The organism is Kitasatospora sp. NPDC127111, assembly GCF_042677465.1.
In the GTDB taxonomy this organism is placed as follows: Bacteria; Actinomycetota; Actinomycetes; order Streptomycetales; family Streptomycetaceae; genus Kitasatospora.
The window spans coordinates 1-55,575 of sequence record NZ_JBHXTG010000032.1; the positions used below are offsets into that span (position 1 = coordinate 1).

A 55,575-nucleotide genomic window follows, 5' to 3' on the forward strand; every position below is an offset into this window, starting at 1 on the left:
TCATCCAACTCGCTGGTGTCTTCTGCGGCTTGACGCCCCGTCCGACGTTTCAAACTCTAGCCGAACCCCGCTCCGAAAAGCGAATCCAGCCGCAATCCATATAAACGGACACGCCACAACAGGCCCGAGCCGCAAAAGCCGAAAAAGGCAAGACGCGACCCAGCCCGAACTGGGAAGTGGTGTTTCCAGGGATTGGCTGCCGCGGGACCGTCCGCGCAGACGCGTGTCCGGTGCTCCCTGCCAGGCAGCTCGAAGAACACTAGACGTCTCGTGGGGGCGAGTCAACCCCTGGTTCAGCTTCCGGTTCGGTGGGGCTCTCCTCCGCCGGCAGCTGGAAGGCGAGCACGGCGACGTCGTCGTCGTGCTCCGCGGTCACGCCCATCGCCCGGAGCAGGCGGGCGCAGACGACCTCGGGGGCGCCGACCGCGCCGGTGAGGGTGCGGGCGAGCAGGTCGAGGCCCTGGTCGATGTCCTCGTCCCGCCGTTCGACCAGGCCGTCGGTATAGAGGACGCCGGTGGTGCCGGGGAGCAGGCGCAGGGTGTGCGAGAGGTGGACGCCGCCGCCGGTTCCCAGGGGTGGGCCGTTCTGTTCCTCGCTGCGCAGGACGGTGCCGTCGGGGCAGCGCAGCAGCATCGGGAGGTGGCCGGCGGAGGCGTAGGTGAGGGTGCGACGCTGCGGGTCCCAGACGGCGTAGCTGCAGGTGGCGATCTGGTTGGCGTCGATCTCCATGGCGAGGCCGTCGAGCAGGCGCATCACCTCGTGCGGCGGGAGGTCGAGGCGGGCGTAGGCGCGGACGGCGGTGCGGAGCTGTCCCATGACGGCGGCGGCCCGCAGGCCCCGGCCCATGACGTCGCCGATGACGAGTGCGGTGCGGCCGCCGTCGATGGCGATGACGTCGTACCAGTCGCCGCCGACCGCGGCCTCGGCGCCGCCGGGCTGGTAGGTGGCGGCGACCCGGAGGTCCGCCGGCTGGTCCAGCTTCTGCGGGAGCAGGCTGCGCTGGAGGGTGACGGCGGCCTCGCGCTGGCGGCGTTCGGCCTCGCGGAGGCGGGTGGCGGCGAGGACCTGGTCGGTGACCTCGGCGGCGAAGATGAGGACGCCGGCGGTGGGGCCGTCCTTGGGTTCGTCGGTCTCGCCCGGTTCGGTGCGGTGCTCGTGGCGCGTGAGCGGGACGCAGGAGACGTTGTAGTAGCGGTTGCCGGTGAGGCCGAGGATGCAGCGGGCCTTGACGCTGCGCGGGCGGCCGCCGCGGATCACCTGGTCCATCAGCGGCAGGACGCCCATGGTGCCGAGTTCGGGCAGGGCCTCGCAGGCGGGCAGCCCGGTGGGGCGCTCGCCGAAGAGTTCGCGGTAGGCGCGGTTGGCGTAGCCGAGCTGGTGCAGGGGGCCGTAGGTGACGGCGACCGGGGCGGGGATGCGGTTCAGGACCTCGCGGAGGTCCTGGGGCCGTTGCGGGTCGAGCGCCTCGGCCGGGCCGACGAGGCTGGTGGGGTCGCGTGGGCTGGGGACCACGACGTCGCCGGTCGGCGCGCCCTGGTCGGTGCCGCCCCGGATCGGTGGGGCGGCACGCCAGGGGACTCCGGTGAGCCGGGCGCTCCAGCGCATGAGGTTCAAACGACGGCCGCTTCCTCGATTTCCAGGCATATCATCACTTTTTGTGTGCACATTGACACACGGGGTAATGACTCGTTGGGGAGATCCTGTCAGGCGGAGGCCCCATTCCGGAAGTCGCGCGCGCCCGGCGCGGCCGTCCGGTCAGTCACGGCGGGGCCCGCCGCCCGGGGCCGGCCCGAATCCGGCCTCGAACTCCGAACGCGGGTGCTCGACCGCCCCGAGCGAGACCACCTCGCGGGAGAACAGCCCACCCAGCAGCCAGTCCACCAACACCCGCACCCGCCGGTCGGCGCTCGGCAGCCGGCGCAGGTGCCGGGCTCGGTGCAGCCACCAGGCCCGCCGGCCGGTCAGCCGGCCGCCCCGCCGGGTGTGCGCGACGGCGCGGCGCAGGCCGAGCGAGGTGGAGCAGGCGGCCCGCTCCGGCCGGTACTCGGCGATGCCCGCCGCCCGGGGGCCGCCGTCCAGCGCGACCAGCACGTTGGCGGCGAGCAGTTCGGCCTGGGCGAAGGCGTGCTGGGCGTTGGGCGCGCAGGGTGCCCCTTCGGCGTGCGGGTCGGGCACGGCGGCGCCGTCCCCGGCGGCCCAGGCCCCGGGCAGCGCGCGGCCGTCCGGGCCGGCCACCTGGAGGGTCGCGAGGCAGCGGATCCGGCCCGACGTGTCCAGCGGCAGGTCGGTGTCGCGCAGCAGCGGGGACGGGCGCACCCCGGCCGTCCAGACCAGGGTGCGGGCGGCGAAGCGGCTGCCGTCGGAGAGCGCCATCACCCGGCCGGCGGCCGACTCCAGGGTGGTGCGCAGCCGGACGTCGACGCTGCGCTCGCGGAGTTGGGCCAGGGTGTGCGCGGCCAGCTCGGGGGACTCCTCGGCGAGGATCCGGTCGGTGGCCTCGACCAGCACCCAGCGGAGGTCCTCGGGGCTGATGTTGTGGTAGCCGCGGACCGCGGTCCGGGCCATGTCCTCGAGTTCGGCGAGTGCTCCGACGCCGGCGTAGCCCGCGCCGACGAAGACGAAGGTGAGCGCGGCCTGGCGCAGGGCCGGGTCGCGGGTGGCGGAGGCGAGGTCGAGCTGCTCCAGGACGTGGTTGCGCAGGCTCACCGCCTCGCCGACGGTGGAGAAGCCGACGCCGTGTTCGGCCAGGCCGGGGACGGGCGCCGTCCGGGAGACCGAACCGGGGGCCACCACCAGGACGTCGTAGTCGAGTTCGACGGGGGCGGACGGCTCGCCGTGGGCGGCGGCGTCGGCCCAGGCGCGGCGGGCGGCGTGCTCGATCCGGGTGATCCGCGCGGTGAGCACCCGGCAGTCCGGGAGGGCGCGGCGCAGCGGGACGACCACGTGGCGGGGGTCGATCGAGCCGGCCGCGACCTCGGCGAGCAGCGGGTGGTACGTCAGGTAGGGCTGCGGTTCGACCACGGTGATCTCCGCGTCGCCGCGCCGGAGCCGCTCGCGCAGTCCGCGCTGGAGGTGCAGCGCGGCGGACATCCCGGCGCAGCCGCCCCCGACGATCAGGATCCTGATAGCGCACCTCCTGCCGAAGTGACCTTCCGCCGGCCGTCGGCCGGGCCCCCGCACGCCCTCAATGAAGGACCGGCGGGGGCCCTCTTGTCCACAGTCCGTACCGAGGCGGCCGGGACGGAAGTGACGCCCGGGGCCGGATGTGCTGCCGGGGTGAGTTTCTGACGCACTTTCGGCTTCGAACGGGCGTGAACTATGGTCGGATTGTGTGTCGGAGCGGCCACCGCCATGTCAATCGGCGGCGACGCACCGTGGATCTGCCATTACGGCCAGTTCCAGCGTTGGCGGGAGAGCCCGACTGGGGCACCGTGATCCGGGGAAGGGTAGTCCCCGGACGAGGCCTCGGGCGCGCGGTCTTCAGGCGTCTGCGGTCTCGCGCGTGCGGTCCGGCGGCCGGGTCCGGCGTCCGTGGTCGGGCGGCACCCGGGCAGTACGAGCGCACCAGCGGCACGAGCGATGGGTCATCGGGTCATTTCTGACGGACGGAGCTGCACCGGGGGGTGCAGGGGCGGGCGACGACAGGGTCCGGGATCGGACACCTGCGGGGGAGAGTTGGGATGATGGAGCAGGAGCGACTGTTGGGGCGGGACGCACCGCGTGCCGTCCAGGGTGTGGTGCCGGAGCAACGCGGCCCCGCGGACCTGCCGGCGCAGGCCGGGGTGGCGTACGCCGGGGTGCCGTACCGGGCCGAGCCGCCGCAGGGCGGTGGTGGGCCGGTACCCGGGGCGCGGCTCCGGGTGGACGCCCGGCGGAACCTGGAGAGCGTGCTGCGGGCGGCCCGCGAGGTGTTCGGCGAGTTCGGCTACGGCGCACCGATGGAGGAGGTCGCGCGCCGGGCCGGGGTCGGGGTCGGCACGGTGTACCGGCGGTTCCCGAGCAAGGAGGTGCTGGTCCAGCGGATCGCCGCCGAGGAGGTGGCCTGGCTGACCACGCAGGCGCGCGAGTCGCTGTACGGCGGCGGCGGTGCCTGGGAGGCGCTGGCCGGGTACCTGGCGCGGGCGGTGTCCAGCGGGGCCGGGCGACTGCTGCCTCCGGAGGCGTTCCGGTACGCGGAGGAGCTGGGCCGGGTGCCCGAGCAGCGGTACGGCGATCCGGCGGGCGCGGGCGGCTTCCACGGGGGCCGGTTCGAGCCACGCGGCGCCGGGTCGCGGGGTGCCGGGGCGCAGCAGCAGGCCGACGGTGAGCCGTCGGCGGCCGACGCGGACCCGCGGCTGCTGCTGCAGTTGCTGGCCGCGCTGGTGGCCCGCGCGGGCGCGGCCGGTGAGCTGCGGCCCGGGGTGACGGTGGCGGACGTGGTGCTGGTGCTGACGGCCTCGGTGCCGGTGCACGCCGCGCGCGCGGTGGCCGCGGAGCCGGTGCACGCGTCGGCGGCGGGGCTCGCGGCGGCGGCGGTCACGGGCCGGGCGGGCGCGCCGCTCGCGGGCCCGGGTGTCCGGCCGACGGACGGTCAGCCTGCCGCCGGGCCGGGCGACCGGCTGCTGCAGATCCTGCTGGACGGGCTGCGGGCGCGCTGACCCCGGCCGGGCGGGGGTGTCCTCCGTCGGCCGCGGGCAGATGAGTTGGGCGCCGGGCCGGCGCGCGTCGGCCGGCGCGCGCCCGCGCGGACCATCGATGCGCCCGGCGTCGCGCGCGGGCCGGAACACGGACGAGGGCCCCACGGAAGAGTGGGTCCCGGCGGTCCGGCTACCGCCCAACTCTGCGCTATGCCATCCTTTGCCCGTGGTTGGAGCCAATGTCCCGATGCGCGCCGTTCGCGCGTGCTCGGCGCCGCGCAGCGGGGATTCGTGCACCCACGTACCCCCACGCGCCCTGCCACACCGCGGGGGCTGTCGTGGAATCTGGGGTCCGTTGTGAGCGCCGAGGAACAGAACGAGTACGGGTACGGCCTCGACTTCGGCCGCTCCGGCACCGGCGGACCGGAGGGCGTGGCTGACGTTCCGGGCACCGGACCGGCGGGCCACGCGCCGGGGCACGCGCCCGGCGCCCTGCCGGAGCGCTCCGGGCCGTCGGGGCACCCCGGACACCCCGGGCTGCCGGCTCAGGTGCCGGACCAGGCCGGCATGCCCGGCCGCGAGACGCTCTCCGCCTCCGCCGCCGCGTTCCCGTCCACCCGCGTCCCCGGCCAGGCCCCGGCCGGCCGGGGCCGGGTCGCCCCCGAGGCCTTCGTCGGCGACGGCGTCCCCGCCCGGCCGACCGTGCCCGCCCCCGCCGACCCGGTGGACGGCGAACGCCCGCCCTCCGACGCCGAGCTGACCGCCCGGGTGCGGGCCGGCGACGACGCCGCCTACGAGGAGATCTACCGCCGGCACGCCGACTCGGTGCGCCGCTACGCGCGGACCTGCTGCCGGGACAGCTTCACCGCCGAGGACCTGGCCGGCGAGGTGTTCGCCCGCACCCTGCAGGCGCTGCGGGCGGGCAAGGGCCCGGAGTTCGCGGTCCGCGCCTACCTACTGACCGCGGTGCGCAACGTCGCCGCCGCCTGGACCCGCAGCGAACGCCGCGAGCAACTGGTCGACGACTTCAGCGCGTTCGCGCAGACCTCGGCGGCCACCGTCGACCTCGACCTGGCCGACCCGGGGGCCGACGCCTGGGCGATGGCGATGGCCGACCAGCGGATGGTCATGCAGGCCTACGCCGAACTGCCCGAGGACGACCGGGTGGTGCTCTGGCACACCGAGGTCGAACGGGAGTCCCCCAAGACCGTCGCGGTGCTGCTCGGCAAGACCGCCAACGCCACCGCCGTCCAGGCGCACCGGGCCCGCGACCGGCTGGCCGCGGGCTTCCTGCAGGCCCACGTCTCGGGCAGCCAGGACCGGGACTGCCAGGCGTACGCCAACCGGCTCGGCGCGTACGCGCGCGGCTCGCTGCGCAAGCGGGCCTCGGCGGAGGTCGGCCGGCACCTGAAGGAGTGCGAGCGGTGCACGGCCGCCTGCCTGGAACTGTCCGAGATCAACCACGGGCTGCGGGCGCTGCTGCCCGGCGGTGTGCTGGTCTGGATCGGCGTCGGCGGGTTCGGCGCCGCCGCGGCCGCCGTGGGCGGAGCGGCGGCGGTCGGTGGTGCGGCGGCCGGCACGGCGGCGGCCACCTCCGCGGCCACTTCGGGAGGCGCGAGCGCCGGTGCGACCGCCGGTGCCGCCGGTGGAGCGGCCGGCGGGTCGGCCGGTTCCGGTGGCGGGGCCGCCGCGGCGGTGGCCGGCGAGGGCCTGGGCGCCGCGGCCAAGGCCGGGATCGCCGCCGCGGTCGCGATGGCCGCGGCCGCCGTCGCCGCGTACGCGCTGACCGGCTCGCCCGAGCCGGCTCCCCCGCAGGCCGCTCCGCCGGCCTCCTCGCCCGCCCTGCCCGCGCCGCCGCCCGCCGCGCCGGCGCCGCCGAGCCCCGCCCCGACCAGCGCCGACCCGGCGCCCGCGGAGGAGCCGCCACCGAGCCCGTCGCCCACGCCGGCCCCGACGGCGCCGCCGAGCCGGCCGCCCAAGGCGGTGCCGCCGCCGCCCGCGCCGAGCAGCCCGGCCCCGCCCGTCCCGACGCCCACGCCGACCGCCACCCCCAGGCCCAAGCTCCCCGCCCCGGTGGTGCCGCCGCCGGTCGTGCCGCCGGTGCCCACGCCGGACGTGCCCGTGGTGCCCACCCCGACGCCTCCGCCGGTCCCGACCCCGACCCCGCCGGTGCCTCCCGACCCGACCGACTTCTGGGCCGACGACCTTCCGGTGCTGAAGCCCGGCAAGAACCGGGTGCCGCCGGCGGGCCCGAGCGTCCGGCAGAAGGGCAGCGACTGGTTCTGGCAGCGCGACCACGTCTGGATCGGCGGGACCAGGCACGCGCACGGCATCACCGTGCACGCGCCCGCCGCCACGGTGATCGACCTCAACCGCAGTTGCACGTCCTTCGACGCGCTGGCCGGGGTGGACGACCTCACCGCGTCACCCGGCGGGGTGATCTTCTCCGTCCAGGGCGGCGACGGCAGCGTGCTCTGGAGGTCGCCGGTGCTGGCCACCGGGGACGAGGCGGTGCCGGTGCGCGTCCCGCTGGCCGGGCAGAAGACGATCCGGCTGGTGGTCACCCCGGCGCACGGCGCCTGGTCGGCGCTGAACGCGGCGGACTGGGCCGAGGCCCGCTTCCGGTGCGTCTGACCCGCGTCCGACGCGGTGGAACGGGCTGCGGGGTCCGGCGGTCCCGGCGGACCCCGCGGCTCAGATCGCGCAGGAGCCGTCCGCGCAGGCCTCCCCGGCCGGGGCGACCTGCACCGGGACCGGGCGGCGCTCGCCGATCTCGGTGGCGACCTGCTCCAGCACCTTGCGGAAGGTCTCGGCCTCCTGGCCGCCCTGGACCGCCCACTTGCCCTCGAACACGAAGGTCGGCACGGCGGTGATGCCCAGCTCCCGGGCCTCGGCCAGCTGGGCGCGGACCTCGGCGGCGCCCTCGTCGCCGGCCAGGTAGGCGGCCACCCGCTCGCCGTCCAGACCGGCCGAGACGGCCACCTCGGTGAGCGCGGCGCGGTCGCCGACGTCCACGCCGTCGGTGAAGTGCGCCTTGAGCAGGGCCTCCTTCAGCCGCCCCTGGACGGCCGCGCCGTACTCGGTCTCGGCGAGGTGCAGCAGCCGGTGGCCGAGGAAGGTGTTGGCGTGCAGCGCCGCGTCGAAGTCGTAGGTGATGCCCTCCGCGCGGCCCAGCTCGGCCACCCGGGCGTCCATCGCGACGGACTGCGGCCCGTAGCGCTCGGCCAGCCACGCGCGGTGCGGGCTCGCCGTGGCCGGGGCGTCCGGCACCAGCTGGTACGGCCGGTAGACCACCTCGACGTCCTCCTTGCCCGCGAAGCCGTCCAGCGCCTCCTCGAAGCGGCGCTTGCCGATGTAGCACCAGGGGCAGGCGATGTCGGAGTAGATCTCGACCTTCATGACGCGGGTTCTCCAGGGGTGGGGAGGACGGTTTCCGGGATAGGTGAACCGTGAACCATCTCCGGACATTCCCGGCGTCCGAGGCGTCCGGGCCCGAGGCGTCCGGCGTGCGCGGGATGCTCCTGGCGTCCTGGCCGTCCCCCGCGCCTCCCGCGCCTCCCGCGCCTCCCGCGCCCACTGCGGGCGCGGCGGCTCACGGGCCCGGCGGGGCGGGCACCACCAGGACCGGGCAGGCCGCGTGGTGCACCGCCGCCGAGCTGACCGAGCCCAGCAGCAGCCGGGCGTACCCGCCGTTGCCACGGGTGCCGACCACCAGCGTGTGCTGCCGGGCCGAGGCGGCGAGCAGCACCTCGATCACGTTGCCGAGCACCACGTGCAGCGACAGCTCCCCCTCGTACGGAGCGGTCCGGGCCCGCTGGACCGCGGCCACCGAGCGGCGCAGGCCGTCCGCCATGCTCTCGACCAGCGTCTCGACGCTCTCCTGCACCAGCTCGGCCATCCCCGGCGGGTAGCCGCCCGGGGCCGGGTTCACCACCGCGAGCACGTACAGCGGCAGGCCGAACCGTTCCGCCTCGGTCATCGCCCGGTCCAGCGCCCACAGCGAGCCGTCCGAGCCGTCACAGGCGGCGAGCACCCCGGGCGTGCGGCCCGTCGGCGGCCGGCCGAGCACCGACAGGACGACGGGAACGGTCGGATCCGGGCTGGCGCTGGTCACCACGGCCTCCACGGGAGCGGGACGGGACGGCGCCATCTTCGCCCGCCCCGGCCGTCCGGACGGGCCAGCCGCGCCGGGCGCGCCGCTCCCCCCGCCGGGCCGCCATCGCCTCCGGCACGGTTCCCGCCGCCGCTTCCGCCACCGCCCCCGGACGGCACGGCGTCAGGCGAAGCGCGCCGGGGTGAGGGCGGGGCGTTCGGCGGTGGGCAGGCCGGTCCAGCAGGCGCCGTGGCGGCGGGCGCGGACCCGGCGGAGCCAGAGTTCGGCGGAGACGAGCTCGGCGAGGCCCGCGAGGTCGCCGGGCGGCAGCGGGGTGGCGGGGTCGGCGCAGCGGGCGAGGCCGGCCCGGACGGCGGACAGGTCGATCAGCCCGGCCTCGGCGAGCAGCGGGGCGTCGAAGAGTTCGGCGAGGCCGTCGGCGGCGAGCCGGAGCCCGGCCCGGGTGGTGGCGGTGCGGTCGGGGCGGCGCCCGCGGCCCCAGTCCGGCGGCAGGTCGGTGCGGCCGGCGCCGGTGAGCACGGCGTGCAGCAGGGCGGGCCGGGCGCCGGGCTGGAGCCGCACGTCGTCGGGCAGCAGCCGGGCCGCGCGGACCACCTGGTTGTCCAGGAACGGCGCGTGCAGCCGCTGCCCGGGCTGTTCGGCGGCGTGCACCAGGGTGCGGAACCCGCGCGCGTGCCGGTAGAGGGCGTACCGGGCCCGCCGCGCGCCCGGCGGTTCGACGGGCGCCGGTTCGCGCGCCGCCAGCCGCAGCCGCAGGGCGACCGCGGAGAGCGCCTCGTCGGAGAGCCAGCGGGCCGCGGGGCCGGGGACGCACCAGGCCAGGTCGTCGGCCGAGCGCGACCCGGCCGTCCCGCCGCCGTCCGGGACGTGGCGCAGCGTCAGCTTCACGGCGGCGTCGTCGAGCGCGTCGGCGTAGCGGATCCGGGAGAGCCGGTGGGCGGCCCGGACCACGGTGAGCGGGGTGCGCAGGGCGCCGGCCAGCACGCCGACGGCGGCCCGGTCGGCGCCGGCCAGGGCGGCGACCGGGGGCAGCAGTTCGCGCGGGCGGCCGGCCCGGACCAGGTCGGCGAGCCGGGCGGGGTGCCCGTCGAGGACCTGGCGGGCGCCGTAGCCGGTGAGGTGGTCGGTGCCGCCGGCGTCGAAGCGGGCCTCCGCGCGGGCGGCGGCGACCAGTTCGGGGCCGGGCTCGTCGGTGAGCCGGCCGGCCTGGTCGGCCCGCAGGCCGGCGTACGGGAGGGTGTCGGGGCCGGGGGCGAGGACGGTGTGCCGCAACCGGGGCAGGTCGGGGGTGAGGGCGAGGGTGCCCGGCGCACCGGTCTCGCCGAGGGTCACGGCGGCCAGTTGTTCGGGGGCCGGCCTGGTCCGGGCGGCCGGGCGGGCCCAGGAGCCCTTCACCGCGCCGGTCCTGGCCGCCGCGCCCCCGGCCGGGGCGGCCGGCCGCCCGGGGACGCCCGGACCGGGCGCCGGGGCGAGCGGGACGGCGGCGGCGAGCAGGGCGACGGTGGCGGACGCCGTGCCGTACGAGACGTCGACGCCCAGCCGGGCCCGCCCGCCGTCGGCGCCGGGCGCGGGGGTGCGGACCCGGGAGCGGACCGACTCCAGCAGGGCGCGGGTGAGTTCGCGGACGGCCGGCGCCTCGCCGCGCGGCCGGCCCGGCCCGCCGGGCTCGTCGTACGCGGAGAGGTAGGGGCGGCCGCCGCGGACGGCCAGCGCGTGGCCGGGCGGCACCTGCTGCACCCCGAGGTACGGGGTGCTCGTGCCGAGCGCCTCCGGGGACTCGGGGCAGGCGAGCCGGGCGGCCAGGTGGCCGGTGTCGAGCGGCGCGCCGACCAGGTCGGCGAGCGGGAGGGCTGCGGTGGCGTACGCGGTGCCGCCGGCCCAGGGGGTGTGGAAGACGGGCTGGGCGCCGGCCAGGTCGGTGAGCAGCACGGTGGAGCGGGTGCCGGTGCGCAGGACGACCGTGTAGCTGCCGGGCCAGGCGGTGAGGTGGCGGACGGCGCCGCCGCGGGCGGCGGCGAGGCCGGCGGCCAGTTCGGCGTCGGAGGCGCCGCAGTGGCCGAGCACGGCGAGGCGGGTGGTGGCGGGGGTGTCCTCGGCGGGGTCGGGGCCGGCCGGGCCGGTGATGACGGTCGCGGGGGCCCCGGGGCGGAGGGTGGCGAGCCGGATCTCCTCGGGGCGCCAGTCGCCGACCGCCCAGAGCGGGTTGGGGCCGGTCCACAGGGGGCGCGCGGCGATGGGCACCACCGCGCCGGGCGCCTCGTGCGCCGGGGCGCCCGCTCGGGGCGCGCCCGTGCTCCAGCCCGTCAGCCACCGCATCGCGCCTCCACCGGACGAGGACCTGCCGCCGCGCGGCGCGTCCGGCCCCGGGGGCAGCCCCGGCCGGCCCGTGGCGCGCCGCGGCGGCCGCCACCGCGGATCCGGCGTGCCGTCAGGAGACATCGTGCCACCGGTCGGCCTTCCCGTGACCGGAGTTGGCGTTTCCGGTCCGCGTCCGCCGGCCGGGTGCCGGCTCGCGCTCCGGGCGCGGGGCGCCGGTCCCGACCGGGCGGGCCGGGCCTCCCCCTCCGTGGCCCGGACCGCCCTCGCGCACGCCTTGTCATGGCCATAGCCACATGGCCGAAAGGCGTCGTTCGGCCCGGGAGGGCATCCGCATGCCCTCCCGGACTCCGCCGCCGTCCGCGGGGATTGAGACGGCGGCATCCCCCGGCCCGCCGGGTCCTCGACGGCGGGCCGACCCACGACCACCAGCGAATCGCCGACCAGCCGGTCGGGCCAGGGGGCACGGCCGGGCGCACATCGACACGGGACCGGAGCACAACGCTCCGGCGCGCGGCCGGACCCACCCGCCGCGGCCGGTTCCGAGCGGTCCGCCCCGACCCCGCCCGACCGCCCGCCGACCGGCGCCGGGTGCGCGATCCCGCCATCCGGAATGCGGCCTCTTAACCCTCGGAACGCGTCCGACTACTCTAGGTACAGCAGCTACGGCCCGGTGCCGCCCGGGCCCCGCGCACAAGGCCGCAGGAGGTGCCGCCGCCACCATGACCGTCAGCCCACGAGGACCGAACGAACGGCTCGGCACGCTCCTGACCCTCGCCCAGATCAGCAACGCCGGCCTGGCCCGCCGGGTCAACGACCTCGGTGCCCAACGCGGACTGACGCTGCGCTACGACAAGACCTCGGTGGCCCGCTGGGTCAGCAAGGGCATGGTCCCGCAGGGCCCCGTCCCGCACCTGATCGCCACCGCGATCGGCGGCAAGCTCGGCCGGCCGGTGCCGCTGGAGGAGATCGGCCTCGGCGACACCGACCCGGCGCCCGAACTCGGCCTGGCCTTCCCGCGCGAGGTCTCCGAGGCGGTCCGCTCGGCCACCGACCTCTGGCGGGTCGACCTCGACCTGCGGCGCGGCCCCGGCGGCGGCCGCTGGAGCGACAGCCTGGCCGGCACCTTCTCGGTCGCCGCGTACGCGACTCCCGTCTCCCGCTGGCTGATCACCCCGGCGGACGGCTCGGTGGCCCGCGAGGCGCCGCGCACGCCCGCCGACGCGGGCTCGTACCGGGTCGGCCACTCGGACGCCGCGAAGCTGCGCGAGGCGGCCCAGGAGGCCCGCCGCTGGGACTCCAAGTACGGCGGCGGGGACTGGCGTTCGTCGATGGTGCCGGAGTGCCTGCGGGTGGAGGCGGCGCCGCTGCTGCTCGCCTCGTACAGCGACGCCGTCGGCCGGGCGCTGTTCGGCGCGACGGCCGAACTCACCCGGCTGGCCGGGTGGATGGCCTTCGACACCGGCCAGCACGAGGCCGCCCAGCGCTACTACATCCAGGCCCTGCGGCTGGCCCGGGCCGCGGCCGACGTGCCGCTCGGCGGCTACGTGCTGGCCTCGATGAGCCTGCAGGCCGGCTACCGCGGCTTCGCCGAGGAGGCGGTCGACCTCGCCCAGGCCGCCCTGGAGCGCAACCGGGGGCTGGCCACCGCCCGCACCATGAGCTTCTTCCACCTGGTCGAGGCACGGGCCCAGGCCAAGGCCCGCAACGCGGCGGCGTGCGCGACGGCGCTCGGGGCCGCGGAGAGCGCACTCGAACGGGCACGCGCCGGGGATCCCGATCCGGCGTGGATCGACTTCTACGCCTACGACCGGCTCGCCGCCGACGCCGCCGAGTGCTTCCGCGACCTCGGAGTGCCCTCCAAGGTCCGGCAGTTCACCCGGGAGGCGCTGGCCCGGCCCACCGAGGGCTTCGTCCGCTCGCACGGGCTGCGGCTGGTGGTCTCGGCGATGGCCGAGGCCGAGGCGGGCAACCTGGACGCGGCGGTGGCGGCCGGCGAACGGGCCGTCGAGGTGGCCGGGCGGATCTCCTCCCAGCGCAGCCGCGAGTACGTGGTGGAGATGCTCCGCCGCCTCGAACCCTTCCAGGGTGAGCGCCGGGTACGGGAGTTGACGGAACGGGCGCGCGCGGTGATCGTCGCCCCGGCGTGAGCGATGGCGGGCGGCTACGGGCCGGGGGCGCCGCCCGGCCGCCGGGCCGGGGGAGAGGGGCCCGTGGCCGCCGTCCCGGCCCGGGTGCCCGTCTACACCTGGAACCCGGCCGGCTACGCGACCGGCCACGGCCCCAGCGGCACGGCCAGCCGGCACACCTGCGGCGGCCCGGGCGACGCCGCCTTCCGGCAGATCCCGCTGCCGGAGGCCGGCGCGACGCGACCTGGCCGTGGCTGGAGCGGCGGGCGCGCTGAGGCCCCCTCGACCGGCACCGTCCGCCGTGGCAGCATCGGCGGCGGGCGGGCCGGGGCCCCCTGCCCGACGGGGGGCGAGGAGGGCGCCGGGCGAGCGAGGGAGCGAGCGGTGACGTACGACGTCGACGTGCTGGTGGTGGGCGGGGGGATCGTCGGACTCTCCACGGCGTACGCGCTGACCCGGGAACGGCCCGGGCTGCGGCTCGCGGTGCTGGAGAAGGAGACCGGTTTCGCGGCGCACCAGACCGGCCGCAACAGCGGGGTCATCCACAGCGGCGTCTACTACCGGCCGGGCTCGCTCAAGGCCCGGTACGCCGTCGCGGGCGCCGCCGAGATGGTGGGGTTCTGCCGCAGCCACGACATCCCGTACGAGGTGACCGGCAAACTGATCGTGGCCACCGACCCGGCCGAACTCCCGCGGCTGCGGGCGCTGGCCGAGCGCGGCCGGGAGAACGGCATCCCGGTCACCGAGCTGGACCGGGCCGGCATCACCGGGTACGAGCCGGAGGTCACCGGCATCGCCGGGCTGCACATCGGCACCACCGGCATCTGCGACTTCCCGGCCGTGGCCGGCACCTACGCCCGGCTGGCCCGGGAGGCCGGCGCCGAGCTGCGGACCGGCACCGAGCTGCGGGCGGTCGCCCGTCGCGCCGACGGCGTGACGGTGCGGACCTCCACCGGCGAACTGCGCTGCCGGGTGCTGGTGAACTGCGCGGGCCTGCACAGCGACCGGATCGCCCGGCTGGCCGGCGACGACCCCGGCGTGCGGATCGTGCCGTTCCGCGGGGAGTACTACGAACTCGCCAAGGAGCGGCGGGAGCTGGTGCGCGGCCTGGTCTACCCGGTGCCCGACCCGGCGTTCCCCTTCCTCGGCGTGCACCTGACCCGGGGCATCCACGGCGACGTGCACGTCGGCCCGAACGCGGTGCCCGCGCTGGCCCGCGAGGGCTACGACTGGCGCACCGTCCGCCCGCGCGACCTGGCCGGCACGATCGCCTTCCCCGGCACCTGGCAGATCGCCCGCCGGCACTGGCGGTACGAGCTCGGCGAGCTGCACCGCTCGCTCTCCAAGCGGGCGTTCACCACGGCCGTCCGGCGGCTGCTGCCGGCCGTCACCGCAGAGGACCTCGTCCCGGCCACCGCGGGGGTACGGGCCCAGGCGGTGACCCGGGACGGCGCCCTGCTGGACGACTTCGCCTTCGCCGGCTTCGACCCGGACGACCCGCGCTCCACCCGCCGGCTGGTGCACGTGCTGAACGCGCCCTCCCCGGCGGCCACCGCCTCGCTGCCGATCGGCCGCGAGGTGGCCCGCCGGGCGCTGGCCGCGCTGGAGGCGGGCGGGTGAGGAGCGGGCGGCCCACGGGCGCGGGAGGCCGGCCGGTCCGGCCTCCCGCGCGGGCGACCGCCCCGCGTCACGTGCGTCACGGGCCCTGCGACCGCCCCGCGTCGCGTGCGTCACAGGCCCTGCGGCCCGCGCCGCACGGCCCCGTAGACTCGGGTGATTGTGACTGCCACCGCCCCGATCCCCCAGCAATCGCCGTCCGCCCGGCTCTCCGCCGCGCCGGCCGGCTACCCCGCGCCGATGTACCCGCACCGGGCCACCGAGGCCCAGCACAGCGAGCGGCGCATCCGCAGCTTCCAGCCGCGCCGGGGCCGGATGACCAACGCCCAGGCGGGCGCGCTGGACCGGGGCTGGGAGACGTACGGCATCGCGATCGACGGCAGCCCGCTCGACCTGGGCGAGCTCTTCGGCGGCCTCCCGGTCACCCTGGAGATCGGCTTCGGCATGGGCGAGACCACCGCCGCGATGGCCGCCGCCGACCCGGCCATGGGCATCCTCGCCGCCGACGTCCACACCCCCGGCCACGGCAACCTGCTCGGGATGCTGGAGCGCGACGGCTCGCAGAACGTCCGGCTCGCCGCCGGCGACGCCGTGATCCTGCTGCGCGACATGCTGCCCGACGCCTCGCTGGCCGGTCTGCGGGTCTACTTCGCCGACCCGTGGCCCAAGCCCAAGCACCACAAGCGCCGGCTGGTCCAGCCGTCCTTCCTGGACCTGGTGCTGCCCCGGCTCGCCCCCGGCGCCCTGGTGCACTGCGCCACCGACTGGGAGCCGTACGCCGAGCAGATGCTGGAGGTGCTCTCCGCCTCGCCCGAGCTGGAGAACCTGCACCCCGAGGGTGACGGCACCGGCTGGCTGGAGCCCGCGGACCACCCGGACGGCAGCATCCCCGGCTACGCGCCGCGCCCCGACTGGCGACCGGTCACCAAGTTCGAACGGGCCGGCCTCGCCAAGGGCCATGTGGTGCACGACCTGCTGTTCCGCCGCCGCTGAGCCGGCGCCGGGTGTTCGACCCGGCGCCCGCGCCGGCCCCGCCCGGCCCGCTCCCAGCGGATCCGTCCGGGGGGATTCGTACCGAGTCCTCCCGGCGGCCCGCCGCCTTGGCCTACCCTGTGCCGGGTGAGCAGCCCGTCCGACGGCGGGTACCGGACCACCGTCCAGGCCGCCGCCGCCGACGCCCGAGAGATGCCCACGCGCACCGCCGGCACCCGCACCATTCCGGGGCCCCGGAGGCGCCGGGCCCACCGGATCGTGCCCGGGCCGCCCGTTCCGGCCGGGGCCGCCGGGCTCCGGCCGCCGCGGCCGACCCGCTCGGTCGCGCTCTCCTCGGTCACCGCGACCGCCGTGCTGGCACTGGCCGGCTGCGGTGTGCTGATCCTGCACCTGGTGCGCCGCCAGACCGGGACCACCGGACTGCTGGTCGGCCTCGGCCTGGCGATGATCCCGCTGCCGTTCGTGCTCGGCGGCCTCGCCTGGCTCAACCTGACCGCCCGGGTGCCGCTGCGGCACACCGTGTTCTGCCTCGGCTGGGGCGCCTTCGCGGCGACCACCGCCGCGATCCTCGCCAACGGCTGGACCAACAGCTACCTGACCGCCCACCAGGGCACGCTGGGCGAGGTGCTGGGCGCCGACCTGGTCACCCCGGTGATCGAGGAGAGCGCCAAGGGCGCCGCCCTGCTCGTCCTGCTGCTCCCGCTCGGCCAGCGGCTCCGCTGCCGCGGCCACCGCACCGACCGCCCCTGCGCGACCGTGCTGCGCCGGCTGCCCGGCCCCCGGCAGCCGCGCCCGTACGACCGGCGGCCCGCCCTGCCGCACGCCCGGGGCCGGCTGCGCCCCTACCTGCGCCCGCTGCCCTACCTGCGCCCGTACCCGCTGACCCACGACCGGCCGCGCGCCCGGGCCCGCCCCCGCACGCTGGCGGCCGGGGTCGTCCTCGGCGGGATCACCGCCTGCGGCTTCGCCTTCACCGAGAACGCGCTCTACCTGGGGCGCGCGTTCACCGACGACCAGCAGCAGCGGCTGGACAGCATCGGCCTCGGCGAGCCGCCCAGCCTGCGCGACTTCGACAGCACCGTGCAGACCTTCGTCCTGCGCGCCCTGCTCTCCCCCTTCGCCCACCCGCTGTTCACCGCGCTGACCGGGCTGGGCCTGGCCGTCACCCTCACCACCGGCCGCCGCTGGCTGGCCCGGCTGGCCGCACCGGCCGGGCTGCTGCTCGCGATGGCCCTGCACGGCACCTGGAACGCGGCCGCCGACCTCGGCACGCACGGCTTCCTGCTGGTCTACGCGCTGCTGATGGTGCCCTGCTTCGCCGCGCTGCTCTGCTTCGCCGCCTGGGCCAGGGCCCGGACCGCCCGGCACGGGGGGCGGCGTCCGAAGGTGCCGGTGCGGGCCCCCTGAAGAACCGATTTCCCATCCGCGCGACTTCCACGTATCGTTGTGTTCACCGACGCGGGGTGGAGCAGCTCGGTAGCTCGCTGGGCTCATAACCCAGAGGTCGCAGGTTCAAATCCTGTCCCCGCTACTCAGTAGCAGGAAGGCCCGGAGGACTCGTCCTCCGGGCCTTTCGCATGTCCGGGTTCCGCGAAGACCCGGCCACGAAGCGGTAACACCGGCGCACGACAAGATCCGATAAAGGCGCCGTAAAGCATACTGAGGGCACAAGTCACCCGTTCGGACGCATTTGGATGCGCCGAGTTAGGAAACACCCATGCTCTCGAAGCGCCTTGCCAGCACCGCCGCGATCTGCCTGCTCCTGGCAGCGGGCACGGCCGCGTGCGGCGACAACAAGGGCGGCGGCGACAAGGCCGCCGCCTCCGTGCCGAAGCTGGACACGGACAAGCTGAGCGCCGAGGAGATCGAGAAGCAGGCCAAGGACGCGCTGGCCGCCGCGACGTCGGTCAAGATCGTCGGCAGCATGACGGACTCCGACGGCAAGATGGCCATGGACATCGCGCTCGACACCAAGGGCCAGTGCACGGGCTCGATGAGCATGCCCGGGATGGGCAAGTTCGAGCTCATCAGCGACGGCAAGCAGTCGTTCATGAAGCCCGACCAGGAGTTCTGGAAGGCCATCGCCGGCCCGGACGGCGCGAAGGCCGCCGAGCTGTTCAAGGGCCGCTACCTGACCGGTTTCGACAACGACCAGGAGATGAAGAGCCTCGCCTCGGTCTGCAACCTGAGCGTCTTCACCAAGAAGCTCCTGGAGGAGGACGGCTCCAAGAGCACCTCCACCAAGGGCTCGGCCGGCACCGTCAACGGCCAGAAGACGTTCAGCCTCAAGAACAAGGACGCGGACGGCGAGGAGTCGACCATCCACATCGCCACCGAGGGCAAGTTCTACCCGGTGCGGGTCGAGTCGGCCGGCGGCAAGCAGACCGGCCAGATCGACTTCACCGACTACGACAAGCCGCTGACCGTGCAGGCTCCGCCGGCCGACAGCGTGGTCGACTTCTCCAAGTTCAAGGACCAGTTCAAGAGCGCCTGAACCCGCTGAGCGACGGCCTCGATAAATCCGTTGCCCTCCTTCGGGGGAGCTGCCTACAGTGGCGGCACACTGAAAGGAGGTGATCCTGAATTGAGTTCCATCAGGATGCGTGAGGTGGCTGCTCGCTAGAGCCGCCCCTGCCTGCGCAGGGCGAGGCCCCAGGCCTCCGGCAGGCGAAATCCCAAGCAGTCACCCGGCCCGTGGGCTCACCGGTACATCCCCGGTGCCTCGGCGCCCGGCCCCTCACCGGGCCGGCGCGGAGGAGCAGCCCACGGGCCGTCTGCGTTCCCGGCGGCGGAGGAGGGCGTTCCGGCCGCCCGGCCGCGGCGCTAGAGTCGGCCCGGATTCCGTAGCGGGACGGACACAGGGGGTGCGCGATGGCGGGAACGGGCCGACGGGCCGGGAGCGGGGCAGGCGTGCGCGCGGTGCGGCGCGGCGCGGCCTGGGTGCTGCCCGGGGTGGGGGCACTCGGGCTGCTGCTGTTCTCGCTCGGCCGGGAGCGGGCCTGGCAGGCGCTGGGCGGCGGCCTGGTGGTGGCCGCGGCCTCGGTGGTGCTGGGCGCCGCGCTCGGCTTCCTGTTCGGGGTGCCGCGGGCCCGGGGGGCCGGCCCCGGCGGTGAGCCGCACGGCTCGTACGCGCCGAACACCAATCTGGAGCAGGTCTCGGACTGGCTGACCAAGGTGCTGCTCGGTGTCGGGCTGACCCAGCTCGGGTCGCTCGGCGAGCGGCTGCACCAGCTCGGGTCGGCGCTGGCGCCCGCGCTGGGCGGCGGCGAGGGCGCGGTGCCGTTCGCGGCGGCGCTGGTCCTGTACTTCCTGGTGTCGGGCTTCCTGGCGGGCTGGCTGGTGACCCGGCTGGCGCTGCCGCAGGTGCTCTCCGACGCGGACCGGGCGCTGGACCTCTTCCTGGCCGGCCAGGACCGCGACCGCAAGGGCGACAAGGTGGGTGCGGACGACCTGCGGGTGCGGGCGATGCGGCACCTGGGCCTGCTGGGCGGCAGCGCGGACCGGCCGGAGCAGCTGGCCGGCCAGCTGCCCCCGAGCGTGGCGGCCGGTCCGGAGAGCGTGGTGGCCGAGGTCCGTTCGACGGCGCGGCGCTCGGCGCTCACCGCGGACCAGGTGCGCGAGCTGTTCGCGGACGGCTCCGAGGGCCGGCGGATCCAGGCGCTGGCCCTGATGCAGGGCGACCCGGCGCTGGCCGACCTCGCCAGTGTGGTGGAGGCGATCGAGCACCCGCGCTCGGGCTTCGAGCAGTACCACGCGCTGCTGGCCGCCCGCGGCCTGCTCTCCCGGCTGCCGGCCGCCGAGGCGCAGCGGCTGCGCCAGTCGGTGGCCGGCCGGCTGATGGCGCCGGACGGCATCCCGTACGGCTCGGACCGGAGCTGGCTGGCGGAGAAGATCCTGTCCCGCCTGGACGCGACGGCCGTCCCGCCGCAGCTCACCCTCCCCCGGCAGCCCGGCCCGGCCGACGAGCCCCGGCAGGACGCCTGAGACCCGGCCCGGTCGCCCCGGCGGCCCGGTCGCGGTGGTCGGCGCTGCGCAGGACCAGGACGCGGCGGCGGCGGTCGGCGCCGGTGGGCGGGAGCCGGCGGACCTCGCTGGCGATCCGGCGCTCGCCGAGGGCGTGCCGGAGCGCGTCGAGGTGGGGACAGCGGCGGCCGGCGCCGTCGTTCAGGGGGTGGACCCGCACCTCGCCGTCGGGGGCGGTCACCCGGACCAGTTCGGTCAGCGCGGCCAGCTGCCGCTCGGGGCCGAACAGTTCGGGGTAGGCGAAGATCAGGTACCCGCTGAGGGTGAGGGCGAAGGCGCCGTCGGCGAACGGGAGCCGGGGCAGCGCGGCGGCCACGTACTGCTGCGGGTGGGCCGCGGCGTCGGCGGTGAACAGCCGGCGGGCCCGGTCCCAGCTGCGCAGGTAGCGGTCACCGGGGCGGTGGCGGGCCCCGGGGTGGAGGTCGGGTCGGGCGGCCATCGCGGCGGCCATCGACGCCCGGGCGGCGAGGGCCCTGGCCGCGATCTCGGGCAGGGGCCGGGCGTACGCCGGGTCGGTGGCGATCACGTGGCAGCCCAGTTCGCGGGCCTCGGCGGTGAGGCCGGCCGCGCCGCCGGGGCAGTCGAGCAGCGGCCCGGGGAGGGCGGCGAGCTGGGCCCGGGTCAGGCCGAAGAGCCCGCAGTACTCGTCCAGCGGGCGGGAGGTGACGAGGACTCCGTCCTCTTCGGCGGCGGGACGGGCGGGACGGGCGGTGGCGGTGGCGGCGGCGACAGCGACGGTGGCGGCGCTGGGGGCGGTGGGGGCGGCCATTCGGCCATCGGAACACGGGCCGGCCCCGCCCGCATCCGGAGCGTCCGGGGACGGGCGGGGCCGGGCGCGCGGGGGTGGGCGCCGCCGGTCAGCGCCCCAGCAGGCCCCGGACGGCGAGCCGGTTGACGTTGGTGAGGCCGCGCACCAGCTGCGGGGTGAGGAAGACCAGGAACAGCCCGATCAGCGACATCCCGGCGATCTGCAGCGGCGACTGGACGTAGTAGGCGTGCTCGACGCCGTGGCCGTCCTTGAAGTCGACCACCCGGTAGCCGGGCCAGTCGGTGTAGGCCGGGAAGACCCAGTGGTAGAGCGGGTAGAGCGCGAACGACCAGCCGAGCAGCAGGAAGACCAGCGACAGCGTGAAGCTCAGGATCGCCCAGGGGAACATCAGCACCTGGTACAGCACGGCCTTCCAGCCGGCCGCGTCCGCCAGCCGGGCGGTGATCCCGCCCCACGTCCCGGGCCGCACCACCCGGACCGGCGCCGGGCCGGGCACGTCCAGCGCCAGCATGCCGCGGGCCCGGGAGCGTTCCAGCCGGCCGAAGCCGCGGGCGCCGGCGGTGAGCGCGGCCAGCACCGGCAGGCCGAGGACGGTGACGATGGTGCCGAGGCCGAGGCTGAACAGCGGGACGGCGAAGGCGAAGCCCGCGACGGCGACCGGGAGCCCGGTGAGCGTGAAGCCCAGCTCCCGGTAGTAGTAGGACGAGAACGGCGCCCGCCAGGCGTACGGCGGCTCCTGGGTACGGTAGGCGCCCTCGGGGCGGTCGTACGCGTCGCGCTGCGTGCTCTGGCTGGTGCTCATTGGCCGGGCCTCGGTCCTCGGGTCTGCGGCGGTGCCGGTCGGGCTGGTTCCACCAGGCTGTCAAAGGCGCGGGCCGGCGGACATCCGGGCCACCGGCGGACCGGGGGTGGGGTTAACCCCCCTGTCCGGGCCGGGCCGGCCACTCGTCGGCGAGCAGCGAGTACTGGAAGGCGTCGTGCCAGGCGCCGCCCCGGTACACGTCGTGCCGCACCCGGCCCTCCTGCTGGAAGCCGGCGCGGGTCAGCACCCGGGCGGAGGCCGTGTTCGCCACGTCGGCCAGGGCGGCCAGCCGGTGCAGGCCGAGCGGGCCGAACGCGAAGTCGCAGAGCAGTGCGGTGATCTCGCCCGCGTAGCCGTTGCCCCAGGTGTCGGGGCGCAGGGCGTAGCCGAGGGAGGCGGAGCCCCGGCCGCCGAGGGTGAGGGCGGCGTTGCCGATCGGGGTGGCGTCGGCCGGGTCGTCCGCGTCGGCGCGCCGGGTCACGGCGAGCCGGTAGACCGTCCGTTCCTCGCGGAGCGCCTCCTCCAGGTACTGCTCGATCTGGTCCGCGCAGTCCTCCCGGTCGCGCGGTTCGAAGGGCAGGTAGCGGGTGGCCTCCGGGTCGCCGAAGATCGCGTGCAGCGCGTCGACGTCGCCCGGGGTGTGCTGGAACTCGCGGATGGCCAGGCGGGGGCCGGTGAGTCGGACGGGGACCATGTCAGCCGACCCTACCCGGGCTTTGCGGTTACCGTACGTGACATGAACGATGAAGACCTGCGGCTCGCCCCGCGCACCAAGGCCGCCGAACTGCTCGCCTGGGCGGAGGCCGAGGGCCGGGCGCCGGTGGCCGCGGAGCCGCTGCGGGCGGTGCTGGCGCTGCTGGAGCTGGGCGAGGGCAGGATGCGCGACGGCTGGCCGGAGCTGACCTCGGACGCGGTGGAGCAGTTGCTGTACGAGCGGCTCCACCTGTACGTGCAGCCCGCGCCGGAGCAGGACCCGCTGGCGTACGGCGAGGCGGTGCGGCTGCTGATCGACCACCAGCGGGCGGTGAAGCGGCTGAACGCCAAGCGGCAGGAGCGGCTGCACGCCGAGGCCGAGTGGCAGGGCGAGGTGGCGGCCGGGCTGCTGCGCCGGGCCGATCTGGTGACCTGGCCCCGGCTGTACGCGCTGCTGCTGCACGCGCACGGCGTGGACGTCGCGGACGCGGCGGCGGTGCGGGAGTGGCTGACGGCGTTCCGGGAGCTGTCCGGGGAGGAACGGCGGGCCGGGTTCGAGGCGCTGGCGGAGGCGGGCTGGCTGGACGAGCTCGACGAGGAGGGCTGGGGTCCGGCCCGGACGCTGAGCGTGGGGATGGCCACCGACGGGGCCCGGCGGCTGCTGGAGCAGGGGCTGATGCGGCGCAGCTACCGCAACCTGGCGGAGCTGACGGCGCTGGGCCGGCCGATGCCGGACGAGCTGGCCGGGGATTTCGGCGCGTTCGAGGAGGCGGCGGCCGAGGCGGCGCTGGACCTGTGCGGGGCGTGGACGGTGCCGGGGCTGCCGAGGATGCTGCTGGCGGAGTTCCCGGACCTGGCGCCGGAGCCGGGCCAGGAGGAGATCGACGCGTACCTGGCGCAGCTGCCGCCGGAGTGAGCGTCGCGGCCCCGGCCGCCGAGCCCCTCGCGGAGGGTGACGGCCGGGGCCGGGCGGGCTGTCAGGGGGTGATGCCGCGCTGCTCGAACCAGGTCTCCGGGTCGACCGGGGCGCCGCCGCCGGGGCGCACCTCCAGGTGCAGGTGCGGGCCGGTGACGTTGCCGGTGGCGCCGACCTTGCCGAGCTGCTGGCCGGGGACGACCTTGCCGGAGCCCTTGATGATCGAGGAGAGGTGGCAGTACCAGATCTCGGTGCCGTCGGGCAGCGTCTCGACGATCCGGTAGCCGTAGGAGCCCGCCCAGCCGGCCGAGGTGATGGTGCCCTGGCCGACCGCGTACACCGGGGTGCCGGTGTCGGCGGCGAAGTCGAGACCGGTGTGCAGGTGGGCCCAGTAGGAGGCGCTCTGGCCGTAGTGGGCGGAGAGGTTGTAGTCGCGCACCGGCAGGTTGAGGGCGGCGAGCTTGGCCTTCTCGGCCTCCTCGGCGGCGCGCTTGGCCTCCTGCTGCTGGGCGGCGCGCTTGGCCTCGGCCTCCTTGGCGGCCTGGAGGCGGGCGGTCTCCTCGGCGGCGGTGCGCTGGCTGTCGGCCTGCTGCTGGATCCGGGCGGCGAGCGCGAGGCCGGGGTCGGCGGAGAGGGCGACCGGGGCCTCGTCGGGGGCCTCGACGGCGGGCGCGGCGGCCGGGGTCGCGGAGGCGAAGCCGGTGGCGCCGAGGGTGGCGGCGACGGCGGTGACGCCGAGCAGCGGCGCGGTCCCGCGGGTCTGACGCGGCATCCGGTGCCGGTTGGTCTCGGTGGCCTGCGGGGCGGCCTCGTCGGCGGGCCCGCCGGGCCCGGCACCGTACACGGGCCAGGGTTCGAGCAGCTGGGTGCCGGCTGCGGAGCCGGGCAGGTGTGCCGGAGAGTGCGTCGACGCCACGGAGGCGCGCTCCTTTCCTTCCTTCGCGCCTACCGGGTTAGCTGACGGGTTCGGAGCAGGAAGGTCTCCTACGGCTGGGCCTGGGCCCGGCCGATTCACCCCAAGGAACGTGGTTCCCCGGCTCCCTGGCCTGCCCGGAGGCCGGCCGGCGGGATTAGGCGACGGCGCACGGTGCCGTCTGGGTACGGCGTTGCGGACCGCGCTGCGTTATCAAACGTTAATCCTAGGAGCCCCTGATTCCAAGCCGTCCGTCCGGGACGAGCGGGGCCAGCACGGACCTTACGCGACCCGATGGGCGTTTTGGGGCGATTGACGACAACTCACACTACCGAACGTGATGGGACGTCAACGAACGACCGTCGTTCTGAGTACTCCTACTCATGTGCGGCCCGGCTGGCGCGACCATCCTGGCGCCATGAACGCACCGATGCAGTCACGCACCACGGCCGCGTACTTCGTCCAGGCCGTGCTCTCCTTCGCGATCTCGGGCACCGCCCTCGCGGTCGGGATCGCCTACCTCCCGGTGGGCGGCTGGACCCGGGCCTTCCTCGGGATCGGCCTGCTCTACACCGTCACCTCCTCGTTCACCCTGGCCAAGGTGATCCGCGACCGGCAGGAGACCAGCGAGATCGTCACCCGGGTCGACCAGGCCCGGCTGGAGAAGCTGCTGACCGAGCACGACCCGTTCAAGGTGGACGGCGTCTGACCGGCCGCCCGGACCGGGGCCGCCTTCAGCTTCTGCCAATAGCTTGACGGCTAAGGCTATTAGCCTTAGCTTTGTGGGTGTCGGCAGCACCGCCGACACCCGAGCCCGGCGGACCCAGGAGGCCCCCATGTCCGGCACCACCGCCCCCACCACCCAGTACCTCGACGTCACCGGCGGCCGGCTCGCCTACGACGACACCGAGCAGGGCGAGGGCGTCCCCGTCGTCCTGCTCCCCGGGATGCTGGACAGCCGGGCCGCCTACCGGCACCTGCGCCCGCTGCTGACCGCGGCCGGCCGCCGGGTGATCACCATGGACCTGCGCGGCTTCGGCGAGTCCTCGATCGTCTGGGACGACTACTCGCCGGCCGCGATCGCCACCGACGTCCTCGCCCTGCTCGACCACCTCGGCATCGAGCGCGCCGTCCTGGCCGGCAACTCGTACACCGGCGCCACCGTGGTCAAGGCCGCCGGGGACGCCCCCGAGCGGGTCGCCGGGATCGTCCTGCTGGACGCCTTCGTGGAGAACCTGCCGCCGACCGCCCTGCAGCGCGCGATGTTCGCCGTGATGGGCACGCTGCTGGTGCACTCGCCCGCGTTCTGGGGCCTCTACCACCGCAGGATGGCCTACCCGACCGCCAAGCCGGCCGACCTCGACGCGTACGTGGACGGGCTGGTCGCCGCGATGCGCACGCCCGGGCGCAGGACCGCGACCCGCGGCTACGTCCGCGGTGACTCCGCGCCCGCCGGCTGGACCGCGGCCGTGCGCTGCCCGGCCCTGGTCGTGATGGGCGGCAAGGACCCCGACTTCCCCCGGCCGGAGCTGGTCGCCGACCGGCAGGCCGCCGCGCTGCGCGCCCGCAAGGTGATGATCGAGGGAGCGGGCCACTACCCGATGGCCGACCACCCGCGGGCCACCGCCGACGCGCTGCTGACGTTCCTCGCCGAGCTGGCCTGAACCCCGCCCGCGCACCGGCCGCCCACGCACCACCCACGCGCCGGCCCACGCCCACCCACCGGCCCACGCGCCGGCCACGCGCCGCCGCCACCGCCGCCGCAACCACGGAGAACCCCCATGCCCCGCGTAGGACTCACCCCCGAGCAGGTCGTCGGCCACGCCCTCGCCCTCATCGACGAGCAGGGCCCCGAGGCCCTCACCCTGGCCGCCGTCGCCGCGCGGGCCGGAGTGGCCACTCCCTCGCTGTACAAGCACGTGAGCGGCGGGCTGGCCGAACTGCGCCGGCTGGTCGCCGTCCGGGTCACCGAGGAGCTCGCCGACCGGCTCGCCGGGGCCGCCCTCGGCCGCGGCGGGGACGACGCCGTCGCCGCCGTGCTGCGCGCCTACCACGGCTACGCCACCGAGTACCCGCACCGCTACAACGCGCTCCCCCAGGCCCCGCAGCCGGACGACGAGCTCACCCGGGCGGCGACCCGGCTGGTCGGCGTGATCATCGCGGTGCTGCGCGCGTACGGCCTCGACGGGTCGGAGGCGATCCACGCCGCCCGCGCGGTCCGCTCGGTGGCGCACGGCTTCGCCTCGCTCTCCATCGGCGGCGCCTTCCAGCTCGCGGAGGACCTCGGCGACACCCAGGACCGGCTGATCACCGTCCTCACCCACGGTCTCCGCGACTGGCCGGGGGCGTAGCACCGGGAGCGGGGGGCCGGGGCGCGTGGAACGCGGCCGGACATGCGGAAGGGCCCGGAGCGTGATCGCTCCGGGCCCTTCGACGCGGTGGGCCTAACAGGACTTGAACCTGTGGCCTCTTCCTTATCAGGGAAGCGCTCTAACCGTCTGAGCTATAGGCCCGCGTCGACAGCACAGTCTACTCGACCGCGGGACCAGGTCCCGACGCGGAGGACCGGCGCCCCGGGACCGGGTGCGGCGCCGCGGGACCGGGTGCGGCGCCGCGGGACCGGGTGCGGCGCCCGGATCACCATTCGCCGCCATGAGAAATAAGGTATTAAGAATTGAGTGTCCGATAAGACACCGCCGGAGGATCCCATGGACCTGTCCTCGCCGTGGCTTCCCCCCTCCGAGGACGAGAGCCGGACGCCGCGCAGCAGCCCCACCGCGCGCAGCGCCATGCGCTGCGTCCGCTTACTGCTCGGCTGCTCCAGTGCCGCCGAACTCCTGGGCACGGTCCTCGCCGAGGGCCCGAGCTGGATCACCGGTGAGGGCTCCGCGCTCTACCTGCTCGACTCCGCCGGCATGCTCCGGCTCACCGCCTCGCACGGCCTGCCCGACTGGGCCCACGAGCGCTACAGCGTGGTCGACCCGGCCGGCGACCTGCCCGCCGCGATGGCGCTCCGCCTGCGCCGCCCCTACCTGCTCAGCCCCGAGCGCACCAGCGTCGACTACCCCAACCGCAACACCGGGATGGGCACCGGCATGGTCGCCATCATCACCCTGCCGATGATCGTCGACGCGCAGCCGATCGGGGTGCTGGCGCTCGCCCTCGCCCACCGGGGCACCGTCCCGCGCCGCGACCTCGACGTCCTGGAGACGCTCGCCGACGCCTGCGCCCACCGGCTCTCCCACCTGCTCGACCACGCGCACGCCGAGACCCGGGTGCCCCGGGGCGTCCGCCCCGGGCCCGCCGCGGGGACGGCGGGGGACGCCCCGGACCGGGCCGCCGGGCTGGCCCACCCGATGCTCTCGCTCGCCGTCCGCTCCGCCGGGCACGGCGCCTTCGAGCGCGACCTGGTCACCGGCGAGACCTTCTGGGACACCCAGGCCTACCGGGTGGTGGGCCAGCCGCCGCCCGCCGAGGGCTCCCCGGCCGGCGCGCCCGACCTCGACCGGATCGTCCACCCGGAGGACCTGCCGGACGTCCAGGCCGCCCTGGCCGAGGCCCTCGCCACCGGCGGCCCGTACCGGATCAGGTACCGGGTGCTGCGGCGGGGCGGCGGCGTGGTGCGGATAGAGGAGACCGGAGAGGTGATGCTGGACGTGCACCGGCGCCCGGTCCGGATCGCCGGGCTGCTCGCCGACCGGGACCGCGCCCGTACCGCCGGGGAGGGCCCGGCGGCCGACGAACCGGGCGACTCCCCGACGGCCGGGGCCCGCTCGGCGCTGCTGCTGGCGCTCACCCGGGCGCTGTCCCGCGCGATCACCGTCCGGGACGTCACGACGACGGTGACCGACATCGCCGGCCCGGCGTTCGGCGCCGCCAGCATCGTGCTCGACCTGGTGGACGAGGGCCGGCTGCTGCCCGTCTCGCACACCGTCTACGGCGGGCCGCGCCGCACCGAGCTGACCCGGCTGGCCGACCTCTCCGAGGGCGTGATGCAGCACTCGCTGGCCCGGGCGGCCCCGCTGTTCAGCGAACCGGGCGGCGGCGGGCGCGGCGGGGAGAACGGCCCGCTCACGCCGGCCGCCTGGGCGGTGCTGCCGCTGGTCGCCTCGGGGCGGCAGGTCGGCTCCTGCCTGATCACCTTCGCCACCGAGCGGGTCTTCGGCCGCGAGGACCGCACCCTCTACTCGGCGTTCGCCGGGGTCCTGGCGCAGTCCCTGGAGCGCGCCCGGCTGTACGACACCCACCACCACCGGGCCACCGAGCTGCAGCGCGCGATGCTGCCGCGCACCCTGCCGCGGCTGCCCGGGATCGCCAGCGCCGCCCGCTACCTGCCCAGCACCGAGGGGATGCAGATCGGCGGCGACTGGTACGACCTGCTCCGGCTGCCGGACGGGAAGATCGGCCTGGTGATCGGCGACGTCCAGGGCCACAACGCCGAGGCCACCGCGGTGATGGGCCAGCTGCGCAGCGCCCTGCGGGCGTACGCCACCGACGGGCACGACCCGGCGGCCACGCTGGCCCGCACCGGCCGGCTGCTCTCCGGGCTGGACACCGACCTCTTCGCCACCTGCCTCTACCTGACCCTCGACCCGGCCGACGGCACCCTGCGGGCGGCCCGGGCCGGGCACCCGTCGCCGGTGCGGATCACCGCGGAGGCCGAGGCCGTCGAGCTGGACCTGCCGGGCGGCCCGCCGTTGGGCGTGGACCCGGGGGTGCCGTACCAGCTGTCGGTCGGCCACCTGTCGGCCGGCGAGACGCTGCTGGTGTACACGGACGGGCTGGTCGAGGACCGCGCGGAGGACTACGACGAGTCGGTGCAGCGGATGCTGGGCGGGCTGGAGCTCTGGGCCCGGCAGGCCGGCCCGGTCCGGATCGGCCCGGCGCCGGCCCTGGAGCGGCTGGCCGACCTGCTCACCCTCAACGTGACCGAGCGCCGCTCGCGCCCGGACGACGTGGCGCTCCTGCTGCTGCACCGGATGGCAGCAGTGCCCCGGTAGGGGCCCCGGAGGCGCGGCGCCAACCCGACCGCGACACCCCGCCCCGCGCCCCCCGGAGGCGTGCGGGCGACGACCTGACGTCTGATTGACGCCGTCTTGCCGGGATATTGACGAGATCCGGTCACATGGCGAGATCCGTTCACGCCTTCGTAGGATCATCACCCTAGAATTCGCCGCGTGACGATGACTCAGTGGTGTGCCGCGGCAGCCGGCGTGCTCGCCGCCCTCGCCCTGGTGGCCGCCGCCCGCTACCGCGCGGTGTCCGCCACCCAGCGCCGTCGCAACGACCGCCAGCAGCGCGAACTCGCCCGCCTGCGGGAGCAGCTCACCGCCGAACTGGCCCGCCGCGGCACCGAACTGGCCGCCGTGCAGCAGGAACAGGAGCTCAACGCCTCCACCCAGCGGGCCTTCCTCAGCGTGGCCCGCCGGATCCTCGTCATGGCGCACGACCAGCAGGCCCTGCTCGACGAGATGGAACGCACCCACGACGACCCCGCGCTGCTGGAGGGCCTGCTCAAGGCGGACCACGCCGCCGCCCAACAGGCCCGCCTCGCCCAGACCCTGGCCGTCCTGTGCGGCGCCCGGGCCGGGCGGCACTGGCCCGAACCGGTCTCGCTGGAGGACGTGGTGCGCGGCGCCCAGTCGCGCATCCTGCCCTTCCAGCGGGTGGTGGTCCGCAGCCGGATCGAGACCGCCGTGGTCGGCGCCGCCGCCGAGGCGCTGATCCACGCCGTGGCCGAACTGCTGGACAACGCCACCCGCTACTCCCCGCCCAGCACCCAGGTGTTCGTCACCCTGATGCCGGTGCACAACGGTGCCGTCATCGAGATCGACGACGGTGGCGTCGGGATGCCCGAGCAGGCCGTCGCCAAGGCCGCCTCCGCGCTGGCCGGCGGCTCCGCGCTGGAGGTCTCCCGCCTCGGCGAGGTACCGCAGTTGGGCCTCGCGGCGGTCGGCCGGCTCGCCGAGCAGTACGGGTTCCGGGTCACCCTCAGCTCCGCGCCCTCACCGTACGGCGGGGTGCGGGTCGTGGTGCTGCTGCCGAACGCGCTGCTCACCGAACCGCTCCCGCCGACCGTCCCGGGGCTCGGCCCCGACGACCCGGCGTTCACCCCCGTGCCGCACCGGGTCGCGGCCCCCCGGCACCCGTCCGCGCCCTCGGCCGGCCACCCCGCGGTCACCGGCCGACTCCCCGGCTCCGGACACCACCTGGACGCCGGCCACCCCCTGGACGCCGGCCACCCCCTGGTGGAGACCCCGCCGACCGACCGGCGACCCCCCACGGCCGGCCCCGCCGCTCCACCACCGCTGCCCCGCCGGAGCCACCGGCGCGACCGCGCCCACCGCCGTACCGCGCCGGCCGCCGCCCCGCCGGCACCCCCGCCGTACCGCTCGGCGCAGGACGCCCAGGCGTTCATGACGATGTTCCAGGCCGGGACCGCCAACGGCCGTTCGGCCGCCCGGGCCCGGGCCCAGATCCACGCCCGGGCGCAGGCCCAGGCACCGGCGCAGGCCCAGGCACCCGCGCAGCACGATCCTTACCCGCCCGCTTCCCCCCAGCTTCCCCAGCGCTCCGGAGAGTTCCATGACCACCACCCCTGATCTCGGCTGGCTGCTCGCCGACATCGTCTCCGTCCCCGAGGTCCGGCACGCCGTCGTGGTGTCCAACGACGGGCTGGAGATCGGCCGCAGCGCGGGCATCGTGCGCGAGGACGCCGAGCGGCTCGCCGCCGCCTGCTCGGGCCTGCAGTCGCTGGCCCGCGGCGTCGCCCAGGGCTTCGGCGGCCAGAACAGCGCGACCCGCCAGATCATCATCGAGTACGGCGGCGGCTACCTCTTCATCGTCGCCGCCGGGGCCGGCGCCCACCTGGCCGTGGTGACCGGCGAGGCCGTCGACGCCGGCCTGGTCGCCTACCAGATGCAGGTCCTGGTCGAGCGGATCGGCACCCACCTCACCAGCCCGCCGCGCGTCGATCACGCGGCGGGGGGCCAGCGGTGAACGGGCCGGTCCGGCCCTACGTGATCTCCGGCGGCCGGAGCCGGCCCACCCGGGCCGCGCTCGCGGTCGAGAGCCTGGTCAGCGCGTTACCGGACCGGCCCGAACTGCCCGAGGACGTGCTGCTCAACCGCGAGCACCAACGGATCCTGGACCTCTGCCGCAGCCTGCTGTCGATCGCCGAGGTGGCGGCCCACCTGGGGCTGCCGCTCGGCATCGTCAAGGTGCTGGTCGGCGACCTCTGGGACCTCGGCGCCGTCCAGGTGCTCCCGCCCGTCCCGCAGGCCGAGCGCCTGCCCACAACCCTCCTGGAAGAGGTGCTCGTTGGCCTCCGCCAACTCCGCTGAAGCCCCTGCCGGCCCGACCGCCGCCGGAGCCCCCGGTGAGCCGCAGTACCTGCCGTCCTCGGTGCAGGGTGCGGTGAAGATCCTGGTCACCGGGCCCTTCGGGGTCGGCAAGACCACCCTGGTCGGCTCGCTCAGCGAGATCACGCCGCTGCGCACCGAGGAGACCATGACGGCCGCCAGCAGCGGCATCGACGACCTCACCGGCCGCGGCGACAAGTCCACCACCACCGTCGCGCTGGACTTCGGCCGGATCACGCTCAACCCGCGGCTCGCCCTGTACCTCTTCGGCACACCCGGCCAGCAGCGGTTCTGGCCGCTCTGGGACGACCTGTCGCGCGGCGCGCTCGGCGCCATCGCCATGGTGGACCTGCGCCGCCCGGACGAGAGCTTCGACGTGCTCGGGCGGCTGGAGGAGCAGCAGATCCCGTTCGCGGTGGCCGTCAACACCTTCCCCGACTCGCCGAGTTACCCCGAGGACGAGCTGCGCTCGGCGCTCGACGTGCTGCCCGAGGTGCCGATCCTGTACTGCGACGCGCGGGACCGGCGGGCCGCGTACGACCTGCTGATCGACTTCGTCGGCCACCTGCACGCGACCTCCGTCCTGGAGCTGCAACGATGACGACTCCCGAGCCCGGTACGGCCGTTCCGCCGCTCGCGCCGCCGCCCGGCTGCCCGGCGCACGCCGGGGGCGGCTCGGTGGTCGGCGGGCCGCCGGCCGGCGGCCGGCTGCCCGCCGGGGCGCCGCTGACGCCGTTGTACGGCGCCGCCGTCGCCGACGACCCGCACGGCCTGTACGCCCGGCTGCGCGACCGCTACGGCCCGGTGGCTCCCATCGAGCTGGAGCCCGGGGTCGAGGCCTGGCTCGTCCTCGGCTACCCCGAGCTGCTCGAACTCACCCGCAACGAGGCGCTGTTCTCCAAGGACTCGCGCCGCTGGCGGGTCCCCGCCGAGGGCCGGCTCGCCGCCGACTCCCGGCTGCTGCCGATGACCTCCTGGCGGCCCACCCTGCTCAACCTGGACGGCGCCGAGCACCAGCGGCTGCGCGCCGCCGTCGCCGACACGCTGGCCCAGATCGACCACCGCCAGCTGCGCGAGACCACCGAGGCCGCCGCCGACGCCCTGATCGACGGCTGGGGCCCGGACGGCACCGCCGACCTGATCGCCCAGTACGCGCGCCGGCTGCCGCTGCTGGTCTTCACCCAGCTGCTCGGCCTGCCCGCCGAGGCCGGCCCGCACCTGGTCGAGCTGATCAGCCACTTCGTGGACAGCAGCGAGAAGTCGGTCCGGGCCAACGCGGAGTTCCAGGCGATCCTGGTCGACCTGGTCCGGCGCCGCCGCGCCGTCCCCGGCGCCGACCTCACCTCGTGGCTGCTGGCCCACCCGGCCGCGCTGACCGACGAGGAGGCGGTGCACCACCTGGTGGTGCTGATGGTCGCGGGCAACGAGACCAGCATCAACTGGACCGGCAACACCCTGCGGCTGCTGCTCACCGACCGCCGGTTCCGGGCCACCCTCACCGGCGGCCGGCTCACCGTCTCCGACGCGCTGGAGGAGGTGCTCTGGCGCGACCCGCCGACGCAGAACTTCCCCGGCCGCTGGGCCACCGGCGACACCGTCCTCGGCGGCCAGTACATCAGCGCCGGCGACCTGCTCGTCCTCGGCCTGGCCGCGGCCAACGCCGACCCGGCCGCCCAGGGCACCGCCTCCGCCGGGCACGTCACCCTCGGCGGCAACCGGGCGCACCTGGCCTGGGGCGCCGGGAAGCACGTCTGCCCGGCCCAGCACCCGGCCCGGATCATCGTCGAGACCGCCGTCGAGACCCTGCTGCACCGCCTGCCCGACCTCCAGCTGGCCGTGCCGCCGGGCGAGTTGGCCTGGCGCCCGTCGCCGTGGTCACGCGCCCTGGTCAGCCTGCCGGTGCTCTACAGCGCCTTCACCCCGCCCCGCCCGCCAGCCCCCGAGAGGCCCGCATGGACACCGCCACCCGTGGACCCGAGCAGCCCCGAACCGAGCCCGTCCGGCTCGACCCCTTCGGACGCGACCAGCACGGCGAGAACGCCCGACTCCGCGCCGCCGGCCCGGCGGTCCTGGTGGAACTCCCTGGCGGGGTGGTGGTCTGGGCGATAACCCACCACGACACCCTGCAGGAGCTGCTGGCCGATCCGCGGGTCGGGAAGAATCCACAGCTGTGGACGACGTTCACCGAGGGCCGGCTGCCCGAGGGCTGGCCCCTGCTGAACTTCGTCACCGTGCCCGGCATGATCAGCGTCGACGGCGCGGACCACCGGCGGCTGCGCGGTCTGGTCAGCCAGGCCTTCACCCCGCGCCGGATCGCCGAGCTGCAGCCCGCGATCGAGGCCCGGACCACCGCGCTGCTGGACGGCGTCGCCCGCCTGGAGGGCGCGTTCGACCTGCGCGAGCACTTCGCCTACCCGCTGCCGATGCAGGTCATCGGCGAGCTGCTCGGCCTGCCGCCCAAGCAGCAGGACGAACTGCACGAGCTCTCCGACACCCTGGTCTCCAGCTCCGCCACCCCCGAGGCCGCCGTCGCCGCCCAGCGGGGCCTGCACGCGCTGCTCGCCTCCGTCGTCGCGGCCAAGCGCGCCGAGCCCGGCGACGACCTCACCACCGACCTGATCGCCGCCAGGGAGGCCGACGACCGGCTCAGCGAGGCCGAGTTGGTGGGCACCCTGCTGCTGATGCTGGTGGCCGGCCACGAGACCACGCTCAACCTGATCACCAACGCCGTCCGCGCGCTGCTCGCCCACCCCGACCAGCTGCGGCTGGTGCTGGACGGCACCGTCGGGTGGTCCGCGGTGGTCGAGGAGACGCTCCGGTACGACTCGCCGGTCGGCCAGTTCCCGATGCGGTACGCCGCCGAGGACATCCAGGTCGGGAATGTCGTCATCCGGCGCGGCGAGGCGCTGCTCGCCTCGTACGCCTCCGCCGGCCGCGACTCCGGCCACCACGAGGACGCCGACCGCTTCGACGTCACCCGGCAGCCGAACCGGCACCTGTCGCTCGGCCACGGCCCGCACTTCTGCCTCGGCTCCGGGCTCGCCCGGATGGAGGCCGAGACGGCCCTGCGGTTCCTGTTCGAGCGGTTCCCCGGGCTGGCCCTGGCGGAGGACGGCCCGGCGCCCGAGCCGATCGGGTCGTTCATCAGCAACAGCGTGCGGACGCTGCGGGTGACGGTGTGAGGGTTCGCCGGAGATGAGGCCGCCGGCGGGGTCGCCGGGGTGACCTGAGGGCGGCCGGGTCGTTTGGCGTTCCATGAAGAAACTCGCCACCCTGGCCGCCCTCACCATGGCGGGCCTCGCCCTGGCCGCCCCCGCCGCGTCCGCCGCCAGCTCGGTCGCCTCCCAGCCCGACGCCCTGGACGGCCTCTCCAGCGGCCTCAACCTCTCCCCCACCGACCTGGCGCTCCACGAGGCCGGCAAGCTGCCGCTGGTCGGCCACGCCGCCCAGCAGGTGGAGGCCGTCGGCACCGGCCAGATGGAGCACCCGGGGATCAGCGGGCAGGTGCTGAACTGATCCGGAACACCCCGCGCTGAGCGGTCCGCCCGCGCACCGAGGCCGTCGGCCCGGCGGCCGAGCGGTCCGCCACGCACCGGGCGACCGGCCCGGGCGCACCCCCGAACGTGCCCGGGCCGGCTGCTCAGCCCTCGGCGAGGGCGTTCAGCTCCGGGTAGCTGAGCCCGCCGTCGAGCGCCGTGTAGGTGCCCGCCGTGTAGACCTCCTCGGCGGCCCGGCGCACCGCCGCGTACGCCGCCTTGGCCAGGCCCGGCCCCAGGCTGACCCGGGCCACGCCCAGCTTCGCCAGCTCCGGCACGGACGGCGAGCCCGGGCCCGCCAGCACGTTCAGCGGCGCCGGGACGGCCGCGACCAGCGCCGCGATCGTCTCCGGATCCTCCACCCCGGGCACGAACACCCCGTCCGCTCCCGCCTCGACGTACGCGCGCAGCCGCCGGACCGCCTCGTCCAGGCGGCCCGCCGGGTCCCCGATCCCGCGGAGGAAGACGTCGGTGCGGCCGTTGACGAAGAGGTCGACCCCGGCCCGGTCCCCGGCCGCCCGGGCCGCCGCGATCCGCTCGGCGGCCTCGTCGGCCGGCCGGGCCGCGTCCTCCAGGTTGACGCCCACGGCGCCGGTCGCGAGCAGGGCCGCCACCGTCCCGCCGACCTCGGCGGCGGTGGCCCCGAACCCGGTCTCCAGGTCCGCCGTGACCGGCAGCCCGACCGAGCGCACGATCAGCGCGGTCTGGGCGAGCACCTCCTCCCGGTCGGCGGCGTCGCCGTCCGCGCTGCCGAGCGTCCAGGACACGCTCGCGCTGGCCGTGGCGATCGCCCGGGCCCCGGCCGCCGCGACCAGCCGGGCACCCAGCGCGTCCCAGACGTTGGCGAGCACCAACGGCTCGCCGGGGCGGTGGAGTTCGCGCAGCGTCCGGGCCTTCTCCTGCTGCTGGGTCAGTGTCATGCCGGTTCCCCTCTACTTCACGGCCGGGCTGAGGCGGGAGGTCACGCCGATCCGGTTCCAGGCGTTGATGGTGATGATCAGGGTGATCAGCTGCGCCAGCTCGGCCTGCTCGAACTGCGCGGCGGCCTCGTCGTAGACGGCGTCCGGGACGTGCCCCCGGGTCAGCAGGGTGATCGACTCGGTCAGCGCGAGGGCGGCCCGCTCCTTCGCCGTGAACCACGAGGTCTCGCGCCAGGCCGGGAGGGAGAGCAGCCGGTGGTTCCGCTCGCCGTTCTCCAGCGCGTCGGTGGAGTGCATGTCGATGCAGAAGGCACAGCCGTTGAGCATCGAGGCGTGCACCTTGACCAGCTCGGCGAGCACCGGGTCGACGCCCTTCCGCGAGGCGCGCTCCAGGCCGGCCATGGCCCGGTAGAACTCGGGGGCGAGGTCGGGGAGCGAGATCCGCTGCTCGGGGGCGGGCACGGTGGCGTTCTCGGTCGTCGTCATGCGGCCACCCTAGGCGGGGAGTGGACTGCCGCTCCGGCACATTCGGGCGGGGAGATCGTGGGCCACTCGGGGACGTCGGGTCGGCGGTGCCGCGGGCCGGTGGCGGCTTGCCCGAGTGTGGCACGGCGGCGGCGGAACGGGGAGGGCACGTCCCTCCCGATGTGCGAACGTTCGTGCGAGGATCGGCGGCAGGGCGGCCGTGCGGCCACCCGTCCGGCGAGGTCTGGGGCCCTGCGCGTGTGTACGGCGTTCGTCAGCATCGATCCGTCCTCGGCGGTGCCGGTGCTGCTGCTGTCGGTCCGGGACGAGTACGCCGGGCGGCGGTGGTCGCCGCCGGGCCACCACTGGCCCGGGCACCCGACGGCCGTCGGCGGGCTGGACCTCGCGGCCGGCGGGACGTGGCTGGCGGTCGAGCCGGGCGCGGGAGCGGCCGCGGGGCCCGGGGACGCGCCGGTGGCGGCCTGTCTGCTGAACGGTTTCGGCACCCCGGCCCCGGCCGGCGCCCGGCTCTCGCGCGGTGAACTGCCGCTGATCGCCGTGCGGGACGGCGGGATCGGGCACCTGGACCTGGACCGGTACGACCCGTTCCACCTGGTGCTGGCCGGCCCGGCCGGCGCCAGGGTGCTGAGTTGGGGCGGCGTTGGCGGTCGGCTGGGGGAGCTCGACCTGCCCGCCGGTCTGAGCGTCGTGCTCAACGACGGGCCGGAGGGGCCGGCCCCCGACCGCACCGCCTCGGAGCTGGTCCGCTCGCTGATGGCCGCGCGGGCCGCCCACTTCCGCGCCCGCTTCGGGGCCACCGCCCGGCCGGAGCCGCGGCCGGGCGCCGCCGAGGACGTGGCGCGGGCGTGGGGCGCCTGGCTGCCGATCGTCTGCGGCGACGGCCTGGCGCCGGACGCCCCGGCGGCCCTGATCCAGCGCCGCGAGTTCGGCGACGGCCGGATCTGGGGCTCGTCCTCGATCTCACTGCTGGCCTTCGGGCCGGCCGGGGTCCGGTACGACTTCGGCCCGGCCCCCACGACGGGACCGGCGGACGGCGGTTGGCGGCGGGTCCTGTAGCGCCGGACGGGCCCCGGACGCCCGGCTCCCGGGACCGCGCGGCCGGTGGCTCCCGGGCCTCTGGCAGGCTGAGGACGTGACATCAGGGAGCGCCGAGGAGTTCACCGTCCACCGCCCCAGGCTGTTCGGCCTGGCCTACCGGCTGCTCGGCTCCGCCGAGGAGGCGGAGGACGCGGTGCAGGACGCGTACCTGCGCTGGAGCGGCGCCCCTCGGGCGTCGATCGAACACCCGGGGGCCTGGCTGGCCAAGGTCGTCACCAACCTGTGCGTCAACCGGCTCACCTCGGCCCGGGCGCAGCGCGAGCGGTACGTCGGGCCGTGGCTGCCGGAACCGGTGTTCACCCGGGACGGCGCCCTCGGCCCCCTGGAGTCCGCCGAGCAGCGGGACGCCGTCTCGACGGCCCTGCTGGTGCTGCTGGAGCGGCTCACGCCGACGGAACGGGCGGTCTACGTGCTGCGCGAGGCGTTCGACTACAGCCACCGCGACATCGCCGGGGTGCTCGACCTGACCGAGGCCAACTGCCGGCAGCTGTACCGCCGGGCGGCCCGGCGGGTGGCCACGCCCGAGACCCGCTTCACCCCGGCGGCCGAACAGCAGCGCGAGCTCGTCGCGTCCTTCGTCACGGCGGCGCGCGAGGGCGACCTGGCCGGGCTGGAGCGGCTGCTCGCCCAGGACATCGTCTGGTGGAGCGACGGCGGCGGAAGGATCACGGCGGCCCGGCGGCCCATCGTCGGCCGGGAGAAGGTGCTGCGCTTCCTGCTGGGCACCAGCGAACGGTTCGGCGGCGGCTGGGACTTCGCGGTCGCCGAGGTCAACGGTGCGGCGGCGCTGGTGGTGCACGCGGGCGGGCAGCTGGTCTCCGTCGCCTCCTTCGACGCCCGGGACGGCGCCATCGCCGAGGTGCGGGTCGTGCTGAACCCGGAGAAGCTCGCCTTCGCGGGCCGTCAGTTCGCCGCCTCGGCGCCGGGGGTGTGACGCGGACCGCGCGGGCCGCCGCCGGGCCGTTGTCACGAAACCGGGGGCCCGTCGGTTCTCAGCGGGTGACGCGCGCTCCAGCGGGGAGCGCGCCCACCGAAGGGACGACTGCGATGACCACGATCCTGGTGACCGGCGGCACCGGCACGCTCGGCCGGCTCGTCACCGAACGGCTGCGCGCGGACGGGCACGAGGTGCGGGTGCTGAGCCGGCACTCCCGGCCGTACGCCGTGGACCTGCGCGAGGGCACCGGGCTGGCCGAGGCCGTGGCGGGTGTCGAGACGATCGTGCACTGCGCCTCCTCCCCGCGCGGCGGCGACGAACAGGCGGCCCGCCACCTGATCGCGGCGGCCCGCGAGGCCGGTGTGCGGCATCTCGTGTACATCTCGATCGTCGGCATCGACCGGGTGCCGCTGGCCTACTACCGGGCCAAGCTCGCCGTCGAGCGGCAGATCGAGGAGTCCGGGCTCGCCTGGACCGTGCTGCGCACGACGCAGTTCCACGACCTGGTGCTGGGGCTCCTGCAGACCTCGGCCAGGCTGCCGGTCATGCTGCTGCCCGCCGGGGTCGCCGACCAGCCGATCGAGGTGGCGGAGGTCGCCGCCCGGCTGGCCGAGCTCGCGACGGGGGCGCCGGCCGGGAGGGTGCCGGACATGGGCGGCCCCGAGGTCCGCCCGTTCTCCGAGCTGGCCCGCGCCTACCTGCGCGCGACCGGACGGCGCCGCCCGCGGCTGAACGTGCGGCTGGCCGGCCGGGCCTACCGCGCGCTGCGGGCGGGCGGCCACCTGACGCCCGAACGGGCGGTCGGAGAGGGCACCTTCGAACAGTTCCTGGCCCGGCGCCTTCCGGCCAACGGCTGACGCACCCGGGCGGCTCCGTGGCGGCGGACCGCCCGGTCGCCCAGACTGGCGCCATGGAAACCATGGTGCCGGTCGGCGACGGGGGACTCTGGGCGGAGGACTCGGGAGGGGACGGGCTGCCGCTGGTCCTGGTCCACCCGGGCGTCGGCGACTCGACCATCTGGGACCAGGTGCTCGCGTCGCTCGACGGCCGGTACCGGGTGATCCGCTACGACGCCCGCGGCTACGGGCGCTCGCCCGCCCCCACGGCCGCGTACTCCCCGGCCGGGGACCTCGCCGCGGTGCTCGACCACTTCGGGCTGGAACGGGCGGTCCTGGTCGCCTCCAGCATGGGCGGGGCCGCCTCGGTCAGCCTCACGCTGGACGCCCCGGAACGGGTGGCCGGCCTGGCGCTGTTCGTCCCCACGGTCACCGGGTACGACGGCCTCGACGAGTCCGACCTGTACCGGGAGGTGGGACGGCTGGCCGAGGCCGGCGACCTGGAGGGCATCGTCCGGCTCGGGCTCGGACTCTGGGGGCTGGCGGGCGGCGGCACCCCGCAGGCCGACCCGGTCGCCGCCGCGCACCTCAGGGCCGTGCTGCCCGCCTGGTTCGGCAACGTCGGCTACCAGGAACCCGACCCGCCCGCCTTCGGCCGGCTCGGCGAGATCGCCGTGCCCACCGTGCTGGCCCTGGGCGAGCTGGACCGGCCGGGGCTCGTGCGCTTCAACGAGGAGACCGCGGCCCGGATCCCCGGCTGCCGGCTGGTCCGGATGGCGGCCTCCGACCACTACCCGATGCTGCGCGAGCCGGAGGTCGTCGCGCGGCTGGTCGAGGAGCTGTACGCCGAGGCGCGCTGAGGGCCGCGGTGGGCGCGGGCGCCCGCCCGGCGGTCAGCTCGTCGTGGCGAGCGGCATCCCGTCCGGCCCGAGCTCCCCGCCCGTCGCCAGGGTCGACCGCGCGTAGCTGAGGACCACGGTGCCGGTGTCGAAGCTCCGGCTCCCGACCAGGTCGAAGGCGCGCAGGCCGAAGTCGGCCGAGAACATCGGGACGCCGGAGCCGGCCACGATCGGGTTGAGCTTGACGATCAGTTCGTCGATCTCCGGCAGCAGCTGCCCGGCGAGCGCGCCGCCGCCGCAGAGCCAGATGTCGAGCCCGTCCTCCTGCTTGAGCCGGCGGACCACCGCCAGCGGGTCCTCGGCGGTGACCTCGACGGCCGGGTCCGGGCTCTCGGTGAGCGAGCGGGAGAAGACGATCTGCCGCAGGTGGGGGTAGGGGCTGGTCATGCCGATGGCGATGCCCGGCTCGTAGGTGGACCGGCCCATCAGCACGGTGTCGTAGCGCTTGTTGGGCGTGCCGTCCAGGCCCATGGCGGTCCGGCCCAGGGCGGGGATGGTGTCCGCGAACGCGTCGGACATGTAGGGGAGGAACTCGCCCGTGACGTAGGGGAAGAAGAAGTCGAAGGCGCCGTCCGGCGCGGCGATGAAGCCGTCGATGGTGCCGGCGATGAAGTAGCTGAGCTTGCGCATCCATGTCCTTGGTGTCGTGACTGCTGGGATTCGGCCTGCCATTCGAACCACTCCAGTTATAGTACTCCGGCCGTAGTGGTTGCCAGAGTTTTCTGAAGGAGAATCAGAGATGGCCCAGAATCCCGCCCGCCGAGCGGCGCTCATCGACGCCGCCATCGAGGTCCTCGCAGGTGAGGGCGCCCGCGGCCTCACCTTCCGCGCCGTCGACGTCCGGGCCGGCGTCCCGGCCGGCACCGCCTCCAACTACTTCGCCAACCGCGACGACGTGCTCCACCAGGTCGCCGGCCGGGTCCACCACCACCTCACCCCCGACCCCGAGGTGATCGCCGGCCTGCTGCGCGCCCCGCGCGACCGGGCCCTGGTCGCCGCCCTGCTGCAGGATCTGCTCCGGCGCATCGAGGCCCACCGCTCCGGCTACCTCGCCCTGCTCGAACTGCGCCTGGAGGCCACCCGCCGCCCCGAACTGCGCACCGAGCTCACCCGCACCCTCCGCGAGCAGCTGGACGCCAACATCGCCTACCACCTCGGCGAGGGCCTCCCCGGCGACCGCGACACCGTGGTCGTCCTCTACCTCGCGATGACCGGCCTGCTGCTCGAACACCTCACGCTGCCCGAGCTCCTGGACGCCCCCACCGCACTCGTCGACACCCTGGTCGCCCGGATCATCCCGGCCGGCTGAGCCGGAGGCCACCGCCCCGCGCGCGCCGAAGGCCGGGGCCGCTGGGCGCGGGGGGGGGCGCCGGGGCCCCCCCGCCGCGCGGTGACCTCAGGGGGTCACTCGGACCCTTCCGGTCACTTGGACTTCTTCGAGAAGTAGTCGTACATCTTCGAGGCGACGTCCTCCAGGTACGGGCCGGCCTCGTAGGTGTTGGCGCCGTTGCCGATCGAGGTGTCGCTGACCAGGACCTGCTTGCCGTCCTTGGTGGCGAACCAGCCGCCGCCGCTGCTGCCGCCGGTCATGTTGCAGCCGATCACCAGCATCGCCGGGCGGCTCGGGTCGCCCGTCTTCCTCGACGGCTGGCCGCTGTCGCAGTGGTCCAGCTCGACGCCGTTGAACGGCTTGCCCGCCGGGTAGCCGTAGTTGCTGACGTTGCCGAGCTGCTCGCGCGGGGCGTTGAACCAGATCGGGACGGCACCGCCGACGGTCTCCTCCAGCGACTTGCCGTTGCCGCTGGGGTTGGCCACCTTGATGATGCCGAAGTCGTACTGGCTCCACGGGCCGCCGTGCTCCGGGTCGGCCTCGGCCGTCCACTGCGGCGAGACCATGCCGGCGACCGCGCCCCATTCGCCGTACGGCTCGGCGTCGGCCTCGTTGGCCTGCTTGCCGCCGCTCAGCAGGCCGTTGCTGTTGTAGGCCGGGGCGAAGGTGATGTCGGTGTAGTACTTGTTGCCCTTGCCGCCGTGCAGGCAGTGGCTGGCGGTCCACACCAGGTTGCTCTTGCCGGGGTTGGCCGGGTCGGTGACGACGGTGCCGGAGCACACGTAGTCCTCGTTGCCGTCCTTGAAGAAGATCTTGCCGTTGACGTGCAGGTTCTTCGCGAACGGGTGCTGCGCGGGCTTCGCCGGGATGACGCTCGGGATCTGGTCGCCGCCGGCCGGCGGCTGGGCCGGGGTGGGCTGCGCCGGGGCCGGGGCGGTGGCCGGGGCGGTGGGCTGCGCGGGCGGCTGCGTCGGGTCCTGCGGCGGCTGCGGCATCGGCTTCGGCTTGGCGTTCAGGATCTTCTGGAGCGTCCAGTAGCCCTTCACCGCCGGGGTGATGACGTTCTGCTGGGCCCACTTGTCCCAGTCCTCGAACTTCCAGGCCTTCAGCTCCTCGACCGTCGGGAGCTTGAGCGGGGCGGCGCCCGGCTTGCCCGGCGTGGTCGCGGCGGCGGTCGGGGCCGCGGTCTGCGCCCCGGCCGGGTCCTCGTTCTCCGGCCCGCAGGCGGTCGCGACGACCATCGTCAGCGCGACGACGGAGGCGCCGAGCGCGGCGCGGGTCGTACGGGATATCGGTGACATCGGAGCAATTCCCCCTGAGTGTGGGTGACTTGTACGGGGGACTACTTCTTCTTCTTGGAGAAGTAGTCCATGGCCTTCGCCGCCACGTCGTCCAGGTACGGGCCGGCCTCCCAGGTGCCGTCACCGATCGAGACGTCGCTGACCAGGACCTGCTTGCCGTCCTTGGTGGCGAACCAGCCGCCCCCGCTGTCACCCGGGGTCATGTTGCAGCCGATGGTGAGCATCGGCGGGCGCTTCACGTCCATGGAGAGGCGGACCGGCTTGCCGCCGTCGCAGTGCTCGAGCTCCATGCCGTCGAACGGCGCGTCGGCCGGGTAGCCGTAGTCGCTGACGGCGGTCAGCTGGTCGCGCGGGGCGTTGAACCAGACCGGGACGGAGCCCCCCACCGTCTCCTCCAGCGACTTGTCACCGCCGTTGGGGTTCTCCACCCGGACGATCGCGAAGTCGTACTGGCTCCACGGGCCGCCCGTCTTGTGGTCGGCCTCGGCCGGCCACTGCGGGGAGGCGATCGCGTCCGTCATGCTCCACTCGCCGTAGGGCTCGGCCTGCGCCAGCGTCGCCTGCTTGCCGCCGCTGAGCACGCCGTTGCTGTTGAACGCGGGGGCGAACATCAGGTTCTTGTAGTAGCCGGCGCCCTTGCCGCCGTGCACGCAGTGGCTGGCGGTCCACACCAGGTTGCTCTTGCCGGGGTGCGCCGGGTCCGAGACGACGGTGCCGGAGCACTCGTAGTAGTTGCCGTCCTCGTGCTGGCTGAAGATCTTCCCGTTGACGTGGAAGTTCTTGGCGAACGGGTGCGGGACGGCCTTGGCCTCGACGACCTTGGGCAGCGGGTCGTTGCCGTTGTCACCCGCCGGCGGCTGCGCGGTGGGCTGCGCGGGCGGCTGCGTCGGCTGGGCGGGCGCCGCACTCGTCGGCTGGGCCGTCGGCTGGCCGGTGGGCTGGGCGGGCGGCTTCGGCTTCGACGGCTTCGCCTCGAGGATCTTCTTCAGGTCCCAGAACCCCTTGACCGCCGGGGTGATGACGTTCTGCTGGGCCCACTTGTCCCAGTCCTCGAACTTCCAGGTCTTCAGCTCCTCGGCGGTCGGGAGCTTGATCGGGGCGGCGCCCGGCTTGCCCGGCGTGGTCGCGGCGGCGGTCGGGGCCGCGGTCTGCGCCCCGGCCGGATCGTCGTTCTCCGGCCCGCACGCCGTCGCGACCACCATCGTCAGCGCGACGACGGAGGCGCCCAGCGCGGCACGAGTCGTCCGGGATATCGGTGACATGAGTTCAATTCCCCCTGTGGATCAACGCCATCCGTCCGGGACGGCCCGGACCACGGGTATGGCAGAGGAGGAGTCTGCCATGCGGATAAAGGCGCCCTTACATCCACCCCGGACCGGGACACGGCTGTCACCGGATCGGCACCTGCGTCACCGGATCGGCACGTGATCGGCACCCGGTGCGCGCAGGGAAAACCGGTTGCGGGTGCCGGACGGCCTCCGTAGCGTGATCCGTGCCACCCGCCAGAACAGGAGAAGGCCGTTGCTCTACTGAGGTCCCGAGACACCGCCCCGCCGCGGCGCAGCGCTGCCCTGCAGCCCTGCCGTCCGCGATGCGTGAATGTGCGAGTGCGCGACCTCAGTGGTGAGCCGGCCCGGCGCCCGTCCCCGTGACGGCCCCCGGCCCCCTGTCCGGGTTCCCCACGCACCCGCGGTGTCTCCCGTGTCGCACCCAGACCGCAGGCAACCACCGGGAGGCCACCCATGGCACAACCCAGCACCTCCGTCCTCTGCACCGACCTCGGCTTCGAATGGCCCGACGGCCGGACGGTCCTCAACGGCTTCCAGCTCGCCGTCGGCCCCGGCCGCACGGGGCTGATCGGGCTCAACGGGGCCGGGAAGTCCACCCTGCTGCGCCTGGTCGCCGGGGAGCTCACGCCCACCGCCGGCAGCGTCAAGGTCGCCGGGGAGCTCGGCCACCTGCCGCAGGGGCTCACCCTCGACACCTCCCTGAGGGTGGACGAGGCACTCGGCGTCCGGGCCGCCCGCGAGGCGCTGCACGCCATCGAGTCCGGCGACACCGCCCAGGAGCACTTCGACGCCGTCGGCGACGACTGGGACGTCGAGGAGCGCGCCCGTGCCACCCTCGACCGGCTCGGCCTGCAGCGGCTCGGCCTCGACCGCACCACCGGCGAGCTCTCCGGCGGCGAGGCCGTCCTGCTCCGGCTGGCCGCCCTGCTGCTGCGCCGGCCCGACGTCCTGCTGCTCGACGAGCCCACCAACAACCTCGACCGGGCCGCCCGCGAGCGGCTCTACGAGACGGTGGCCGGCTGGAGCGGCGTGATGCTGATCGTCAGTCACGACCGCGAACTGCTCCAGCACGTCGACCAGATCGCCGACCTCCGGGACGGCCAGGTCACCTGGTACGGGGGGAACTTCGCCGCCTACGAGCAGACCCTCGCCGCCCAGCAGGAGACGGCCGAGCGGCTGCTGCGCAACGCCGAGGCCGACGTCCAGCGCCAGAAGCGGGACTTGGTCGAGGCCCGCACCCGGCTGGAGCGCAGTGCCAGCTACGGCAAGCAGCGCTCGATCACCCGCAACGACCCGCACATCTTCCGCGGCAAGCTGAAACGCCAGGGCCAGGAGACGGCGGGCCGGCTCCAGGGCATGCACACCGAGCGGCTGAAGGAGGCCAAGCAGCGGCTCACCGCCGCCGAGGAGGCCGTCCGCGACGACGCCGAGATCCGGATCGACCTGCCGCGCACCGCCGTGCCGGCCGGCCGGACGGTGCTCACCCTGCAGAAGGTCCGGCTGCCCTACGGCACCACGGCCGACCTCGACCTGCGCGGCGCCGAGCGGGTCGCCCTGGTCGGCCGCAACGGCTCCGGGAAGACGACCCTGCTGCGCACCATCGCGGGCGAACTCAGCCCGCTGGAGGGCGAGGTCACCACCCCGGTGCCGCTGCGGTACCTGCCCCAGCGGCTCGACCTGCTGGACGACGGCCTCACCGTCGCGGGGAACGTCAAGCGGTTCGCGCCGAACGCCGGGGACAACGCGATCCGGGCCCGGCTGGCCCGCTTCCTGTTCCGGGGCGGCCGGGCCGACCAGCCCGCCGCGACCCTGTCCGGCGGCGAGCGGTTCCGGGCCACCCTGGCCGCCCTGCTGCTGGCCGACCCGCCGCCGCAGCTCCTGCTGCTCGACGAGCCGACCAACAACCTGGACCTCGCCAGCGTCCGCCAGCTCACCCAGGCGCTCGCCGCCTACCAGGGCGCGCTGATCGTGGTCAGCCACGACCTGCCGTTCCTGCGCGGCCTCGGGCTCACCCGCTGGCTGGAGCTGGACGGCGAACTGCGGGTGGTGGAGCCGAGGTAGCGGCCGGCGGTCGGGCCCGGCGAGAGGCCAGGCGGCGGGGGCCCGGCCGGGGGAGCCCGGCCGGGCGGGCGGTGCCGATCCGGTACCCAACTCCCCTACCCTCCAGTACCATCGGCGCCATGCCTGCGCTCAACATCGAGTACACGGAGCACGAACTCGCCGCCATCCGCGAGGCCGCCGCCGCCGACGGCAAGAGCGTCAAGGCGTACGTCCACGACCTGAGCGTCCGGGAGCAGCAGCGGCGGGACTTCGTCGACCACGCGGTGGCGTTCTGGAAGGCGTACCGGGAGGAGTTCGACGCCGCCTTCCCGGAGGACGCGCCCGCCGCGTGAGCGCGGAGGTGCGGGGGTGATGCCGCTGCGCGTCGACCTGCGCTGGCTGCTCGACGTGCAGGAGCAGGCGTGGCCGGAGGACCTCAGCGTGCGGGACTACTCGGCGCTCCAGGCGGCCGTCGCGCGGCACCGGGTCAACACCGCGCAGCTGGGCCACGACGCCGACCCGGCCTGGTGCGCGGCCACCCTGATGCACACGATCGTGCTGCTGCGGCCGCTGCCGGTGCGCAACAACCTGTTCGCGTGCATGACCACGGCCGCCTACATGCACGCGGCCAAGGAGGGCATCGACCCGCCGTACGGTGCCCTGGTCGAGCTGGCCCGGGACATCGCCGAGGCCAGGGCGGACGTGTTCGCGGCGGCCGACCGGATCCGCTCCTGGCGGATCTGACCGGCCGCCGCGGCGGTGGTCCGGCGAGTCCCAGCGCGTCACAACGGGTCGCACCGGTGCACGGGGCCGTGCGGCGCGGTGCGGCGCTGCGCGGGGAGGCGCGGGGCGGTCAGGCCCCGGTGGGCTCGGAGGCCGGCCGGAGCCGGCCCGCGACCAGGGTGCCGAGCCGGTCCAGGCCGACCACGGTGGCCGCGAGGACGACGAACTCGACGGTCAGCAGGCCGATCTGGCCCCAGACGTAGCCGTAGCCCTTGGTCGTCGGGTCGAAGAAGAAGTAGGGGTACGGCGTCGGGTAGTCCGAGAACAGCGCGTTGCGGGCCAGCACGATCGCCGCGTAGCCGAGCGGGAAGGCCAGCCAGAGCGGGATGTCCCGCCACGCGGAGGCGTTGCGCGGCTTCAGCGTCAGCCAGTCGATGATCACCATCACCGGGGTGACGTAGTGCAGGAAGAACGACGACCAGTGGGCCAGCTTGTCCGGTCCGTCGACCAGCCCGGGCAGCGGGTTGGCGCCGTGCTGCAGCAGGATGTGCGACACCAGCCCGGTGATCAGGATGTACAGCGTGGCGGCGCCGCGCAGCCGGGGCGCGGGCGCGTCCACGGTGCCGCGCTTGATCATCCAGTACACGGCGCCGATGAAGTAGCCGAGCACGATCACGTTGCTCTGGATGGTGAAGTAGACCAGCGGCGCGGCCTGGAGGGTCAGGCCGAGGCCCGCCGAGAGCACGATGCCCGTGCGCCACCAGAGCGCGGGGCTGGTCCGGACTGACATGCGGCCACCAGTTCTTGCAGGCGATACGGGAGGTATCGGGCGGTACGGGACGGGAATCCCGCACTCTACTCGCTGGTAGCCCCCGGGTGAAAGAAAGCTACCCGGGCAGCACGAAACCCGACTCGTAGGCGGCGATCACCGCCTGGGTGCGGTCCCGGGCGCCCAGCTTGGCCAGCACGCTGCCGACGTGCGTCTTGACCGTCTCCTGACTGACCACCAGCCGCCCGGCGATCTCGCCGTTGTTCAGCCCGGCGGCCATCAGCCGCAGCACCTGGCCCTCCCGCTCGGTGAGCCGCCCGACCGGCCCCGACACGGGCGCCGCCGGGCGCCGGCCGGCCGGGGCGTGCCGCAGGGCGAGCTCGCGCACCGCGGCGGGGAAGAGCAGCGAGTCCCCGCGCGCGACCAGCCGCACCGCCTGGACCATCTCCTCCGCGCTGGCCCGCTTCAGCAGGAACCCGGCGGCACCGGCGCGCAGCGCGTCGTACACGTGGTCGTCGTGCTCGAAGGTGGTCACCACCAGGATCCGCGGCGGGTCGGCCATCCCGCCGACCAGCTGCTCGGTGGCCCGGATGCCGTCGATGCCGGGCATCCGGACGTCCATCAGCACCACGTCCGGCCGCAGCTCGCGCACCAGCGGCACCACCTCGGCGCCGTCGGCGGCCTCGCCGACCACGGTCAGGTCCGGCTCGGCCTCGATCACCACCCGCAGGCCCGTCCGCACCAGCCGCTCGTCGTCCGCGATCACCACGCGCACCGCCCGCGCCCCGCCGTTCCCGTCCACCCGGTCCCTCCCGTTTCCGTTCACCTGGCCCCTCCCACCGGCAGCCAGACGGCCAGCCGCCACGTCGTTCCCCCGTCCACGGGCCCGGCCTCGCAGCCGCCGCGCAGCGCCGCCGCCCGCTCGCCGATCCCGCGCAGCCCGCGGCCGCCGCCGGGCCGGCTGGGCCGGGACGCACCGAGCGGATTGATCAGTTCGATCTCCAGCCGGTCCGCGGCCAGCCCCACCCGCAGACCGGCGGGCGCGGCCGGACCGGCGTGCCGCAGCACGTTGGTCAGGCCCTCCTGGACGATCCGGTACGCCTCGCGCGAGAACGCGGCCGGCAGCCGGTCCAGGCCGGGCGCCAGCTCGGCGTCGACCGCCAGCCCGGTGCGGGCAAGCTGGCGCAGCAGGTCGTCCAGCCCGGCCAGGGTCGGCCCGGTGAGCGCGGAGTCCGCCCGGTCCTCCTTCCGCAGCAGGCCGAGCACGGCGTCCAGCTCGGCGACGGCGGCCCGCGCGGTGTCGCCGATGGCCCGCAGCGCCTCCTCGGCGAAGTCCGGGTCGGTGCGCAGCACCCGGGCGGCCGCCGAGGCCTGGATGCCGACCGCGCTGAGCGCGTGGCCGACGGAGTCGTGCAGCTCGCGGGCGAGCCGGTTGCGCTGGGCGAGCACGGTGGCCCGCCGTTCGGCGGCGGCCAGCCGCTCCTCGGGGGTGGGCCCGAGCAGCACGGGCGCCCAGCGGGCCAGCAGGGCGCCGAGCCCGGCGCTGGTGCCGACGATCAGGCCGAGCAGCGCGAGGCCCAGCGCCGGCCCGCCCAGCCAGGACGGGAAGCCGTGGTCGCGCCAGAACCGCAGCACCTCGTCCACCGGCGGCCCGCCCAGCGGCGAGAGCAGCAGCACCGCCGCGAACGGCCCCCCGGCCAGCGTCATCCCGCTGACCACCCCGCCGAACAGCAGGTGCAGCACGTACCAGGCGGCGGTCTGCCGGCGGGCCGCCCAGGACCGGGCCGGGCCGGTGACGATCTCCTCCGGCCGGTGCGGTGCGCACAGCGCCCGCGCGGCCGCCCCCTCCAGGGCCCGGACGGTCGGCACCAGCGCGGTGACGGCGGCCATCGGCAGGGACAGGCCGAGCGCGGCGAAGTAGAGCAGGATCTGCAGCAGGTGGTCCTGCTTCGTGTTGAGCGCCCCGGTCACCACCGAGGAGAGCATCCAGTAGGGCATCAACAGCGCGCCGCCGAGCACCAGGTGCACCCAGCGCAGCCGGGCCCGGCGCCCGAACAGCCCGCCGGCCACCCGCCGCGTCACCGCGCCGATGCCACCGCCCGGTCCCCTGTCCGCCCCCGTGCCCGCGTCCGCTCCCGTACGCGTCCCCGCCCCCGTGATCACCCGGCCGACTCTACGTCAGTCGTCCGCTGCGCGGCCGCCCGCTCCACCAGCGCGATCGCGCCGACCACCAGCATCAACAGCCCGACCGCCACCTGCCCGGCCTGGACCAGCGGCAGCAGTCCCGGCACCGCCCGGCGCAGCTCCGTCACCTCGGTCATCGTCCCGAACGCCACCAACTGCCAGGAGCCCCAGCCGAACAGCGAGCCGGCCGCCGTCCACGCCACCGCCAGCGGCACCCGCAGCCGCCGCTCCGGCCGGATCCGGAACACGAGCACCACCAGCGCCACCGTGGCGGCCACCGCCATCACCGCGGTCACCCCGTCCATCACCGCGACGCCCGGGTTGCGCGTGTCCGTCCACTCCCGCGGCAGCCCGGCCGTCCCGCCCGCCATCCAGTACAGCCGGGCCGTGGCCACGCCGAGCGCGAGCAGCCCGGCCACGCAGGCGAGGGTCCGCTGCAGGGTGAGGGTGGGGGAGCGGGGCAGGTCGCCGATCCGGCTGCGCAGCAGCCCCGCCCAGCGCCGCCGGGCGTACAGCGGGAAGGCGGTGATCAGCGCGATGCCCTGGACGGTGAAGCCGCCGTACACCATCGGGAAGACCCAGCCGGCCATGGTGCCGCCGGGGCCGTCGTCGGAACCGGCCTCCGTGCCGGGGCCGAACACCAGTTGGCTGAGCAGGAACAGCGGGAGCGCGAGCAGGATGGTGCCGAGCAGGCCGGTCGCCACCCACATCGGGAAGGCGACCAGCCCGGCCGGCGCCCGCCGCCCCCACGGCCGGACGAAGGAGAGCGCCAGCAGGACGGCGATCGCGTCCATCCCGAAGGTCAGCAGGTTCGCCGTCCAGAGCTTGTCCAGCTCGTCGGTGCCGTCGGTGCCGTCGGTGCCGTCGATCCCCACCGGGTGGCCGGTGAGCCAGAGCAGCTTGAGCGTCAGGTACGGCACCGTGGCGGCGACGGCGGTCCAGGCCGCCACGCCGCGCACCCGGTCGGCGGGAGTCGTCGAGGTCATGCCCCCACGCTCCCGCCTACGGCGCGCCGCGCCCTCCCCCCGGCACACGATCCGCCTCCCCCTCCGGGGGGATTCCCCCGGGCCGGGTCTCCTCCCCGAGGATTCCCCGGCCCGGGGCGGTGCGGCCTACGGGAGGATCGGCTCGCAGCCGATCGCCTTGCCGCCGGCGGTGAGGAACTGCTTCCACAGCTCCGTGGTGTCGGGGAAGAGCGTCCGGTTGCCCAGCAGCCTCAGCTTGAAGTAGGCGGGCTTGCCCTGGCAGGTCACGACCACCTCGTCGTTGTTCGGGGACGAGAGATCCATGGTCCAGTGCGCCCGGCCGAACGCGACCGGGGCGTCCTTGTCCGCGTCCGGAACCCTGAGCCGGGGTTCGGTCCCGATGGCGAAGGTCGCGGCCGTGCCGCCCAGCCCGACGTCGCAGGACCAGAGCGGATCGAACGCGGTGGTGACCTGCTGCGTGTACCCGCGGGCGGCGGACGCGCCGCCGGGGACCGTCAGCCCGGGTAGGCCGCAGACCTTGTCGGCGTCCAGCTCCTGCTTCACGCCCTGGGCCGACAGGTGCCCAGGTGCCGGGAGATTCGGTGCGGTGCAGCCCCGCTGCGCCGCGAGCCCGTTGGCGGTCGCGACCGCGAGCCGGGCGAGCTCGCCGTCACCGACGGAGCCCCCCTTGGTCGCGTCCACCCGCGCGCGCAGTCCTCCGGTGCCGCAGCCTTCCGGCAGCAGCGCCCACGCCACGGGGGCGGTGACCCCGCCGGCCGAACCGCCGTTGGCCGAGGCCGCGAACAGGCGCGCGCCGGCCTCGGCCTCGAACACCGCGCTGTTCCGGTCCGAGCGGACCCCCACCAGGACCGACCTGTGCCCGCCGAACACCCCGGTGCTCACCACCGCGGTGCACGAGGATCCGCTGTCGCGCAGCGGTGCCGGCTCGTTGTTGTCCTCCTCGCTGATCCGACCAGGGCCGAGGGCGTCGTGCAGGGCGTCGGCGCTCACCACGCCGTTGCACACGGTGTCCGGCCCGAGCACGTTGGTGAGGCTGTACAGCAGTACCCCCGAGACGCCGGCCGTGATCGCCACGATCACGGCCGCCGCCCGCAGGCGCAGCCCCCGGGTGGTGAAGCCACGCCGGGTGAGGGCCTGGTCGAGTTTCTCCGTCGTCATCAGCCCCTGCCGAGCGCACCGTTGTAGGTGCGGTCGATCGCCGTCGAGTAGTTCTGCGTGACGCCCTCCATGAGCTGCTGCGTCACGCCGCCGGTCGCGTCGACGTCCCGCTGGGAGACGCCCGACAGCACGGCCTTGCGCTCGATCATGGCCTTGAGCTGCTCCTCGCCCGCCGAGTAGTTGTCGCTGAGGTCGCCCTGGGCCTTGGTGTCGAGCTCGGCGTTGGCCTTGTTGGCGTAGTCGGCGGTGCCGACGTCGACCAGGCGCTGGGCGATGTCGCCGAACGGTCCGGGGAGGAAGTAGTTCACCGGTGTGCCGTAGATGTGGTAGTCGATCTTCGAGTTCCAGTTGTTCTTGAACTTCTCGTCCTCGCGGTGGTCGATCAGGACGTCGCCGCGCACCCCGTCGAGGGCGCCCAGCGCCTGGCCGGCCTCCTGGGTGAAGCCGGCGAACTTCGGGTTCACCCGGCCGGTCGCGTCCGGCTTGAAGTCGTCCGGGCCGTAGGTGTCCATCCGGCGGGCGATCTCCTGGGTCTCCGCGGTGTGGATCGCCCGGAAGGCCTCCGGGTCCTCGGCGGCACCGCGGATGGTGCGCAGCAGCTGCTCCCGGCTGACGGTGAGGCCGCTGGGCTCGCTGCCGCCGCGGACCTCCTTGCCGAGGATCTCGTGCACGTCCGGCGCGTAGTCGGCGATCATGTTGCCGAGCGGGTGGCGCAGGCCGGCGGGCATGCTGTTCTCGGCGCCGGCCTTGTTGCCGCCCAGGGTCGCGACGGTCTCGTTCATGATCCGGGACATCGCGGCGTCGTGCTTGACGTGCGGCTGGTTGCTGTGCGGGTCGCGGCCGGTGGTGGCGGCCTCCAGGGCGTCGCCGAAGGCGCCGCGCGAGGTGTTCCGGGCGATGCTGTCGAGCTGCTTGTCCTCGTAGCCCTGGTTGGGCCACTGGCGTTCCTTGAGCAGGTAGTCGAGGTTCTTGTTGGCGCCCGGGTCGAAGAACTCCTTGGACGCCTCCGGGTTGCGGCTCATCGCCCGCATCAGACCGCCCATCGGGTCGCCCTGCTTGTCCATCACCCCGGTGTAGAGCGGGCCCCAGAGCTGTTCGCCCTTGATCTTGCTGTTCTTCTCGTAGTCGACGAGGTCGTTGCCGACCTTCTCCAGGATCCCCTTGTCGTAGTGCCCGCCGGCGCCCATCAGTTCGGTGAGCGCCGGGTAGTTGTCGTTGAACCCGGCGGCCGAACCGCCGGGCTTGCGGGCGGCCTTGAGCAGGTTGTCCTCCCACTCCTTGCCCATGCCGCCGTCCTTGGTGGCGGTGGCGAGCACCTGGGAGAGGCTGCCGTAGATGCTCTGGTAGTCCTTGGCGTTCTGGTTGCCGTGGGCCAGGTCGCCGTAGGTCTTGGCGTACACCAGCAGGGCGTCCGGGCCGGTCTTGTCGCCCGCCTTGAGGCCGCCCAGCAGCGTGGTGGAGAACTCCTTGGAGTCCTTGTTGGCGGCCATCAGGTCGTCCAGCCGCTTGCGCTCGTCGTCGGAGAGGCTCCCGGCCTTGCTGAGCAGGTCGGTGGCCCGCCTGGCGTCGGCCGCGTCGCCGCCGCCGTACGTCTTGGCGTTGAAGGTGGTGGTGCTGGCGCCGACGTCGGTCTGCAGGGCCGACGACGCCCGCTGGTCGGCGGCGTTGGCCTTCTCGACGGCCTTGGTCAGCCGGTTGGATATCGCCTCGGCCTTGCCCTTCATGCCGGCCTGGTAGTTGCGCTGGGCCTCGGCGAAGTCGGGGTCGTTGTGGGACGTGCGGTCCGTGGGCATCGGCGGCCAGCCGACCGTGCCGTCGGCGGAGACGGTGAGCTTCTGCGACTCCGCGTCGTGGAGCGCGGCGTCGAGGTCCTTGCGGGCCGCGGTGAAGTCCTCGGCCGCGTCCTTGATGATCGCGGCGAGGGCCTTGGCGACGCCGGCGGCCTGGGTGAAGTCGGTGTCGATGGTCTTGAGCTTCTGGCCCGCGTCGTCGGCGGCCGGGCCCTGCCAGCCGGCCCGCTGCGGGGTGTTGGTGAGTTCCCGGCCGACCCGGTCGTCGAGCGTGTCGAGCGCCTTGGCCATGTTGGCCCAGGCCTCGGCGGTCTCGGTGACACCGGCGAAGTCGGCCTCGCGCAGTTCCTGGAAGGACACCATGCGGCTGGACTCCTTTCTCGTTCTCTCGGGCCTCAGGCGCTGAACTGGGCGGTGGTGGCGTGCTCGTTGGACTGGTAGTTGCGCTGGGTGGCCTCCAGGTTCTCGGCGGTGCCGGTCAGCTTGTCGTGCAGGGCCTTGCACTGCTGCAGCCAGCGGTCGGTGGAGGCGGTGAGCGCGCCGCCGAAGGAGAAGCCGCGGATCTTCGTGGCGGCCGTGCTCGCGTGCTCGGCGAGGTTGTTGCCGCCCTTGCCGTTGGCGTTGTCGAGGTCGGTGGCGATCTGCCGGGCGATGCCGGCCGAGGCGCCGAGCTCGTGCGGGCTGTCCAGCTTGGTGGTGGCCGCGGACGGCGCCGGGCCCGGGGACGGGCTCGGGGTCGGCCCGGAGGTCGGCCGGAGGAACGGGGACGTGTTCGGCGCGGAGATCGGGACGACGGCGTCCGGCGACGTGTTCGGCGCGGAGATCGGGATGATGGTGTCCGGTGCCGGGTTGTGCGGCGCGCCGGGCGGGGACGCCGGTGCGACCGGTCCGGTGGTGAATCCTGGGTTGCCCATGTGTGTCTGCCTTCTTCTCCTCGGATGGGAGGTCAGAACCCCTCCAGCAGCGGGACGGCCGGGGTCGGTGCCGCCCGTTGGTGTACGGATGCACACGGTACGGGTGCGGTTGCACGGTTGGCGTCAGGATTTCGTCAGGGCTGTGTCACGGGGCCGTGTCGCGGGCGGTGTCACGGGGCGGAGCCGCGGGCCGTGTCGCGGCCGGGCCGCGCGTGGACCGGGCGGGCCGGGCGCGCCGGGCGGCCGGCGCCGGAGGGTCTTGTTACCGGCGGGTCGCTTCCCTATCATCGCCAGTGTTACAGCTTTACTGTCAAACCCTGAGGGGGCGGTGGCCAGTGCGCGACGGAAGCAGCCCCGGCCCGCTGGCCGGCGTCCGGGTGGTCGAGCTCGCGGGGATCGGGCCCGGCCCCTTCGCCGCCATGCTGCTGGCCGACCTCGGCGCCGACGTGGTGCGCGTCGACCGGCCGAACCCCTCGCCGCTCGGCATCGACCCGGCGTACGACGTCACCAACCGCAACAAGCGCTCGGTGCTGATCGACCTCAAGTCCCCCGAGGGCCCCGGCCGGGTGCTCGACCTGGCCGAACGGGCCCACCTGCTGATCGAGGGCTACCGCCCCGGCGTCGCCGAGCGCCTCGGCATCGGGCCGGACGCCTGTCTGGCCCGCAACCCCGCCCTGGTCTACGGCCGGATGACCGGCTGGGGCCAGCAGGGCCCGCTCGCCGCCACGGCCGGTCACGACATCGGGTACGTGGCCGTGGCCGGCGTCCTCGGCATGATCGGCGAGCCCGACCGGCCGCCCGCCGTCCCCGCCAACCTGCTCGGCGACTACGCCGGCGGCTCGCTCTACCTGGTCGTCGGCCTGCTCGCCGCGCTGCACCACGCCCGCGCGACCGGCACCGGCCAGGTGGTCGACGCCGCCATCGTGGACGGCGCCGCCCACCTCGGCTCCGTGCTCTGGGGGCTGCTGGCCGCCGGCCAGTGGCAGGACCGCCGGGGCGCCAACCTGCTCGACGGCGGCGCGCCCTGCTACGCCGTCTACCGGGCCGGGGACGGCGGCCACCTGGCCGTCGGCGCGCTGGAGCCGCGGTTCTACGCCGAGTTCGCCCGGCTGCTGG

At 75.2% G+C, this 55,575-nt stretch carries 49 protein-coding genes, 2 tRNA genes, 1 pseudogene and 1 riboswitch (1 of these 53 only partly in view); of the genes and pseudogenes, 30 read left to right on the forward strand and 22 right to left on the reverse strand.

Annotation, left to right across the window (positions count from 1 at the left end; translation table 11 throughout):
• Positions 1-322: 322 nt before the first annotated feature.
• Together ACFVHB_RS20340 and ACFVHB_RS20345 are read right to left on the reverse strand one after the other, a co-directional pair.
• Positions 323-1,615 (reverse strand): annotated as a pseudogene (locus ACFVHB_RS20340) (PP2C family protein-serine/threonine phosphatase); the annotation flags it as partial.
• A 141-nt stretch (positions 1,616-1,756) separates the two neighbouring features.
• Positions 1,757-3,127, reverse strand: coding sequence for an NAD(P)/FAD-dependent oxidoreductase (locus ACFVHB_RS20345; RefSeq protein WP_380323971.1), 1,371 nt, complete (start codon positions 3,125-3,127; stop codon positions 1,757-1,759).
• 554 nt (positions 3,128-3,681) lie between these two features.
• On the opposite strand from ACFVHB_RS20345, the gene ACFVHB_RS20350 reads away from it, so the two are divergent.
• Both ACFVHB_RS20350 and ACFVHB_RS20355 read left to right on the forward strand, forming a co-directional pair.
• On the forward strand, positions 3,682-4,638 hold the full coding sequence (locus ACFVHB_RS20350; RefSeq protein ID WP_380323773.1) for a helix-turn-helix domain-containing protein: 957 nt from the start codon (positions 3,682-3,684) through the stop codon (positions 4,636-4,638).
• Between the two features lie 336 nt (positions 4,639-4,974).
• Positions 4,975-7,251, forward strand: coding sequence for a sigma-70 family RNA polymerase sigma factor (locus ACFVHB_RS20355; RefSeq protein WP_380323776.1), 2,277 nt, complete (start codon positions 4,975-4,977; stop codon positions 7,249-7,251).
• A 60-nt stretch (positions 7,252-7,311) separates the two neighbouring features.
• Here the strand turns inward: ACFVHB_RS20355 and ACFVHB_RS20360 are convergent, their stop codons facing one another.
• From ACFVHB_RS20360 to ACFVHB_RS20370, 3 genes are all read right to left on the reverse strand, one after another.
• Positions 7,312-8,016 (reverse strand): DsbA family oxidoreductase, encoded by a 705-nt coding sequence (locus ACFVHB_RS20360; RefSeq protein ID WP_380323779.1) that lies wholly within the window; start codon positions 8,014-8,016, stop codon positions 7,312-7,314.
• 193 nt (positions 8,017-8,209) lie between these two features.
• Complete coding sequence (locus tag ACFVHB_RS20365) at positions 8,210-8,731, reverse strand: universal stress protein (protein ID WP_380323781.1); 522 nt, start codon at positions 8,729-8,731, stop codon at positions 8,210-8,212.
• Between the two features lie 162 nt (positions 8,732-8,893).
• Positions 8,894-11,047 carry an asparagine synthase-related protein gene (locus ACFVHB_RS20370; protein WP_380323784.1) on the reverse strand — a complete coding sequence of 718 codons (2,154 nt, stop codon included), beginning with the start codon at positions 11,045-11,047 and terminating at the stop codon, positions 8,894-8,896.
• Between the two features lie 722 nt (positions 11,048-11,769).
• On the opposite strand from ACFVHB_RS20370, the gene ACFVHB_RS20375 reads away from it, so the two are divergent.
• The 7 genes from ACFVHB_RS20375 to ACFVHB_RS20405 all read left to right on the forward strand — a co-directional run bounded on the left by ACFVHB_RS20375 (position 11,770) and on the right by ACFVHB_RS20405 (position 19,770).
• On the forward strand, positions 11,770-13,197 hold the full coding sequence (locus ACFVHB_RS20375; protein WP_380323787.1) for an MFS transporter: 1,428 nt from the start codon (positions 11,770-11,772) through the stop codon (positions 13,195-13,197).
• Between the two features lie 363 nt (positions 13,198-13,560).
• Positions 13,561-14,796, forward strand: a complete 1,236-nt coding sequence (gene lhgO / locus ACFVHB_RS20380) for an L-2-hydroxyglutarate oxidase (RefSeq protein WP_380323973.1) — start codon at positions 13,561-13,563, stop codon at positions 14,794-14,796.
• A 159-nt stretch (positions 14,797-14,955) separates the two neighbouring features.
• Positions 14,956-15,786 carry a tRNA (guanosine(46)-N7)-methyltransferase TrmB gene (gene trmB / locus ACFVHB_RS20385; RefSeq protein WP_380323790.1) on the forward strand — a complete coding sequence of 277 codons (831 nt, stop codon included), beginning with the start codon at positions 14,956-14,958 and terminating at the stop codon, positions 15,784-15,786.
• Between the two features lie 126 nt (positions 15,787-15,912).
• On the forward strand, positions 15,913-17,193 hold the full coding sequence (locus tag ACFVHB_RS20390; protein ID WP_380323793.1) for a PrsW family intramembrane metalloprotease: 1,281 nt from the start codon (positions 15,913-15,915) through the stop codon (positions 17,191-17,193).
• 50 nt (positions 17,194-17,243) lie between these two features.
• Positions 17,244-17,317 (forward strand) — tRNA-Met (locus ACFVHB_RS20395).
• Positions 17,318-17,503: 186 nt separating this feature from the next.
• The gene (locus ACFVHB_RS20400; RefSeq protein ID WP_380323796.1) at positions 17,504-18,280 is read left to right on the forward strand and encodes a hypothetical protein; all 777 of its coding nucleotides are present in this window, start codon (positions 17,504-17,506) and stop codon (positions 18,278-18,280) included.
• Between the two features lie 416 nt (positions 18,281-18,696).
• Complete coding sequence (locus ACFVHB_RS20405; RefSeq protein WP_380323799.1) at positions 18,697-19,770, forward strand: hypothetical protein; 1,074 nt, start codon at positions 18,697-18,699, stop codon at positions 19,768-19,770.
• Here ACFVHB_RS20405 and ACFVHB_RS20410 read toward each other — a convergent pair.
• The 3 genes from ACFVHB_RS20410 to ACFVHB_RS20420 all read right to left on the reverse strand — a co-directional run bounded on the left by ACFVHB_RS20410 (position 19,718) and on the right by ACFVHB_RS20420 (position 22,074).
• Entirely contained in the window at positions 19,718-20,578 is an 861-nt protein-coding gene (locus tag ACFVHB_RS20410) for a hypothetical protein (RefSeq protein WP_380323802.1), read from the reverse strand. The genes ACFVHB_RS20405 and ACFVHB_RS20410 overlap by 53 nt on opposite strands.
• Positions 20,579-20,666: 88 nt before the next feature.
• Positions 20,667-21,380 carry a sensor domain-containing protein gene (locus tag ACFVHB_RS20415; RefSeq protein ID WP_380323805.1) on the reverse strand — a complete coding sequence of 238 codons (714 nt, stop codon included), beginning with the start codon at positions 21,378-21,380 and terminating at the stop codon, positions 20,667-20,669.
• Between the two features lie 112 nt (positions 21,381-21,492).
• Positions 21,493-22,074 (reverse strand): GNAT family N-acetyltransferase, encoded by a 582-nt coding sequence (locus tag ACFVHB_RS20420; RefSeq protein WP_380323808.1) that lies wholly within the window; start codon positions 22,072-22,074, stop codon positions 21,493-21,495.
• Positions 22,075-22,116: 42 nt separating this feature from the next.
• Here ACFVHB_RS20420 and ACFVHB_RS20425 point away from each other — a divergent pair, with 42 nt between their 5' ends.
• On the forward strand, positions 22,117-22,989 hold the full coding sequence (locus tag ACFVHB_RS20425; protein WP_380323811.1) for a hypothetical protein: 873 nt from the start codon (positions 22,117-22,119) through the stop codon (positions 22,987-22,989).
• Between the two features lie 61 nt (positions 22,990-23,050).
• On the opposite strand, the gene ACFVHB_RS20430 is transcribed toward ACFVHB_RS20425, so the two are convergent.
• A complete protein-coding gene (locus tag ACFVHB_RS20430; protein ID WP_380323814.1) occupies positions 23,051-23,905 on the reverse strand; it encodes a M23 family metallopeptidase in 855 nt (284 codons plus the stop codon).
• A 12-nt stretch (positions 23,906-23,917) separates the two neighbouring features.
• Positions 23,918-24,076: riboswitch (cyclic di-AMP (ydaO/yuaA leader) on the reverse strand.
• Between the two features lie 244 nt (positions 24,077-24,320).
• Between ACFVHB_RS20430 and ACFVHB_RS20435 the strand changes: the two genes are divergently transcribed.
• From ACFVHB_RS20435 to ACFVHB_RS20445, 3 genes are all read left to right on the forward strand, one after another.
• Positions 24,321-24,611, forward strand: a complete 291-nt coding sequence (locus ACFVHB_RS20435; RefSeq protein ID WP_380323817.1) for a YiaA/YiaB family inner membrane protein — start codon at positions 24,321-24,323, stop codon at positions 24,609-24,611.
• A 127-nt stretch (positions 24,612-24,738) separates the two neighbouring features.
• Positions 24,739-25,566, forward strand: a complete 828-nt coding sequence (locus ACFVHB_RS20440) for an alpha/beta fold hydrolase (protein ID WP_380323820.1) — start codon at positions 24,739-24,741, stop codon at positions 25,564-25,566.
• A 117-nt stretch (positions 25,567-25,683) separates the two neighbouring features.
• On the forward strand, positions 25,684-26,253 hold the full coding sequence (locus ACFVHB_RS20445; protein WP_380323823.1) for a TetR/AcrR family transcriptional regulator: 570 nt from the start codon (positions 25,684-25,686) through the stop codon (positions 26,251-26,253).
• 88 nt (positions 26,254-26,341) lie between these two features.
• On the opposite strand, the gene ACFVHB_RS20450 is transcribed toward ACFVHB_RS20445, so the two are convergent.
• Positions 26,342-26,415: transfer RNA gene (locus ACFVHB_RS20450), tRNA-Ile, on the reverse strand.
• A gap of 195 nt (positions 26,416-26,610) precedes the next feature.
• Here ACFVHB_RS20450 and ACFVHB_RS20455 point away from each other — a divergent pair.
• From ACFVHB_RS20455 to ACFVHB_RS20490, 8 genes are all read left to right on the forward strand, one after another.
• Entirely contained in the window at positions 26,611-28,902 is a 2,292-nt protein-coding gene (locus ACFVHB_RS20455) for a SpoIIE family protein phosphatase (protein WP_380323826.1), read from the forward strand.
• Between the two features lie 183 nt (positions 28,903-29,085).
• Positions 29,086-30,504, forward strand: coding sequence for a sensor histidine kinase (locus tag ACFVHB_RS20460; RefSeq protein ID WP_380323976.1), 1,419 nt, complete (start codon positions 29,086-29,088; stop codon positions 30,502-30,504).
• Entirely contained in the window at positions 30,488-30,901 is a 414-nt protein-coding gene (locus ACFVHB_RS20465; protein ID WP_380323829.1) for a roadblock/LC7 domain-containing protein, read from the forward strand. The genes ACFVHB_RS20460 and ACFVHB_RS20465 overlap by 17 nt, the downstream gene beginning before the upstream one ends.
• Positions 30,898-31,245, forward strand: a complete 348-nt coding sequence (locus ACFVHB_RS20470; protein ID WP_380323832.1) for a DUF742 domain-containing protein — start codon at positions 30,898-30,900, stop codon at positions 31,243-31,245. The genes ACFVHB_RS20465 and ACFVHB_RS20470 overlap by 4 nt, the downstream gene beginning before the upstream one ends.
• 49 nt (positions 31,246-31,294) lie before the next feature.
• Complete coding sequence (locus ACFVHB_RS20475; protein ID WP_380323979.1) at positions 31,295-31,864, forward strand: ATP/GTP-binding protein; 570 nt, start codon at positions 31,295-31,297, stop codon at positions 31,862-31,864.
• On the forward strand, positions 31,861-33,372 hold the full coding sequence (locus tag ACFVHB_RS20480; protein ID WP_380323835.1) for a cytochrome P450: 1,512 nt from the start codon (positions 31,861-31,863) through the stop codon (positions 33,370-33,372). The genes ACFVHB_RS20475 and ACFVHB_RS20480 overlap by 4 nt, the downstream gene beginning before the upstream one ends.
• On the forward strand, positions 33,336-34,445 hold the full coding sequence (locus ACFVHB_RS20485; RefSeq protein ID WP_380323838.1) for a cytochrome P450: 1,110 nt from the start codon (positions 33,336-33,338) through the stop codon (positions 34,443-34,445). The genes ACFVHB_RS20480 and ACFVHB_RS20485 overlap by 37 nt, the downstream gene beginning before the upstream one ends.
• Before the next feature lie 73 nt (positions 34,446-34,518).
• Positions 34,519-34,779, forward strand: a complete 261-nt coding sequence (locus ACFVHB_RS20490; protein ID WP_380323841.1) for a hypothetical protein — start codon at positions 34,519-34,521, stop codon at positions 34,777-34,779.
• 124 nt (positions 34,780-34,903) lie between these two features.
• On the opposite strand, the gene ACFVHB_RS20495 is transcribed toward ACFVHB_RS20490, so the two are convergent.
• Entirely contained in the window at positions 34,904-35,719 is an 816-nt protein-coding gene (locus ACFVHB_RS20495) for an isocitrate lyase/phosphoenolpyruvate mutase family protein (protein WP_380323844.1), read from the reverse strand.
• 12 nt (positions 35,720-35,731) lie between these two features.
• Positions 35,732-36,205, reverse strand: a complete 474-nt coding sequence (locus ACFVHB_RS20500; protein ID WP_380323847.1) for a carboxymuconolactone decarboxylase family protein — start codon at positions 36,203-36,205, stop codon at positions 35,732-35,734.
• A 237-nt stretch (positions 36,206-36,442) separates the two neighbouring features.
• On the opposite strand from ACFVHB_RS20500, the gene ACFVHB_RS20505 reads away from it, so the two are divergent.
• From ACFVHB_RS20505 to ACFVHB_RS20520, 4 genes are all read left to right on the forward strand, one after another.
• Positions 36,443-37,261, forward strand: a complete 819-nt coding sequence (locus tag ACFVHB_RS20505; RefSeq protein ID WP_380323850.1) for an NRDE family protein — start codon at positions 36,443-36,445, stop codon at positions 37,259-37,261.
• A gap of 76 nt (positions 37,262-37,337) precedes the next feature.
• Complete coding sequence (locus ACFVHB_RS20510; RefSeq protein WP_380323853.1) at positions 37,338-38,237, forward strand: RNA polymerase sigma-70 factor; 900 nt, start codon at positions 37,338-37,340, stop codon at positions 38,235-38,237.
• 113 nt (positions 38,238-38,350) lie between these two features.
• Entirely contained in the window at positions 38,351-39,097 is a 747-nt protein-coding gene (locus tag ACFVHB_RS20515) for an SDR family oxidoreductase (protein WP_380323856.1), read from the forward strand.
• A 53-nt stretch (positions 39,098-39,150) separates the two neighbouring features.
• The gene (locus ACFVHB_RS20520) at positions 39,151-39,936 is read left to right on the forward strand and encodes an alpha/beta fold hydrolase (protein WP_380323859.1); all 786 of its coding nucleotides are present in this window, start codon (positions 39,151-39,153) and stop codon (positions 39,934-39,936) included.
• Between the two features lie 33 nt (positions 39,937-39,969).
• On the opposite strand, the gene ACFVHB_RS20525 is transcribed toward ACFVHB_RS20520, so the two are convergent.
• A complete protein-coding gene (locus ACFVHB_RS20525) occupies positions 39,970-40,605 on the reverse strand; it encodes a dihydrofolate reductase family protein (protein WP_380323862.1) in 636 nt (211 codons plus the stop codon).
• 109 nt (positions 40,606-40,714) lie between these two features.
• Between ACFVHB_RS20525 and ACFVHB_RS20530 the strand changes: the two genes are divergently transcribed.
• Positions 40,715-41,284 carry a TetR/AcrR family transcriptional regulator gene (locus ACFVHB_RS20530; protein WP_380323865.1) on the forward strand — a complete coding sequence of 190 codons (570 nt, stop codon included), beginning with the start codon at positions 40,715-40,717 and terminating at the stop codon, positions 41,282-41,284.
• A gap of 113 nt (positions 41,285-41,397) precedes the next feature.
• On the opposite strand, the gene ACFVHB_RS20535 is transcribed toward ACFVHB_RS20530, so the two are convergent.
• Positions 41,398-42,606, reverse strand: coding sequence for a trypsin-like serine peptidase (locus ACFVHB_RS20535; RefSeq protein ID WP_380323867.1), 1,209 nt, complete (start codon positions 42,604-42,606; stop codon positions 41,398-41,400).
• 41 nt (positions 42,607-42,647) lie between these two features.
• The gene (locus ACFVHB_RS20540; protein WP_380323870.1) at positions 42,648-43,868 is read right to left on the reverse strand and encodes a trypsin-like serine peptidase; all 1,221 of its coding nucleotides are present in this window, start codon (positions 43,866-43,868) and stop codon (positions 42,648-42,650) included.
• Between the two features lie 480 nt (positions 43,869-44,348).
• On the opposite strand from ACFVHB_RS20540, the gene ACFVHB_RS20545 reads away from it, so the two are divergent.
• The 3 genes from ACFVHB_RS20545 to ACFVHB_RS20555 all read left to right on the forward strand — a co-directional run bounded on the left by ACFVHB_RS20545 (position 44,349) and on the right by ACFVHB_RS20555 (position 46,679).
• Entirely contained in the window at positions 44,349-45,956 is a 1,608-nt protein-coding gene (locus ACFVHB_RS20545) for an ABC-F family ATP-binding cassette domain-containing protein (protein WP_380323873.1), read from the forward strand.
• A gap of 119 nt (positions 45,957-46,075) precedes the next feature.
• Positions 46,076-46,288 (forward strand): hypothetical protein, encoded by a 213-nt coding sequence (locus ACFVHB_RS20550; RefSeq protein ID WP_380323876.1) that lies wholly within the window; start codon positions 46,076-46,078, stop codon positions 46,286-46,288.
• Positions 46,289-46,307: 19 nt separating this feature from the next.
• On the forward strand, positions 46,308-46,679 hold the full coding sequence (locus ACFVHB_RS20555) for a toxin Doc (protein ID WP_380323878.1): 372 nt from the start codon (positions 46,308-46,310) through the stop codon (positions 46,677-46,679).
• A 109-nt stretch (positions 46,680-46,788) separates the two neighbouring features.
• Here ACFVHB_RS20555 and ACFVHB_RS20560 read toward each other — a convergent pair whose 3' ends face one another.
• From ACFVHB_RS20560 to ACFVHB_RS20590, 7 genes are all read right to left on the reverse strand, one after another.
• Positions 46,789-47,448 carry a Pr6Pr family membrane protein gene (locus ACFVHB_RS20560; RefSeq protein WP_380323880.1) on the reverse strand — a complete coding sequence of 220 codons (660 nt, stop codon included), beginning with the start codon at positions 47,446-47,448 and terminating at the stop codon, positions 46,789-46,791.
• A 97-nt stretch (positions 47,449-47,545) separates the two neighbouring features.
• Positions 47,546-48,202, reverse strand: coding sequence for a response regulator (locus tag ACFVHB_RS20565; RefSeq protein ID WP_380323982.1), 657 nt, complete (start codon positions 48,200-48,202; stop codon positions 47,546-47,548).
• A 47-nt stretch (positions 48,203-48,249) separates the two neighbouring features.
• Positions 48,250-49,509: a sensor histidine kinase gene (locus tag ACFVHB_RS20570; RefSeq protein ID WP_380323883.1), complete on the reverse strand. Its 1,260-nt coding sequence runs from the start codon at positions 49,507-49,509 to the stop codon at positions 48,250-48,252.
• A 77-nt stretch (positions 49,510-49,586) separates the two neighbouring features.
• Positions 49,587-50,597 (reverse strand): hypothetical protein, encoded by a 1,011-nt coding sequence (locus ACFVHB_RS20575; RefSeq protein WP_380323886.1) that lies wholly within the window; start codon positions 50,595-50,597, stop codon positions 49,587-49,589.
• Positions 50,598-50,723: 126 nt separating this feature from the next.
• Positions 50,724-51,755, reverse strand: a complete 1,032-nt coding sequence (locus tag ACFVHB_RS20580; protein ID WP_380323888.1) for a hypothetical protein — start codon at positions 51,753-51,755, stop codon at positions 50,724-50,726.
• Positions 51,755-53,908, reverse strand: coding sequence for a hypothetical protein (locus ACFVHB_RS20585; RefSeq protein WP_380323891.1), 2,154 nt, complete (start codon positions 53,906-53,908; stop codon positions 51,755-51,757). Before ACFVHB_RS20585 ends, ACFVHB_RS20580 begins: the two co-directional genes overlap by 1 nt.
• 32 nt (positions 53,909-53,940) lie before the next feature.
• The gene (locus tag ACFVHB_RS20590) at positions 53,941-54,459 is read right to left on the reverse strand and encodes a hypothetical protein (RefSeq protein ID WP_380323894.1); all 519 of its coding nucleotides are present in this window, start codon (positions 54,457-54,459) and stop codon (positions 53,941-53,943) included.
• Positions 54,460-54,794: 335 nt separating this feature from the next.
• Between ACFVHB_RS20590 and ACFVHB_RS20595 the strand changes: the two genes are divergently transcribed.
• Positions 54,795-55,575, forward strand: partial view of a CaiB/BaiF CoA transferase family protein gene (locus tag ACFVHB_RS20595; RefSeq protein WP_380323897.1) — the 5' portion only. It continues 359 nt past the right edge of the window; the window shows 781 of its 1,140 coding nt (coding positions 1-781); its start codon is at positions 54,795-54,797; its stop codon lies off the right edge, out of view.

What these genes read in the sequence shown, in the direction of transcription:
- ACFVHB_RS20410 (WP_380323802.1), bottom strand. Translation starts at nt 20,578, where the DNA reads ATGGCCGCCCCCACCGCCCCCAGCGCCGCCACCGTCGCTGTCGCCGCC.
- ACFVHB_RS20555 (WP_380323878.1), top strand. Translation starts at nt 46,308, where the DNA reads ATGCCGCTGCGCGTCGACCTGCGCTGGCTGCTCGACGTGCAGGAGCAG.
- ACFVHB_RS20575 (WP_380323886.1), bottom strand. Translation starts at nt 50,597, where the DNA reads ATGACCTCGACGACTCCCGCCGACCGGGTGCGCGGCGTGGCGGCCTGG.
- ACFVHB_RS20440 (WP_380323820.1), top strand. Translation starts at nt 24,739, where the DNA reads ATGTCCGGCACCACCGCCCCCACCACCCAGTACCTCGACGTCACCGGC.
- ACFVHB_RS20460 (WP_380323976.1), top strand. Translation starts at nt 29,086, where the DNA reads ATGACTCAGTGGTGTGCCGCGGCAGCCGGCGTGCTCGCCGCCCTCGCC.
- ACFVHB_RS20535 (WP_380323867.1), bottom strand. Translation starts at nt 42,606, where the DNA reads ATGTCACCGATATCCCGTACGACCCGCGCCGCGCTCGGCGCCTCCGTC.
- ACFVHB_RS20525 (WP_380323862.1), bottom strand. Translation starts at nt 40,605, where the DNA reads ATGCGCAAGCTCAGCTACTTCATCGCCGGCACCATCGACGGCTTCATC.
- ACFVHB_RS20585 (WP_380323891.1), bottom strand. Translation starts at nt 53,908, where the DNA reads ATGGTGTCCTTCCAGGAACTGCGCGAGGCCGACTTCGCCGGTGTCACC.
- ACFVHB_RS20445 (WP_380323823.1), top strand. Translation starts at nt 25,684, where the DNA reads ATGCCCCGCGTAGGACTCACCCCCGAGCAGGTCGTCGGCCACGCCCTC.
- ACFVHB_RS20420 (WP_380323808.1), bottom strand. Translation starts at nt 22,074, where the DNA reads ATGGTCCCCGTCCGACTCACCGGCCCCCGCCTGGCCATCCGCGAGTTC.
- ACFVHB_RS20400 (WP_380323796.1), top strand. Translation starts at nt 17,504, where the DNA reads ATGCTCTCGAAGCGCCTTGCCAGCACCGCCGCGATCTGCCTGCTCCTG.
- ACFVHB_RS20375 (WP_380323787.1), top strand. Translation starts at nt 11,770, where the DNA reads ATGACCGTCAGCCCACGAGGACCGAACGAACGGCTCGGCACGCTCCTG.
- ACFVHB_RS20530 (WP_380323865.1), top strand. Translation starts at nt 40,715, where the DNA reads ATGGCCCAGAATCCCGCCCGCCGAGCGGCGCTCATCGACGCCGCCATC.
- ACFVHB_RS20360 (WP_380323779.1), bottom strand. Translation starts at nt 8,016, where the DNA reads ATGAAGGTCGAGATCTACTCCGACATCGCCTGCCCCTGGTGCTACATC.
- ACFVHB_RS20500 (WP_380323847.1), bottom strand. Translation starts at nt 36,205, where the DNA reads ATGACGACGACCGAGAACGCCACCGTGCCCGCCCCCGAGCAGCGGATC.
- ACFVHB_RS20520 (WP_380323859.1), top strand. Translation starts at nt 39,151, where the DNA reads ATGGAAACCATGGTGCCGGTCGGCGACGGGGGACTCTGGGCGGAGGAC.
- ACFVHB_RS20490 (WP_380323841.1), top strand. Translation starts at nt 34,519, where the DNA reads ATGAAGAAACTCGCCACCCTGGCCGCCCTCACCATGGCGGGCCTCGCC.
- ACFVHB_RS20560 (WP_380323880.1), bottom strand. Translation starts at nt 47,448, where the DNA reads ATGTCAGTCCGGACCAGCCCCGCGCTCTGGTGGCGCACGGGCATCGTG.
- ACFVHB_RS20455 (WP_380323826.1), top strand. Translation starts at nt 26,611, where the DNA reads ATGGACCTGTCCTCGCCGTGGCTTCCCCCCTCCGAGGACGAGAGCCGG.
- ACFVHB_RS20465 (WP_380323829.1), top strand. Translation starts at nt 30,488, where the DNA reads ATGACCACCACCCCTGATCTCGGCTGGCTGCTCGCCGACATCGTCTCC.
- ACFVHB_RS20515 (WP_380323856.1), top strand. Translation starts at nt 38,351, where the DNA reads ATGACCACGATCCTGGTGACCGGCGGCACCGGCACGCTCGGCCGGCTC.
- ACFVHB_RS20550 (WP_380323876.1), top strand. Translation starts at nt 46,076, where the DNA reads ATGCCTGCGCTCAACATCGAGTACACGGAGCACGAACTCGCCGCCATC.
- ACFVHB_RS20435 (WP_380323817.1), top strand. Translation starts at nt 24,321, where the DNA reads ATGAACGCACCGATGCAGTCACGCACCACGGCCGCGTACTTCGTCCAG.
- ACFVHB_RS20580 (WP_380323888.1), bottom strand. Translation starts at nt 51,755, where the DNA reads ATGACGACGGAGAAACTCGACCAGGCCCTCACCCGGCGTGGCTTCACC.
- ACFVHB_RS20425 (WP_380323811.1), top strand. Translation starts at nt 22,117, where the DNA reads ATGAACGATGAAGACCTGCGGCTCGCCCCGCGCACCAAGGCCGCCGAA.
- ACFVHB_RS20545 (WP_380323873.1), top strand. Translation starts at nt 44,349, where the DNA reads ATGGCACAACCCAGCACCTCCGTCCTCTGCACCGACCTCGGCTTCGAA.
- ACFVHB_RS20540 (WP_380323870.1), bottom strand. Translation starts at nt 43,868, where the DNA reads ATGTCACCGATATCCCGGACGACTCGTGCCGCGCTGGGCGCCTCCGTC.
- ACFVHB_RS20350 (WP_380323773.1), top strand. Translation starts at nt 3,682, where the DNA reads ATGATGGAGCAGGAGCGACTGTTGGGGCGGGACGCACCGCGTGCCGTC.
- ACFVHB_RS20480 (WP_380323835.1), top strand. Translation starts at nt 31,861, where the DNA reads ATGACGACTCCCGAGCCCGGTACGGCCGTTCCGCCGCTCGCGCCGCCG.
- ACFVHB_RS20590 (WP_380323894.1), bottom strand. Translation starts at nt 54,459, where the DNA reads ATGGGCAACCCAGGATTCACCACCGGACCGGTCGCACCGGCGTCCCCG.
- ACFVHB_RS20415 (WP_380323805.1), bottom strand. Translation starts at nt 21,380, where the DNA reads ATGAGCACCAGCCAGAGCACGCAGCGCGACGCGTACGACCGCCCCGAG.
- ACFVHB_RS20370 (WP_380323784.1), bottom strand. Translation starts at nt 11,047, where the DNA reads ATGCGGTGGCTGACGGGCTGGAGCACGGGCGCGCCCCGAGCGGGCGCC.
- ACFVHB_RS20495 (WP_380323844.1), bottom strand. Translation starts at nt 35,719, where the DNA reads ATGACACTGACCCAGCAGCAGGAGAAGGCCCGGACGCTGCGCGAACTC.